The organism is Streptomyces sp. NPDC008139 (assembly GCF_042957025.1).
Taxonomy (GTDB): Bacteria; Actinomycetota; Actinomycetes; order Streptomycetales; family Streptomycetaceae; genus Actinacidiphila.
Window position 1 is genome coordinate 56,268 of sequence record NZ_JBIBHM010000009.1, and the last position, 57,007, is coordinate 113,274.

Below are 57,007 nucleotides of genomic sequence, written 5' to 3' on the forward strand. Positions count from 1 at the left end.
GCCGCCGCGGTGTGCGAGCATGGAGGGGAATAAGTCGTAGCGGACCTCGACACGCACGGAATGAATCCGCGCGGTTGCCGGTTAGCAGTCGGTAGCCAGCAGTCCGTACAACCCGGGAGAGAAGCACATGACGGTTCAGGACGAGACCACCACGACGGACGGCATCCTCCTGTCCGACGCTGCCGCCATCAAGGTGAAGACCCTGCTGGAGCAGGAGGGCCGTGAGGACCTCGCTCTGCGCGTCGCCGTCCAGCCCGGTGGCTGCTCGGGACTGCGCTACCAGCTCTTCTTCGACGAGCGCTCGCTCGACGGCGACGTGGTCAAGGACTTCGGTGGCGTCAAGGTCGTCACCGACCGGATGAGCGCCCCGTACCTGGGCGGCGCCTCGATCGACTTCGTCGACACCATCGAGAAGCAGGGCTTCACGATCGACAACCCGAACGCCACCGGCTCCTGCGCCTGCGGCGACTCGTTCAGCTAACCGGTCCGCGGCCGGGCCCACGCCCGGCCGCACCGGAGCACGAAGGCGGCGGCGCCCCTGCGAGGGGGTGCCGCCGCCTTCACGTGTGCCCGGCGTACGCGGTGCGCTCAGCGCGCCTTCAGCGGGTGCCCGCTGGAGGTGTCCACGACCGTACGGCCGCCGAGCGGCTTGTCCAGCGTCACCTTCTCGGTGAACTCCTTGGCGAGCGTGACGCACGTGCCGCCCTTGTCGGCCGCGGTGACCGTCACCCGCACCTCGTCCGCCGACTCCGCGGCCTTCGCGCTGTACGTGCTGCACACCCCGCCGTAGAAGGTCAGCGACAGCGTGCCGCCGTCCGCGTGGTACGTGCTCAGACCGACCGTGTGGTGCCGCTGGGCGGGCCCGCTCGGCTGCTCCGGCACGCTGGAGGGCGGCACGGCGGTACCGGGCGCGTCACGCTGGATGTACGCCGGGTCCACCGCGGGCTGCGCCTCCACGCTCGACCGGCTCACACCGGGCTGCGCGACCTCGAAGAGCCAGGACGGCACCAGCACCTGGGCGCCGGACACGTAGTCGAGCGACAGGCCGAACTCGGCGCCGCGCACGTCCATCGGATGGCCGTTGCCCGGCACGCACGGCAGCGTGTGGGGGAGCGTCCTGTCCTCGCCGGGCGTGGTCGGCAGGGCGCTCGGCTTCGGCGCGGGCGCCGACTTTGCCGGACAGGCGGCGATCCCGTGATCGGGGTGCATCACCTGCCCGTTGAGGTCCTTCAGCGCCTGCGCGGCGCTCACCACGGGATAGCTGTCGCCTTTGTCGAGCGCCGAGAGGCGGCCGTGCGCCAGCGTGATCAGCCCGTCGGAGCCGACGTCGAGGCCGGTGCTCCAGTTGTGCGTGGGAAGGCCGTCCACGACCGGGTCGGCCGTCACCGCGCGGAGCGCGCCCGCCGTCTCGTGCGCGTCGACCGTGGCGCCCGACAGGCCGAGACCGGCCAGTACGGGCGCGGCCACCGCCTTCGCGCGCTGCTCGGACACCGGCGGCTCGGGCGTCGGCGCCTGCGTCGAGGTCGTACCGCTCGCGGGAGCGGAGGACACTGGTCCGTTCGTGCCGGGGCTGCCGGCGTTGCTCGAACCGCTGGAGCCCGTGCCGGTGCCGGCCCCCGGGCCGCTCTTCTCCGGGCCGCCGGGGTTCACCGGCCGCGGGGGATAGGCAGGTTCCGCCGGGTTGACGGTGGTCGCGCCGTACCGGCTGTACGACCAGGTGCCCGGCGCGGCCTTGGTGACCAGCAGCGTCGGCCCCGCGCCGTCGCCCGGCCCCACCCGCCACGAGTCGCCCTGCGCGGTGGCCGGGCCGCTCATCCCGAGCAGCTTCGCCAGCCGTTCCGCGTCGGCCGCGACGACCGGACCCTGCCCGCGGTAGACCGCGGCGGAGTCGGGGCCCTTGGGCAGCGAGCCGGTCAGCGTGTACGTGCCGCCGGACGCCGGACCGCTGCTCGTCCCGTTGTCCGCGCCGCTGCCGTCCGCGCTGCCCGAGCCTTCGCCGGGGGCGTCGTTCAGCCGCAGCGGGGCCGGCCCGGCCTTCGGGTGACCGCCCTCGTTCGCGGTCGCCGCCCAGTACGCCCCGCCGCCACCGGCCAGCAGGACGGCGGCGGCCACCGCCGCCACCAGCAGCCGTGGCCTGGGCGCGGACCGCTCGGGGCGGGGCTCTTCCGTCGTCGGGTCCGCGTTGTCGTCGCGTTCGGTGCTCACCGCGTGCTCCTTCGGCTCCGTACGTCAGATGCGGATCTGACGCGGCGGGCCGGATTCCGGTTCCGCCGGGGCCGTTGCGCCGTCCGGGGGACGGCGACGCGGGCCTCGCCGAAGGAGCCGGAGGAGCGGGCCAGAGGCTAGTCGCCGAACTCGGCCATACCGCGCACCACGTGCGCGGACGCGGGCGGGACGACGATGCCGTGCAGGCTGGCGGGGGCGACCACGGCCTGGGCCCTGGCGGCCGGGGTGTGCCAGTGCGCGGCCATCCGGCGGCAGTCGCCGAGCAACTGGTCGAGCGACTCGGGCTCGGCGAGCGGGAACGACGCGGACACCGGAGGCGCGGCCGAAGGGGCGGAAGCGGAGGACGGCACGGGTGCGGCGGGAGTAGACCTCATACCTCGACCCTAGGCACGGGCGGACCATCGAGAAAGCCCTACTATCGGGTAGTTTCGCCGTGTCCGACTGCTACGGCGCACCCGGTAGCGTGGGACGCCTGCTCTTCTCGTCGATCCCCCGCAGGAGCCTGCCGTCGTGCGTATCGCCGTAACCGGATCCATCGCCACTGATCATCTGATGACCTTCCCCGGCCGTTTCGCCGATCAGCTCGTCGCCGACCAGCTCCACACGGTGTCGCTGTCCTTCCTCGTGGACGGTCTCGACGTGCGGCGCGGCGGGGTCGCCGCCAACATCTGCTTCGGCATGGGCCAGCTCGGCACCTCGCCGATCCTGGTCGGCGCGGCGGGCAACGACTTCGCCGAGTACCGCGCCTGGCTCCAGCGGCACGGCGTGGACACCTCGTCCGTACGGATCTCCGAGGTGCTGCACACCGCCCGCTTCATCTGCACCACCGACGCCGACCACAACCAGATCGGCTCCTTCTACACCGGCGCCATGAGCGAGGCCCGGCTGATCGAGCTCCAGGCCGTCGCCGACCGCGTCGGCGGCCTCGACCTGGTCTCGATCGGTGCCGACGACCCCGAGGCGATGATCCGGCACACCGAGGAGTGCAGGACCCGCGGCATCCCCTTCGCCGCCGACTTCTCCCAGCAGATCGCGCGGATGGACGGCGACGACATCCGCGTCCTGCTCGAAGGTGCCGCGTACCTCTTCAGCAACGAGTACGAGAAGGGCCTCATCGAGGCCAAGACCGGCTGGAGCGACGAGGAGATCCTGGACCGGGTCGGCACCCGCGTCACCACCCTCGGCTCCCAAGGCGTCCGGATCGACCGCAAGGGCGAGGAGCCCATCCAGGTCGGCTGCGCCGAGGAGCAGACGAAGGCCGACCCCACCGGCGTCGGCGACGGCTTCCGCGCCGGATTCCTGTCCGGGCTCGCCTGGGGCGTCAGCCTCGAACGCGCCGCGCAGGTCGGCTGCATGCTGGCGACCCTCGTCATCGAGACCGTCGGCACCCAGGAGTACGAGCTGCGCCGCGGCCACTTCATGCAGCGCTTCAGCAAGGCGTACGGCGACACCGCCGCCGAAGAGGTCCGCACGCACCTCGGCGCGCGCTGAACCCTCCCCGGATGAGCGCCCGTCAGGCCCTGCGCCGCACCGTGTACGCGGTGCCGCGCTCCGCCGGGCGCTCACCCAGATAGTCGTGGGCCCGCATCTCGCACCACGCGGGGATGTCGAGCCGGGCGGCCTCGTCGTCGGACAGGACTGTGACGAGGCCGCCGACCGGCACGTCGTCGATGACCCGCGCGAGGTCGATGACCGGGATCGGGCAGAGCTTGCCGAGCGAGTCCACGACCAGAGCGGACTCCCGCGGCTCCCGCCCGCCCTGCCGGCCGGGCCCGGACGACGCGGCCGGCGCGGACGACGGCGCGCCCAGCGCCGAGCGGACCTCGGCGACGACCCCCGGCAGCACCGCGAGGAAGCGCTCGACGTCCTGCGCGGCGGTACCCGGCGGCAGCGACACCCGTACGTTCCCCTCGGACAGCACACCCATCGCCTTGAGCACATGGCTGGGCGTCAACGTGCTCGACGTGCACGACGATCCGGACGACACCGAGAAACCGGCCCGGTCGAGACCGGTCAACAGCGCCTCGCCGTCGACGTACAGGCAGGAGAAGGTGACCAGGTGCGGCAGCCGCAGCGTGCCGTGGCCGACCACCTCCACGTCCGGTACGACCCGCGGCACGCGCGACCTGATCAGGTCCACCAACGCCGAGAGCCGGACGGCCTCCTGGGCCGCCTCCTCGCGCACCGCCCGCAGCGACGCGGCGGCGGCGACGATCGCGGGCAGGTTCTCGAAGCCGGGCGCGCGCCCCGACTCCCGTTCGTCCGCGGGCCCCTGAGGCGCGAAGCGGGTGCCCTTGCGGACCACGAGCAGCCCGACCCCGGACGGCCCGCCCCACTTGTGCGCGCTCGCCGTCAGCAGCGACCACTCGCCCTCGACCCGCCCCCAGCCCAGCGACTGCGCCGCGTCCACCAGCAGCGGCACCCCGGCCGCCCGGCACAACGCCGCCGCCTCCGCGACCGGCTGCACCGTACCCACCTCGTGGTTGGCGGACTGGAGGCAGGCCAGCGCGGTGTCCGCGCGCAGCGCCGCCGCGAAGTCCGCGGCGGCCACCCGCCCCGACCGGTCGACGCCCACCGTCACCCGTTCGTACGCCTCCGCCGCGTGCAGCACCGACGAGTGCTCGACGGCCGAGACCACCACCTGACGGCCCGTCCGACGGCGGCCCGCCATGGCGCCGGACACGCCCGTGTGCACCGCGCGTGTCCCCGAAGGAGTGAAGACCAGTTCGTCGGGGCGGCAGCCGACCGCGTCCGCCGCGGCCTCGCGGGCCGCGTCGAGCAGCAGCCGCGCCCGGCGCCCCTCGCGGTACAGCCGCGCGGGGTCGGCCCACCCCTCGTCGAGGGCGGCGAGCAGCGCCTGCCGGGCGACAGGGTGCAGCGGAGCGGCCGAAGCCGTATCGAAATAGGACACCTCAGCACGCTACAACCCGCCCGCGCCGACCGGCCGGGCGCACTGTCAGAAGGCCCCCGAAGTGCGGGATTCCATCCCTTCGGGGTGTGCCCCGGCGCGTTGTACCCCCTCCCCGCGTGACCTCAAATAGCGTCCAGTAGGGTTTGGTCCGCATAAACATCCACACCTAATTGCCCGTGCACGGACCGACCGACCAGCAGGCGGCCGGGCACCCGGACGCTCGGGCGAGACTCTCGGGAAGGCGCTACGTGAGTCCCAACGGCTCCGACCTCCCCCACGGCCAGAACGGCGTGGGAGGTACCCCCTCGTCGCGGCGCCCGGTGCGGCGATGGCTGCCGCGGGCGCTGGCCGCGGGCCTGGTCCTTGCGACCGCCACTGGTTGCTCGTACAAGGACTATCCCCGCCTCGGCATGCCCAGTCCTGCCACGGAACAGGCACCCCGGATCCTCGCGCTCTGGCAGGGCTCCTGGGCCGCCGCGCTGGTGACCGGCTGCCTTGTCTGGGGCCTGATCCTGTGGAGCGTGATCTTCCACCGGCGCAGCCGGACCAAGGTCGAGGTCCCCGCGCAGACGCGCTACAACATGCCCCTTGAGGCCCTGTACACGATCGTCCCGATCATCGTCATCGCGGTGCTGTTCTACTTCACCGCCCGTGACGAGTCGAAGATCCTGGACACCTCCAAGAAGCCGCAGCACGTGATCAACGTGGTCGGCTTCCAATGGAGCTGGGGCTTCAACTACGTCGAGGACGTGGACGGCAACCCGGCGACCCCCACGGGCGTGCCGAAGGAACTGTCCGAGATCCCCGCGAACAAGCTGCTGCTGCCCCCCGGCGCCGAGGGCGTCTACGACGTGGGCACGCCGGCCAGCAGGAACCCGGACACCGGCAACCCCGGTCCGACGCTCTGGCTCCCCAAGGGAGAGAGCGTGCGGTTCGTCCTCACCTCGCGCGATGTCATCCACTCCTTCTGGATCGTTCCGTTCCTGATGAAGATGGACGTCATCCCCGGCCACACCAACGTCTTCGAGGTGACTCCGAGCAAGGAGGGCACCTTCCTTGGCAAGTGCGCCGAGCTTTGCGGTGTGGACCACTCCCGGATGCTCTTCAACGTGAAGGTCGTTTCGCCCGAGGAGTACAAGCAGCACCTCAAGGACCTGGCGGCGAAGGGCCAGACCGGGTACATCCCGGCGGGCATCGCCACCACGGGCAACGCGAAGAACTCGGAGCCCAAGACCACATGAGCATTCTGAACGAACCGCAGGGCGCCGCCGCGGCGGACGACTCCTACGCGGACGAGATCCCGGTGCGTCGGCGCAAGCCCGGCTCGGTCATCGTCACGTGGATGAGCACCACGGACCACAAGACGATCGGCTCGATGTACCTCATCACGTCGTTCGCCTTCTTCCTCATCGGCGGCGTGCTCGCGCTGCTGATGCGCGCGGAGCTGGCCAGGCCGGGCAACCAGTACCTGTCGAACGAGCAGTTCAACCAGGCGTTCACGATGCACGGCACCGTGATGCTGCTGATGTTCGCGACCCCGCTCTTCGCGGGCTTCGCGAACTGGATCATGCCGCTGCAGATCGGCGCCCCCGACGTCGCGTTCCCGCGGCTGAACATGTTCGCCTACTGGCTCTACCTGTTCGGCTCGCTCATCGCGGTCGGCGGCTTCGTGACCCCGCAGGGCGCGGCCGACTTCGGCTGGTTCGCGTACTCGCCGCTGTCGGACGCGGTCCGCTCGCCGGGCATCGGCGCCGACATGTGGATCATGGGTCTGGCGCTCTCCGGCTTCGGCACCATCCTCGGCGCGGTCAACTTCATCACCACGATCATCTGCATGCGCGCACCCGGTATGACGATGTTCCGCATGCCGATCTTCTGCTGGAACGTGCTGCTGACCGGTGTCCTCGTCCTGCTGGCCTTCCCGGTGCTCGCCGCCGCGCTGCTCGCCCTGGAGGCCGACCGGAAATTCGGGGCGCATGTGTTCGACGCCGCCAACGGCGGCGCGTTGCTCTGGCAACACCTCTTCTGGTTCTTCGGCCATCCAGAGGTGTACATCATCGCGTTGCCCTTCTTCGGCATCATCTCCGAGGTCATCCCGGTCTTCAGCCGCAAGCCGATGTTCGGCTACATCGGCCTGGTGGCCGCGACGATCTCCATCGCCGGTCTGTCCGTGACCGTGTGGGCGCACCACATGTACGTCACCGGCGGGGTGCTGCTGCCGTTCTTCTCGTTCATGACCTTCCTGATCGCGGTGCCGACCGGTGTGAAGTTCTTCAACTGGATCGGCACGATGTGGAAGGGGTCACTGAGTTTCGAGACCCCGATGCTGTGGTCCATCGGCTTCCTGATCACCTTCGCCTTCGGTGGTCTGACCGGTGTCATCCTGGCGGCGCCGCCGCTGGACTTCCACGTCTCGGACTCGTACTTCGTGGTCGCGCACTTCCACTACGTCGTGTTCGGCACCGTCGTGTTCGCGATGTTCGCGGGCTTCCACTTCTGGTGGCCCAAGATGACCGGCAAGATGCTGGACGAGCGGCTCGGCAAGATCACCTTCTGGACGCTGTTCTTCGGCTTCCACGGCACCTTCCTCGTCCAGCACTGGCTGGGCGCCGAGGGCATGCCGCGCCGCTACGCGGACTACCTGGCGGCGGACGGGTTCACCACGCTGAACACCATCTCCACCATCAGTTCGTTCCTGCTCGGTCTGTCGATACTGCCGTTCCTCTACAACGTGTGGAAGACCGCCAAGTACGGCAAGAAGGTGGAAGTCGACGACCCGTGGGGCTACGGCCGTTCGCTGGAGTGGGCCACCTCGTGCCCGCCGCCGCGGCACAACTTCACCACGCTGCCGCGTATCCGCTCCGAATCCCCGGCGTTCGACCTGCACCACCCGGAGATCTCGGCGATCGACTCGCTCGTCAACCGGGGTCCCGACCAGGCGCTCTCGGGCGTCGGTGGCGACCTGCACCACGACCGTAAGGAGTCCGGTCAGTGAGGGTCCAAGGCAAGATGTTCCTCGGCCTGGCCGTCTTCATCCTGGCCTCGGCCATCGTGTACGGCCTGTGGTCCAAGGAGCCCGCGGGCACCACGGCGCTCTTCCTCGCCTTCGCGCTGAGCACGATGATCGGCTTCTACCTCGCGTTCACCGCGCGCAGGGCCGACACCGGCGCGCAGGACCGGGAGGACGCGGAGGTCGCGGACGACGCCGGCGAGCTGGGCTTCTTCAGCCCGCACAGTTGGCAGCCGCTCGCGCTGGCCACCGGCGGCGCGCTGGCGTTCATGGGCATCATCTTCGGCTGGTGGCTGCTGTTCGTCTCGCTGCCGGTGATCCTGATCGGCGTGTACGGCTGGGTGTTCGAGTACTACCGCGGTGAGAACCGCACCCAGTAGCCACGCAGGGTGGGTACGCGGCCCTACGGGACCCGCGTCACCCAGGGAACAGAAGTACGGGCGGGCCCGGACACCGAGTCAGGTGTCCGGGCCCGCCCCTTCGCGCGCCCGACCTCTTTTGCACGTATCCACCGAGCGAAATCACCCGGTTGTTCCTAACTTGAGTGCATGAGCCACAATTCTCTACGCCGTAACGCGCTGCGCTGCTCCCTGCTGGTGGCGCCCCTCGCGGTGGGGCTCACCGCTTGTGGCGGCGGAGGCAATCCGCTCGCCGCCACGCCGCACGACGCCGCCGCCAAGGTCGCGTTCGGCTCCGCGGCCGGAGGCAAGGCCGACCCGTCCAAACCACTCCAGGTGACCATCAAGAAAGACGGGAGCCGGATAACCGACGTGACCGCTACGGACGCCGCAGGGCGCTACGTACGCGGCGAACTCGGCTCCGACGGCCTGAGCTGGCACTCCACCGGCGCGCTGGCCGCAGGCGCGCACTACACGGTCCGGGTGAGCACCGAGGACTCCGACGGCCGCCCCGGCCGAAAGACGCTCGGTTTCGACACCACGCCCGCGGACGCGGGACTGCACGTCGCCTTCGGCCCCGACGCGGGTACGTACGGCGTCGGACAGCCGATCACCGCCGAGCTGAGCGTCCCGGTCAAGGACCCGGCGGCCCGCGCCGCGGTCGAGGGCAACCTCAAGGTCAGCTCGACCCCCCAGGCCGCCCCCGGCTCCTGGTACTGGGTCGACGACCGCACCCTGCACTACCGGCCCAGCACGTACTGGCCCGCGGACGCCACGATCGACGTGACCAGCACCCTGAACGGCGTGCGCGTCCAGGACGGGCTCTACGGCGGCACCGACAAGTCCCTCGAGGTGCACACCGGCGACCGGGTCGAGGCGCTCACCGACGCGGGCACCCACCAGATGACCTTCAAGCGGAACGGGAAGGTCGTCCGTACGCTCCCCGTCACCACCGGCAAGCCCGGCTTCTCCACCCGCAACGGCATCAAGGTGGTGCTCGGCAAGGAGCAGTTCGTCCGGATGCAGAGCGAGAGCATCGGCATAGCGGCGGGCAGCTCCGACTCCTACGACCTGCCGGTCTACTGGGCCACCCGGGTGACATGGAGCGGTGAATACGTGCACGCCGCGCCGTGGTCCGAGGGCTCGCAGGGGGCCGCCAACGTCAGCCACGGCTGCACCGGCATGAGCATGGACAACGCCCACTGGTTCTTCGACAACGTCCGGCAGGGCGACATCGTCGAGGTCACCCACAGCCTCGGCGACACGATGACGCCGTTCGACAACGGCTTCGGCGACTGGAATCTGAGCTGGCCGCAGTGGAAGAAGGGCAGTGCCCTCGGCGCCGCGGGTCAGTCCGCGGCGCCGCAGAACACCGCCACCACCGCCAACAGCTCCAACCCGGCCCGGCTGCGCCCCCAGGCGCTCTGACCGGCCCCGCGGCGCTCAGTGCGCCGTCGTCGCCACGGCCGTGGTCTTCGGCGCCAGCCTGGCCCGCAGCAGCCCCGCCAGGGACTCGCTGAGGGCGACCGGGTCGACGGGGTGGGCAACCGCCGCGTCGGCCCGGCTCCAGGTCGCCAGCCAGGCGTCCTGGGGACGGCCGATCAGCACCAGCACCGGCGGGCAGCGGAAGATCTCGTCCTTCGCCTGACGGCACACCCCCATGCCGCCGGCGGGGGAGGTCTCGCCGTCGAAGACGCAGACGTCGATGCCGCCGCGCTCCAACTCGGTGAGAACCGCGGGCATCGTCGCGCACTCCACGTACTCCACCGGCGGCAGGTCGGCGGCGGGCCTGCGGCCGACGGCGAGCCGGACCTGCTCCCGGGTGTTCGCGTCGTCGCTGTAGACCAGCACCGTGGCGGTCGCCTGCATCGTGGTTCCTCCTCGTGAAGGCGTTCTCAAGTGCGTCGGATGCTACTCCCGCCAGCGCCTTCGCGAGGAGGGTTCGTACCCCGCGAAGATCGGCACCCCGGTCGCCCGACGCACCGTCATCCCTCCTTCGGGGGACGGCGGCGCTAGGCCACGCGGGTCTCCTGCGGGCCTTGACACACCGAATGGCACCCCCCGGAGTCAGCGCCAGATAAGCGACCGACATAATGTCGGACGTGGCGACAGCAACAGCAGTAGATACCGGGCACGCGCACCCGTCGGTCAACCGGCCGAACCTCACCAGCGTCGGAACCATCATCTGGCTGAGTTCCGAGCTGATGTTCTTCGCGGCCCTCTTCGCGATGTACTTCACCCTTCGGTCGGTCACGGGTGCCGACTTCTGGAAGGAGCACGCCCATGCGTTGAACGTCCCGTTCTCGGCGACGAACACGACGATCCTGGTGCTCTCCTCCTTCACCTGCCAGATGGGCGTCTTCGCCGCTGAGCGCGGCGACGTGAAGAAGCTCCGCTCCTGGTTCATCGTGACCTTCATCATGGGCGCGATCTTCATCGGCGGGCAGATCTTCGAGTACACCGAACTGGTCAAGAAGGACGGCATCTCGCTCAGCTCGGACCCCTACGGCTCGGTGTTCTACCTGACGACCGGGTTCCACGGGTTGCACGTGACGGGCGGACTGATCGCGTTCCTGCTGGTACTCGGGCGGACGTACGCGGCCAAGCGGTTCACCCACCAGCAGGCCACCGCAGCCATCGTCGTGTCCTACTACTGGCACTTCGTCGATGTCGTGTGGATCGGCCTCTTCGCCACGATCTACCTGATCAAGTAGCCGGTCGCACACCGCACACACATTCCAGAAGCATCGACGCAAGAGATCCTGACACCGGGGTAATCCGTGAAAAAGCTCTCCGCACGACGGCGCCACCCGCTGGCGGCGCTTGTCGTCCTACTCTTCGCGCTCGCGGTCACCGGGGGGCTGTACGCCGCGCTCGCGCCGGCGCCGAAGGCGCAGGCCGACGACGCGGCCCAGTCCCTCGCGATCACTGAGGGCAAGAAGCTGTACTCCGTCGGCTGCGCAAGCTGCCACGGCACTTCGGGCCAGGGCAGCTCCGACGGACCGAGCCTGGTCGGCGTCGGCTCCGCCGCCGTCGACTTCCAGGTCGGCACCGGCCGGATGCCCGCGCAGCAGCCCGGCGCGCAGATCCCGAAGAAGAAGGTCATCTACGACCAGGCCGAGATCGACCAGCTCGCCGCGTACATCGCGTCCCTCGGCCCCGGCCCCGCCGTGCCGAGCAAGGACCAGTACAACCCCGCGGGCGCGGACGCCGGCAAGGGCGGGGAGCTGTTCCGCACCAACTGCGCCCAGTGCCACAACTTCGTCGGCAAGGGCGGTGCGCTGACCAACGGCAAGTACGCGCCGACGATCCAGGGCGCCTCGCCCAAGCACATCTACGAGGCCATGCTGACGGGTCCGCAGAGCATGCCGTCCTTCCCGGACAGCACGATGCCGCAGGACACGAAGGCGGACATCATCGCGTACCTCCACGAGGTCAACAGCAGCGAGACGAAGAACCCCGGCGGTCTCTCGCTGGGCAGCATCGGTCCGGTGTCCGAGGGTCTGGTCGCCTGGGTCTTCGGCCTCGGCTTCCTGCTCGTCTGCACCACCTGGATCGCCGCCCGGACGACCAAGGCCAAGAAGTCATGAGCGAGACTGGATCTCACAAAGACGTGTCAGAGAACCTGCCAAGTGAGCACGGCGCTCACGGGAGCGAACCAGCGGTCCCCGACGACCCGTTCGCCAACCCCGGCCATCCCCCCCACGAGTACCGGCGTCAGGACATCGACGAGCGGGCCGAGAAGCACTCCGAGCGGGTGGTGGCGGGGCTGTTCGGCCTGTCGATGCTCGGCACCGTCGCGTTCATCGCCTGCTTCGTGATCTTCCCGGTCGACAAGATCGTCTTCATCTTCCCGTTCGGCAACGTGAGCGCGCTGAACTTCTCGCTCGGCCTCACGCTCGCCGTGGCGCTGCTGGGCATCGGCGCGGGCGCGGTCCACTGGGCCCGCACCCTGATGTCCGACGAGGAGTTCGCCGACGAACGCCACGCGGCGGGCGCGGACGAGGAACTGCGCGAGAACATCGAGCAGCAGTGGGCGCAGGGCGCCCGCGAGAGCGGGTTCGGACGGCGCAAGCTGATCCGCAACACGATGTTCGGCGCCCTGACCCTGGTCCCGCTGGCCGGTGTCGTGATCCTGCGCGACCTCGGCCCGCTGCCGGAGGACAAGCTCCGGCACACCCTGTGGGCCAAGGGCAAGGTGCTGATCAACCAGAACACGAACAAGCCGCTGCGCCCCGAGGACATCGTGGTGGGCTCGCTCACCTTCGCGATGCCCGAGGGTCTGGAGGAGTCCCAGGAGGACTTCCAGGAGCAGATCGCCAAGGCGGCTCTGATGATCGTCCGGATCAAGCCGGACGACATCAAGGACAAGCGCGAGCGTGACTGGGCCCACGAGGGAATCGTGGCCTACTCCAAGATCTGCACACACGTGGGCTGCCCGATCAGCCTCTACGAGCAGCAGACGCACCACGTGCTCTGCCCGTGCCACCAGTCGACGTTCGACCTGTCGGACGGCGCGCGGGTGATCTTCGGCCCGGCGGGGCACCGGCTGCCGCAGCTTCGGATCAGCGTCAATGGTGAGGGCAATCTCGTCGCTCTCGGCGACTTCGATGAGCCCGTCGGTCCGGCATTCTGGGAGCGCGGATGAGTACTACGACGGAAAGCTCGACCCGTCGGGGCAAAAAGCCGGTCGGCCAGCGGGCCGCCGAGTGGACTGACCCCCGGCTCGGTATCTACAAGTTGGCCAAGGCCAACATGCGGAAGATCTTCCCGGACCACTGGTCCTTCATGCTGGGCGAGATCTGCCTCTACAGCTTCGTCATCCTCATCCTCACGGGTGTGTATCTGACGCTGTTCTTCCACCCCAGCATGAACGAGGTCGTCTACCACGGCCCGTACGCGCCGCTCCAGGGCGTGCAGATGTCCGAGGCGTACGCCTCCACCCTGCACATCAGCTTCGAGGTGCGCGGCGGTCTGCTGATCCGGCAGATCCACCACTGGGCCGCGCTGATCTTCATCGCGGCGATGATCGTGCACATGATGCGCGTGTTCTTCACCGGCGGTTTCCGCAAGCCGCGTGAGATCAACTGGCTGTTCGGCTGGACGCTGCTGTTCCTCGGCATGTTCACCGGCTTCACCGGTTACTCGCTCCCGGACGACCTGCTGTCCGGCACCGGCATCCGGTTCGCCGACGGCGCGGTGCTCGCCACCCCGGTGGTCGGCTCGTACCTGTCGTTCTTCCTGTTCGGCGGGGAGTTCCCGGGGCACGACATCGTCAGCCGGTTCTACTCGATCCACATCCTGCTGCTGCCGGGTCTGATGGCCGGTCTGCTGACCGCCCACCTGATCCTGGTCTTCTACCACAAGCACACGCAGTTCCCGGGTGCGGGCAAGACCGAGAAGAACGTCGTCGGCATGCCGCTGCTGCCGATCTACACCGCGAAGGCGGGCGGCTTCTTCTTCCTGGTCTTCGGCGTGATCTCGGCCATCGCCGCGACCGTGTCGATCAACCCGATCTGGTCGATGGGACCGTACCGGCCGGACCAAGTGTCCACCGGCGCCCAGCCGGACTGGTACATGGGCTTCTCCGAGGGCCTGATCCGTGTGATGCCCGGCTGGGAGATCAACGCCTGGGGACACACACTCGTCCTGGGCGTGTTCATCCCGCTGATGGTCTTCCCGGTGGTGCTGGCGGCCATCGCCGTCTACCCGTTCATCGAGGCGTGGGTCACCGGGGACAAGCGCGAACACCACCTGCTGGACCGGCCGCGCAACCGCCCGGTGCGCACCGGCTTCGGTGTGGCCTGGCTGACCGAGTACTTCGTGCTGCTGATCGGTGGCGGCAACGACCTGTGGGCCACGCACTTCCACCTGTCGATCAACTGGATCACCTGGTTCGTCCGCGTCGGCTTCTTCGTCGCGCCGGTCCTGGCCTTCATCATCACCAAGCGGATCTGCCTCGGTCTCCAGCGGCGGGACCGCGACAAGGTGCTGCACGGTCGCGAGACCGGCATCATCAAGCGGCTGCCGCACGGTGAGTACATCGAGGTGCACGAGCCGATCTCGCAGGAGCAGCGGCACATCCTCACCGCGCACGTCCAGCCGGAGCCGATCGACGCGGGCCCCGAGGTGGACGAGAACGGCGTGGAGCGCAAGCTCAACCCGATCGAGAAGGCGCGGGCCAGGCTCTCCCGCGGCTTCTACGGCGAGCACAGCCAGATTCCGAAGCCCACGGCTGAGGAGTACGAGGAGATCACCAGCGGACACGGCCACCACTGAGCCGCCGCCGCTGAGCTGAGCCACCCACGGGCCGGGCCCGGGAATCCCCCTCAGGGGAGTCCCGGGCCCGGCCCTTCGGCGTCCGCCGTCCGCAGTGCGGGCAGGGAGCCGTCGGGCCCCGCGGCGCGGATAGGCTGAGCGCGCAGTTCCCCATCCCACCACCAGGAGCGTGGACCATGAGCGTTGTGACCCCGGCAGGCGGCGAGAGTCCGGCGACGCGGTCCTGGCCGGACGTGCTGACCACGCTGCTGGCAGGGCGGAATCTGGGTGGGGACGACACCGCGTGGGCGATGGACGCGATCATGCGCGGCGAGGCGAGCGACGTGCAGATCGCCGGATTCGTCGTCGCGCTGCGGGCGAAGGGGGAGACCGTCGAAGAGGTCTCCGGCATGGTGCGGTCGATGTACGCGCACGCGAACACCATCGAGGTTCCCGGCGCGACCGTGGACATCGTCGGCACCGGCGGCGACCGGGCGAAGACCGTCAACATCTCCACCATGTCGGCGATCGTGGTCGCGGGCACCGGGGCGAAGGTCGTCAAGCACGGCAACCGCGCCGCGTCCTCGGCCAGCGGCGCCTCCGACGTCCTGGAAGAGCTCGGCGTCAATCTGCAACTGACGCCGCAGCGGGTCGTTGAGGTCGCGGAGGAGGCGGGCATCACCTTCTGCTTCGCGATCAAGTTCCACCCCGCGCTGCGCCACGCGGGCACCGCCCGGAGCCAGTTGGGGGTGGCGACCGTCTTCAACTTCCTCGGCCCGCTGACCAATCCGGCCCGGGTACGGGCGCAGGCCACCGGGGTCGCGGACCCGCGGATGGCGCCGATCATGGCCGGCGTGCTGGCCGAACGCGGCTCGTCCGCACTGGTGTTCCGCGGTGACGACGGCCTGGACGAGCTGACCACCACCGCGACCTCCCAGGTGTGGGTGGTGCGCGACGGCAAGGTGGAGCAGACCGCCTTCGACCCACGGGACGTCGGCCTGCCCCTGGTGCCCGTGGAGGCGCTGCGCGGCGCCGACGCGGCCCACAACGCGGACGTCGCCCGGCGGCTGCTCGCGGGCGAGACCGGGCCCGTGCGGGACGCCGTGCTGCTCAACTCGGCGGCGGCGCTGGTGGCCCTGCGGCCCGGCGGCGGGCCGTTGGAGGAGCAGATCGCGGCCGGTCTGGTGACGGCGGCCGAGTCGATCGACTCGGGCGCGGCGGCGGCGACGCTGGAGCGATGGGCGGCGGCGAGCAACGCGTAATCGCCACTGTGGCGGAATTCGGATAGGTCCCCCGGGGGCCGAGCACAAGACGCTGTCCAATTTCTGGACGGCGTCTTGTGCGTTCGGCGCCTTGTGGCAGAATGCTGTCCAGGTCACGAGTGACAGCGTCAAGGCCCCGGCTCGCTGTCCGGCAACCCTCCGTCCGAGGCGGGGTGCCCCGGGTGATGACCAGGCCGTGAGCAGCGAGGCTCATGGCAAGCCGGACTTGGGGAGTTCTTTCATGAGCAAGCGAATGCGATAGGGCCTGTCGGCCCGGTTCCGCCGTTCCGCCTTCCGTTCGACGTTTCCATCCCGCGCGTCTGTACTGCGAGCCATTTCTTTTCGGCTTCGGACGTGCGGTGATTTCGCCTGCCGTAATCCGGGAGATCGCCATGACTGTGTTTATCGCTGCCACCGACCGTGAGATTTGTACCCCGCTGCCCGTTCTGGGCCGGGACGTCCTCGTGCCGCTCGTGACGGGCGGCGAAGTGACGTACGCCGCGCTCGACTACGCCGCCAGCGCCCCCGCGCTCCAGCGGGTGTGGGACGACGTGGCCGCCTACGCCCCCTACTACGGCAGCGTGCACCGCGGCGCCGGCTACCTCTCGCAGCTCTCCACCGACCTGTTCGAGCAGAGCCGGGTCACGGTCGCGGAATTCCTCGGCTGTCGGGCCGAGGACCAGGTGATCTTCACCCGTTCGACGACCGACTCGCTCAATCTGCTCGCCGCCGTCATCCCGGCGGGCACCCACGTCTTCGTCTTCGAGACCGAGCACCACGCCTCGCTGCTGCCGTGGCAGACGCGGGACGACGCGCGGGTCACCGTCCTGGGCGCGCCGCGTACGCCCGAGCAGGCCGTCGCCGCGCTCGACGTGGCCCTGCACGGCGCCCCCAAGGGGCCCAAGCTGGTCTGCGTCACCGGGGCCTCCAACGTCACCGGTGAGCTGTGGCCGGTGCGGGAGTTGGCCGCCGCCGCGCACCGGCACGGCGCCCGTATCGTCCTGGACGCCGCCCAACTGGCCCCGCACCACCCGGTGGACATCGCCGCGCTCGACGTCGACTGGGTCGCCTTCTCCGGCCACAAGCTGTACGCGCCCTTCGGCTCCGGTGTCCTCGCGGGCCGCGCCGACTGGCTGCGCGAGGCCGAGCCGTACCTCGCGGGCGGCGGCGCCAGCCGCAAGGTCGCGCGGCGCGCGGACGGCGGAGTCGACGTCGAGTGGCACACCACCGCGGCGCGGCACGAGGCCGGGTCGCCGAACGTCATCGGTGTCTACGCCATCGCCGCGGCCTGCAAGGCGCTGACCGAGGCCGGGTTCGACCAACTCGTCGCCCGTGAGCAGCGGTTGCTCGCCCGGCTGCGGGAGGGGCTCGCCTCCGTGCCCGAGGTGCGGGTGCTCTCCCTGTTCGGCGAGGACGCGCCTCGGGTCGGCGTGCTCTCCTTCGTCGTCCAGGGCTGGAACAGCTCGCACTTCGCCGCCGCGCTCTCCGCCGAGTACGGGATCGGTGTCCGCGACGGTCTCTTCTGCGCCCACCCGCTGGTGCGTACGCTCCTCGGCGCCGAGGGCGACGACCCGGGCGAGTGCGGCGCTCCCGAGGCCGCGCCCGGCGAGCGCGTCCTCAACGCCATCCGCGTGAGCTTCGGTGCGGGCACCCCCGAGGAGCACGTCGACCGCTTCGTCCACGCCGTCCGCACCCTCGTGCGCGACGGCGCCCAGTGGAACTACCGGACGGAGGACGGCCGCTGCGTGCCCGACCGCGGCTAGGGCCTGTCCGGCGGATCACGAACGGCGGCTTCGGTGCGGGACTCGATGGCCTTCAGGACGGCGATCATGTCCGCGGCCGGGTCGGTGTCGGCGGTCTCGGTGAACAGGGCGAGACAGGTGTCGAGCAGGGGAGTGGCGGTGGCGGAGGCGCGGGCGGCCTCCGCGATGAGGCGGTTGTTCATGAGGACGTCGGCGGCGGCGGCCTGGACGGTGAAGTCGCGGGCGAGCAGCTTGGGGGACTTCATCCGGGAGACGCCGCTGGCCATCGGTCCCGCGTCGAGCACGGCGAGGAACTGACGGGCGTCGACGCCGTGCCGCTCGGCGAAGTGGAACGCCTCGGTGAGCCCGGTGACCACGGTGATCAGGAAGAGGTTGACCGACAGCTTCATGAGCAGGGCGCCGGGCACCGGCCCGCAGACGAAGGTCTCGTGGCACATGGGCGCCAGCAGCGGCCGTACCGCCGAGACGGCGGCGTCCTCGCCCGCGAGCATCGCCACCAGGCGACCCGCCTCGGCCGGGGCGCGGGAGCCGGAGACCGGGGCCTCGACGTAGTGGCCGCCCGCCGCGCGGATCTCGGCTTCGAGGCCGAGCGAGTACTCGGGCGAGGTCGTGCCCATGTGCACGAGGGTGTGCCCCGCGACGTTCGCCGCGAAGGCGGGGGTGCCGCGGCCGAGGCAGGAGTCGATGGCGGCGCCGTCGGCGAGCATGACGAAGACGGTCCCGGCCCGGCGGAGGAGGTCGGCGGGGCTGTCGGCGGTTTCGGCGCCCGCCGCCCGCAGGGCCTCGGCGGCGGGCGCGCCGCGGTTCCACACCACCAGCGGGGTCCCGGCGCGGAGGAGATTGAGCGCCATGGGCCGGCCCATGACCCCGAGCCCCAGGAAACCGATGTCCACGACGCACCGCCGCCTCTCTTGCCGTTTATGACAGCCGTCATAATACTGGTCGTTATGACAGTGGTCATAGAGGGTGCGGGGCGGCGGACGGCCGCTCCCGCCGACGGGATCGACCTGCTCAGGCCCGCCGACGCGGACGCGGTGGCTGCCCTTTTCGCGGCCTGCTCCTCGGAGACGGTCCGGCTGCGCTTCCTCGGCGGCGCGCGCGAATTCCCCCGCGCCCACCTGGACCGTCTGCTGGCAGGGCCGCCCGCGGCGCACGACGCCGTGGTCGCGTACCGCGGCGGCCGGGACCGCCTGGTGGGAATCGCGGGCTTCGCGGCGGACGACGGCGCGGGGCCGGGAACCGGCGGCGAGCTGGGCGTGCTGGTCGTGGACGCCTGGCAGCGCCGGGGCGTCGGCACCGCCATGGTCGGCCTGCTGCTGGCCCGCGCGCGGGCCAGGGGCGTCGAGCACGTGACGGTGAACGTCCTCCACGGCAGGCGGGGGCTGCTCGCCGCGCTCGGCCGCCGCCTGGAGCCGGTCCGCGCGTCGTACACCCCGGACGGTCTGACCGCCGTCTATAAGGTGGCCCAGATGACCCGGGCGGCAGGGGTCGGAACGCAGTAGCTCCGTGGAGGTGTCGACGATGGCCGGGTCAGAACGCGGACCGCGCGAGCGGATGGTCTTCAGTGCGGCCCAGCTCATCCGGCGCGAGGGCGTCGGCGCGACCGGCATGCGTGAGGTCGCCGCCCACGCGGGCGCCCCGCGCGGCTCGCTCCAGCACTACTTCCCCGAAGGCAAGGAACAGCTCGTCAACGAGGCGGTCGCCTGGGCGGGGAACTACGCCGCCAAGCGCGTCGCCCGCTTCCTGGCCGCGCTGCCCGAGCCGACCCCCGGCGGGCTGTTCGCCGCGATGGTCGGCCAGTGGACGGACGAGTACGCGGCCGACGGCTTCGACGCCGGATGCCCGGTCGCCGCCGCCTCGGTGGACTGCGCGCGGACCACCGAGTCCACCCGGAAGGCGACCGCTGCCGCCTTCGCGGCCTGGACCGTGCCGGTGGCTGCGGCGCTGACCGGCATGGGCGTCCCCGAGGACCGGTCCGTACCGCTGGCGACCCTCATGATCAGCACCCTGGAGGGCGCGATCCTGATCGCCAGGGCCGAGCGCGACGTCCGCGCCCTCACCACCGCCGCACGGGAGTTGGGCCCGCTGCTGGACGCGGCGCGCGCGTGACCGCGTACCGGCAGCGCAGGACGAATCCGTAGGACGAACCCGTAGGCGGAATCCGTAGAAGGAGTCAGCCTCAGGCGTCGAGGCCGATCGCGAACGCGGCCTCCAGGTCGTGCTGCGAGTACGTACGGAAGGCGACATGGGTGTCGGTGGCCTCGACGCCGGGGATCTTGGAGATCCGGCCCGGAATGATGTCGGCCAGGTCGTCGTGGCGGGCGACGCGGACCAGCGCGACGAGGTCGTACGTGCCGGTCACGGAGTAGACCTCGCTGACGTTGTCCAGCGCGGCGATGGCCTCGGCGATCTCCGGAATCCGGTCGACGGAAGTCTTGATGAGCACGATCGCGGTGATCACGGCTGGATGTCTCCTTGGGTCGACCCGACTACGACGCTCAGCTTACGACGCGGCCGGTAGCACACCCAGGCGCACAGGAACCCGAAGGCGAAGCCGACGACATGGGCGAGATACGCCACCCCCGGACCGTTGTTGCCGGTCTGGGCGGCGAGCCACTGGAGGACGAACCAGAAGCCGAGCACCATCCACGCGGGGAAGCGCAGCGGGATGAAGAAGAGGAAGGGGAACAGGCTCGTCACCCGGGCCTTGGGATACAGATAGAGATACGCGCCCAGCGCCCCGGAGATCGCCCCGGACGCGCCGACCAGGCTCTGCGTCGACTCGGGGTTGGCGAGCGCGAAGCCGTACGTCGCCAGATAGCCCGCGACCAGGTAGAAGAGCGCGAAGCGCACCCGGCCCATCCGGTTCTCGACGTTGTCGCCGAAGACGTAGAGGAAGAGCATGTTGCCGATCAGGTGCAGCCAGCTCCCGTGCAGGAACATCGCCGTGAGCACCGACAGCAGCGGCGACTTCGCGTACGCGTGGGGGGCCGCGCAGCCCGCGGGCAGGTCGAGCCGGTCCATCGGGAGCTGGCCGTGGAACAGCTCACTGGGGATGACACCCCAGTGAGCGAAGTAGACGGCCTGCGCGCACTGGAGCTTGTCGCCCGAGCCGTAGGAGGCGTTGAAGCCGGACAGCGGTCCGAGGAGGAAGACCACGGTGCACAGGGCGATCAGCGCATACGTCACGACCGGCGTGCGGCGGACCGGGTTCTTGTCGTACACCGGGATGACCATGGACCGATGATGACGCAGCGGTCGTAACGGACATAGGCCGCCTCGCCGCAGCGCGTCGCGGGTCGGAGGCCGTAAGGTGACCCCGACGTACGCCCGTCAGCACTGATACGCCCGACCGAGGAAGAGGTGCAGGACCGATGCCGGTGCCCATGCCCACCGCCACCACCCGGTGGCGCTGCACGCAGTGCGGCAATCTGACCCGGTTCGACGTGACCCGCTCCACGCGGGTCGTGGAGTACGTCCATCTCGACCTCGGCGGCGAGCCGCGGATCGAGGAGACCGACGTGCTGACCGAGACGGTCGAGTCCGTGCGGTGCCGCTGGTGCAACGCCGCGGACCAGATCGAGCTGGTCGACCGGCCGGGCGCGGCCGTGGACGCGGGAACTTCCGAGGGAACGGCGGAGGAAACGGACTCCGGCGCGGACGCGGAGACCGGTTCGGCGCGGGACTGAGCCTCCTTACGGGGACAATGGATGCAAGAGGCGGCGGCCGGAGGGATCGAAGGGGGCCGGGGAGGCGCCGTGTAACCGGACGGGAGTGACTGGTGGACGGTATCGGCGGCTTTCCGCGGGCCGAGGCGGGCGGGTCCGAGTCGGATGCCGCCGACGGGCCGGGCGCCGACGCGTCCGGCGCCGCGGCGCAGGACCCCGACACACCGCGGGCCGCCGACGTACCGGGCGCCGAAGCACCGCCCGGCCGTGATGACGACGGCACTCCCGACAGCTCTTCCGGCAGCGTCTCCGGCGGCTCTCCCGACGGCAACGCTGCGCCCGGCGCCGACGCTCCCGGTGACACCGCCGATGACGCCGCCGCTCATGAACCCGCGCTCGACCGGCCGCTGCCCGAAGGTGTACGCCACCGCGTGGTCGCCATCGCCGCCGACGCCTTCGGCGGTTTCACCTTCGCCGAACTGCCGGTCTCGCTGCGGCCGTACGCCCGTTTCACCCCGTCCAGACGTGTGAAATACGCGGCCACCGCGCTGGCCGCCGCGCTGGAGGGCGACCCGGCGTTCCGGCACAAGGTCGCGGGCAAACTGCGCGAGGCGCAGCCCGAGCTGACCGGGGCCCTGGACGCCGGCACCCCGCCGCCCGCCGCGGACCCGCTCGACGTGGCCGCCGCGGCCTATCTGCTGCGCCCCGCGGGCTGGGCCAAGCTTGTCACCACCGCGGGCGAGGAGGCCCAACGGGCGCACGCCGAGCGGGCCGACGAGGAGACGCTGCGCGAACTGGCCAAGCTCCGCGAGGAGGTGCAGGGCCTGCACACGCAGCTCCGCTCGGACGCCGTACGGGCCCGCGCCGAACTGGACGCCGTCCGCAAGGAGGGCGACTCGGTGCACCGCAAGCTGCGCAGCGCCCTCAGCGACGTCAAGCGCGCCGAGGCCGCCCAGCGCAAGATCCAGGCGGAACTGGACGAGGCGCGGGCCGCAGCCGCCCAGGACAAGGCCGCCGCGGAGAGCGAGGCACGGCGGCTGCGCACCCGGCTCGCCGAGGCCGAGGCGGCGGTCGAGTCGGGCCGCCGCGCCGCCCGTGAGGGCCGCAGCATCGAGGACGTACGGCTGCGCCTGCTGCTGGACACCGTCCTCGACGCGGCCTCGGGGCTCCGCCGTGAACTGGCCCTGCCGCCGCGCGACACCCTGGGCGTACGCCCCGCCGACACGGTGGACGCGGTCGCGCCCGGGGCCTTCAGCCCGCGCGACATCGCCACCCGCGCGCTGTCCGAGACCGACCCGGCGCTGCTCGACCAGTTGCTCGCGCTGCCGCAGGCGCACCTCGTCGTCGACGGCTACAACGTCACCAAGACCGGCTATCCGTCGATGCCGTTGGAGAAACAGCGGCTGCGGCTGCTCGGCGGGCTCGCGGCGCTGGCCGCGCAGAGCGGCGCCGAGGTCACCTGTGTCTTCGACGGCGCCGACCTGGACATGCCGGTGCTGCTCGCGCCGCCGCGCGGGGTGCGGGTGCTGTTCAGCAAGGCCGGTGAGACCGCTGACGAGTTGATCCGGCGGCTGGTGCGGGCGGAACCGCCCGGCCGGCAGATCGTGGTGGTCTCCGCGGACCGCGAAGTCGCCGACGGCGTCGCCAAGGCGGGCGCCCGCCCGGTCGCCTCCGTCCTGCTGCTGAAACGTCTCGCACGCGTCTGAACCGCGCCTGCCGCCCGCGCCTCCGGCCCCACGGCTCCTGGTCGCCGCACCACCGCACCACCGGACACATCACTATTCGTTCGGGCATTCGGTTCGCGAACGCACCATCGTCGACGGAGCGTTGATCCACCCTCACTGCGCGTACGAAGGTCGTAAAGAATGTGCGAACCGGTCGAGATTTTGCCAACAAGGATTTGAACCGATCACAGATAGGTCACTAAGGTCAGGCGTCGAACCTCCGCGCAGTCGATCATCCAATCCGGATGGCGCGTCGGGGGCCGCCCGCCAGTCAACCGGTAGGCGGCTGAAGGAAGAAGGAGCTCGCCTTCGTGGCGTCCCACCGTCGTCCCAAGCCGGCAAGCCGCACGCGCGTGACCGTGCTGACCGCCACCGCCGCAGCCGCGGTGGCCCTCACCTCCCAGGCGGCCCAGGCCGCCCCCGCCAAGCCGACCGTCAAGGACGCCAAGGCGAAGGTGGACGCGCTGTACGAGCAGGCTGAGCAGGCCTCAGAGAAGTACGACGGGGCCAACGAGAAGCTGCACACCCTCCAGAAGGAGGCGGGCACTCTCCAGGACCAGGTCGCCAGGCAACAGCAGCACCTGAACCAACTCAGGGACGGCCTCGGCGCCATCGCCGCGTCCCAGTACCGCAGCGGTGGCATCGACCCGTCGCTCCAGCTCTTCCTGTCGTCCAACCCGGACAACTACCTGGACCAGGCGACGACGCTCAACCAGCTCACGTCGATCCAGACCGACTCGCTGCACCAACTCCAGGACGCCAAGCGGACCCTGGACCAGCAGCGCGCCGAGGCGACCGCCAAGCTGACCGAGCTCCAGACCACCCGCACCGAACTGGCCAAGCGCAAGGCCGAGGCGAAGGACAAGCTGGCCCAGGCCCAGCAGATCCTCAACTCGCTGACGGCCGCGCAGCGCGCGTCCATCGCCGCCGCCGACGCCCGCGCCAACCGCTCCACCACCCGCGTGGACCTCGGCGACGCGAAGCCCGCCTCGCAGCGCGCCGCCGCCGCCTTCTCCGCCGCGCAGTCCAGGGTCGGCCTGCCGTACGTGTACGGCGCCTCGGGCCCCAGCTCCTTCGACTGCTCCGGCCTCACCTCGTGGGCGTACAACCAGGCCGGCGTGACGATACCGCGCACCTCGCAGGCCCAGGCGAACGCCGGGACCCGGATCTACTCCACCTCCCAGCTCGCCGTCGGCGACCTCGTCATCTTCTACGGCGACTACCACCACGTCGGCCTCTACGCGGGCAACGGCATGGTGCTGCACGCGCCGAAGCCGGGCGCCTCGGTGCGGTACGAGTCGATCGGCAACATGCCGTTCCAGTTCGGCGTCCGCATCTGACGTCTTCCGGCGTCGTTCCTCACCGGTCTCACGGGTCCGCGGGAGTCTCCCGCGGACCCCGGTGCGTTCATACGGCGTTCGGACTCCTACGGCGTTCGGGTGATGAACAAGTGCCCGGTGCCGCCCGGCGCGGGTGCGTGACCTGCGCGGGAGGCGCGGCGCGGCGATGCGGGGGCCGCGCCTTCTTTGAACTCTCCGCGTCGGGCTGACTACTGTCAGCTCCCGTGGCTTCCCATCGACGCTCCCCACAGCCGGGCTTCGCCGCCCGCACCACCCGGGTCACCGTGCTGTCCGCGGCCGCCGCGGCCACCGCGGCACTGTCCGGCGGTGCGGCGCAGGTCGCCTCGGCCGATCCCGGCGGGGGCGCACCCGACACGGCGTCCCGGCTCGACCGGCTCTACCAGCAGGCCGAGCAGGCCACCGAGAAGTACAACGCGGCGCAGGAGCACGCCAAGCAGCTCCGCGCCGACCTGAGCACCCTCCAGGACCGGGCCGCCGAGGGACAGCAGCGGGTCAACGACATGCGGCAGGAGCTGGGTTCGCTCGCCTCCGAGCAGTACCGCAGCGGCGGCATCGACCCCTCGCTCGCCCTGATGATGTCCTCGGAGCCCGACCAGTACCTGGACCGGGCCACCACCCTGGACCGGCTCAGCGCCCGGCAGGCCGGGCAGCTGCGCCAACTCCAGGAGGCCGAGCGGCTGTTGCGCCAGCAGCGCTCCCAGGCGGCGGGCAAGCTCGCCGAACTGGACAAGGCCGGGGCGGTGCTCCAGGACCGCAAGCGGTCGGTGCAGCGGGCGCTCGCCGAGGCCCAGCGGCTGCTCAACGCGATGCCCGCCGCCCAGCGCGCCGGATACCGGCCCGGCATGGACGCCGCGCGCGCCTCCCGCGACCGTACGACCGCCGACCTGCCGAACATCCCGAATCTGCCCCCCGCCTCGGGGCGCGGCGCGATGGCCGTGGCCGCCGCCCGCCAGATGGTCGGCGCCCCTTACGTCTGGGGCGCCACCGGGCCCAACTCCTTCGACTGCTCGGGCCTGACGCAGTACTCGTACGCGCGGGCCGGAGTCGCGCTGCCGCGCACCTCGCAGGAGCAGATGAACGCCGGGCAGCGGGTGCCGCTGGACCAGGCGCGGCCCGGCGATCTGGTGATCTACCGAGGCGACGCCAGCCATGTCGCGATGTACGTCGGCGGCGGCCAGGTCATCCACGCGCCCTACCCCGGCGCCAGGGTCCGCTACGACCCGGTCGGCATGATGCCGATCACGGCCGTGACCCGGCCGTAAGGGCGCGGCGCCCCGGCCGTGGGGGGCGTCCTCGGGGCCGTACGATCGGGCCCATGGCCGTGGCGCCCCTACGACGTACGCCGACCGCTTCCCGTGTCCGGGCGGCGGTGCTCGGCCTGTCCCTGGCGCTGCTCGCGGCGCTCGTCGCCGGGTGCGGCGGGACCGCCTCGGGCGGGCGGCCCACGGCGGACGCCACCGACGCCGGAATCCGGCAGGCGCTCGACCGGCGGGCCGCCGCGGTGCTGCGCCACGACCGGGCGGCCTTCCTCGCCGGGATCGACCCGCGGGCGACGCGCTTCCTCGACCGGCAGAAGGCGATGTTCACCGACATCGCGGACGTGCCGCTGGCCGACTGGTCGTACCGGCTGGTGCGGACCGGCGCGTTCGGCCTGCCGCCGACCGCCGACGGCACGGTACGGGCCGCTGCCGAGGTCCAACTGCGGTACCGCCTCAGCGGATTCGACGCGGCGCCGGTCGCCGCGACCGACTACCTGACGCTGTCCCGGCGGGGCGGGAGCTGGTACGTGGCCGGGGACGACGACGGCGCCGCGTCCGGGCACCGCGGCGCCGTACAGCTGTGGGACCAGGGCCGGGTGACGGTGGTGCGCGGCACGGACAGCCTGGTGCTCGGGCTCGGCGACGCCGCCGGGCTGCGCGGCTACGCCGAGGACGTCGACCGGGCGGTGCCGGAGGTCCGGCGGACCTGGGGCGGCACCGGGTGGTCGGGCAAGGTGGTGGTCGAGGTGCCGCGCACGCTGGACCAGATGGCCGCGCTGGCCGACGCGGACCCGGCCGACTACCGCAACATCGCCGCCGTCACCACGGGGGAGGGCGGCGGCAGCGCGCGGGTCGGTTCCGACCGGGTGATCATCAACCCCGAGGCGTTCAGCGGGCTCTCCGCCTTCGGCCGGCAGACCGTGCTCACCCACGAGACCACGCATGTCGCCACCCGCGCCTGGACCACCGCCCGTACCCCGCTGTGGCTCTCCGAGGGCGCCGCCGACTGGACCGCCTACCGTACGGCGGGCCGTACCGCCCGCGAGCTCGCCCCGGAACTGGCCGCCGCCGTCGCCGCGGGCCGCGTCCCCGCCGCGCTGCCCGCCGACGCCGACTTCCACTCCGCCGACGCCGACACCCTCTCCCGCGCCTACGAGGGCGGCTGGCTCGCGTGCCGTCTGATCGCCGACCAGTGGTCCCCGGACGCGCTCGTCGCCTTCTACCGCGCCGTCGCCTCCGGCGGCACCGTCGACTCCCACCTGCGCACCACCCTCGGCACCACCCTCCCCGCCTTCACCGCCCGCTGGCGCACCTACCTCCACCAGGAGCTGCCATGACCCGTGACCCCGACGCGGAGCCCCCAGACCACCAGCCCCCGCCCGCGACGGACGCCGGCCCAGGACGCCCCCCGCACACCCCGCCGCCTCCGGCGGATGCTGGGCGGTCGGCGGAGGCGGGCTCTTCGCCTGCGGGGGCCGCTGGGCGACCGGCCGAGGCGGCACCTTCGGCTGCGGCCGAGGCGGCACCTTCGGCTGCGGCCGAGGCGGCACCTTCGGCTGCGGCCGAGGCGGCACCTTCGGCTTCGCCGGATGCTGGGCGGTCGGCGGATGCCGGCTCTTCGCCTGCGGCGGACGCTGGGCGGTCGGCGGAGGCGGGCTCTTCGCCTGCGGGGGCCGCGGGGCGACCGGCCGAGGCGGCACCTTCGGCTGCGGCCGAGGCGGCACTTTCGGCTTCGCCGGATGCTGGGCGGTCGGCGGATGCCGGCTCTTCGCCTGCGGCGGACGCTGGGCGGTCGGCGGAGGCGGCATCTTCGTCCTCGGCGGATGCTGGGCGACCGGCGGAGGCGGGACCTTCGGCTGCGGCGGAGGCGGAACCCTCAGCTGCGGCGGATGCCGGGGCTTCGGCCTTGGGGGCGGGGGGGTCCGGCGGGGGGGACTTCAGTGGGGAGGAGGTCGGGCGGGCGCGGGCTTTGCGGCGGGGGGTGTGGCCGGTCGCGCTCGGCGGGCGGGTGGCAGCGCTGGGGCTGATGCTGGGGCTGGGGTTGACGGCCGGGGGAGCGGGGCTGGTCGCGGCGTTCGGCGGGGGGACGTGGGGCGGGCGCGTGGCGGGCGCGGCGGTGTCGCTGGTGCTGCTGCCCGAGGCGCTGGGGCTGCCTTTCGCGGCGCGCGGGCGCGTCGTGCGCCGCCGGTTCGGGCTGGTGACCCAGGGCTGGGGCGGGTGGTGGGCGGACGTGCTGCGCGGCCTGCTGATCTCGCTGCCGCTGACCTTCGGCGCGCTCTTCGCCGTCTACGCCCTCGCCGGGGCGACCGGCCACTGGTGGGCGTGGGCCGCGCTCGGCGCCGCCGCGCTGACCGTCCTGATGTCCTGGGCGGCGCCCATGATCTTCGAGCCGCTGTTCAACCGCTTCACGCCGATGGAGCCGGGCCCCCTCAGGGACGCCCTGCTGGCGCTCGCCGCCCGCGACGGCGTCACCGTCGACGATGTCCTGGTCGCCGACGCCTCGCGCCGTACGACCGCGCTCAACGCGTACGTGTCCGGCTTCGGCCGCACCCGCCGCATCGTCGTCTACGACACCCTGCTGACCACGGCGCAGCCGCGCGAGGTGGAGCTGGTGGTCGCCCATGAACTCGGCCACGTCGTGCACCGGGACGTGCCGCGCGGCACCGCGCTCGGCGCGCTGGGCGCGGCCGTCGGCGTGTGCATCCTGGCCGCCGTGGTGACCTGGCGGCCCCTGCTCGACCTCGCGGGCGCCGACGACTTCGCGGACCCGCGTTCCGCCTGGCTGCTGGCGGCCGTCGCCACTGTCGGCGGCGCCGTCGCCGGGCCGCTGGGCTGCGCGGTGAGCCGCGGGGTCGAACGGCGCGCCGACCGGCACGCCCTCGAACTCACCTCGGACTCGGCCGAGTTCATCGCGATGCAGCGCCGCCTGACGGTCGCGAACATCGGCGACCCCGACCCGCCGCGCGCCCTGCACCTGATGTTCGGCACCCACCCCACCCCCGCCGAACGCATCGCCGCCGCCCGCGCCTGGCGCCCGGCCGCCCCGCCGGACACGCCCTAACCCTTGTCGTGCACCCCGACCCGCTCGGCCCGGGTCAGCACCGCGGCCGGGGCGTCGGCGGGCTCCCCCTCGACCGCGCCGCGCGCGGCGCGGCGCGGCACCGTGGCCGCCCACAGCCGACGGCAGGCGCTCAGGGACGCCAGGACGAGCAGGCCGTTACGGGTGACGATCAGCGCCACGCCCAGCTTGTCGCTGTGGGCGATGTCCTCGAAGAAGATCGGGAACTCCAGCGTGGTGAAGAGCGTCGCGCCCAGCATCAGTGCGACCGGCCGCCGTACCACCGACTCCCGCAGCGTCATGCAGACCGCGCCGATGCCGACCAGCCACACCATGTACTGCGGGCTGATCACCCGGCTGGTGGTGGTGAAGACCAGCACCGCGGTGAAGGCCGCGTCGAAGGGCGTGGCGACCGAGTACGAGCGGGCCCGCACCCGCCACAGCAGCAGCCAGGCGAAGGCCAGCAGGGACAGCACCATCGCCGCGGTGCTCACCAGGTGCACATGCGGGCCGATGAACTCGACCGACCCGTAGTGCATCCGCGCCGTGCCGTGCCAGCCGAAGTGCCGGGCGATGTGGAAGACGGTGGCGCCCAGCGACTCGACCTCGGTGCCGCGGTCGCGCTGGAAGGTGAGGAAGGACAGCGAGCCCGGCATGGCCAGGTGGAAGGCGAGCGCGATCACCGCCATCGTCACCGCCGCCGAGATCCACGACCGCCGGGTGGTACGGCCGCGGGGCGTCCCGATGAGCAGCAGCAGCGGCCACACCTTGAGCATGGCGCCCACCCCGGCCAGCACCCCGCCCGCCTTCGGGCGGCGCGGCAGCAGGAGCAGCCCCGCCACGGCGACGGCGGTGACCATCACGTCGTAGCGGGCGTAGATGATCGGGCCGAGCAGCGCGCCGCCGCCGACCCACACCCACACCCCGGCCATCCGGCCGCCGCGCCTGACCCGCGAGTCGCGCAGCAGCACCGCCAGGATCACCGCGTCCGCCAGGAAGGCCAGCCAGAAGAAGGCGGCGGTGTAACTGAGGAAGGGCAGCAGACCGGGCGCGAGGATCACCAGCGCGGCCCCGGGCGGGTACTGCCAGGTCACGTCGTGCAGCGGGAATCTGCCCGTGCTCAGCACCCCGTACCAGCGGTGGTAGACGGACGAGACATCGTGGGCGATGTACTGGCCGGGAAAGTGGATGAGCTCGAACACGAACAACAGGAACGCGGCTCGGGTGACGACCCAGGTGAGCACGGCCCAGCCCCGACCGCTGATATGTGTGTTTGTCACGATCTGTATCATGCGGCGAGCGGCAGCCCGGTCGCGGGACGGACGCGGCCGGTGGCGGCCAGCCGGGTGAACACCGCGTGAGCGGGTACTGTCGGCGGCGATGGACAAGACCCTGATCGTGACCAACGACTTCCCGCCCAGGCCCGGCGGCATCCAGTCCTTCGTGCACAGCATGGCGCTGCGGATGGACCCGGGACAGGTCGTCGTCTACGCCTCCACCTGGAAGGACGGCGCCGAGGTCGCCCGCTTCGACGCGGAGCAGCCCTTCCCCGTGGTCCGCGACCGCACCTCGATGCTGCTGCCCACCCGCCGGGTCACCCGGCGCGCCGCCGACCTGCTGCGGGAACACGGCTGCTCCTCCGTCTGGTTCGGCGCCGCCGCCCCGCTCGGCCTGATGGCGCCCGCGCTGCGCGAGGCCGGGGCGCGGCGGCTGGTCGGCACCACGCACGGGCACGAGGCGGGCTGGGCGCAGCTCCCCGCCAGCCGCTCGCTGCTGCGCCGGATCGGCGAGGGCACCGACACCCTCACCTACCTCGGCGAGTACACCCGCTCCCGGATCGCCGCCGCGTTGACCCCGGCCGCCGCCGCCCGGATGGTCCAACTGCCCCCGGGCGTCGACGAGAAGACCTTCCACCCCGGCTCGGGCGGCGCGGTGGTACGGGCCAGGCTCGGCCTCGCCGACCGCCCGGTGGTGGTGTGCGTGTCGCGGCTGGTGCCGCGCAAGGGCCAGGACACGCTGATCCAGGCCATGCCCCGGATCCTGCACGAGGTGCCGGACACCGCGCTGCTGATCGTCGGCGGCGGACCGTACCGGGGGGCCCTGGAGAAGCTGGCGGACCGGACCGGCGTCGGCCACGCGGTGCGCTTCACCGGGTCCGTGCCGTGGGAGGAGCTGCCCGCCCACTACGGCGCCGGCGACGTCTTCGCGATGCCGTGCAGGACCCGGCGCGGCGGCCTGGACGTCGAAGGGCTCGGCATCGTCTACCTGGAGGCGTCCGCGACCGGGCTGCCGGTGATCGCGGGCGACTCCGGCGGCGCGCCCGACGCGGTCCTGGACGGCGAGACCGGCTGGGTGGTCGCGGGCGGCTCGCCCACGCAGTGCGCCGACCGCGTCCTGACCCTGCTGCGCGACCCCGAACTGCGCGCTCGGATGGGCGAGCGCGGCCGTCGCTGGGTCGAGGACGCCTGGCGCTGGGACCTGCTGGCGCAGCGGCTCACGTCCCTGCTGTGACCCTTGGGCGCGGTCATGGCCGCCGTCCTGGCGCCCTCGTCGTACGAGACCCGCCGCCGTAAAAGACCATGCGTCATGGGCATGGAGGGTTCACGCGGACCCGCCCATCATGCGCGCATGACATCAGACCTGACGCGCCGTCACTTTCTGGGACTCGGCGCCCTCCAGACCGCAGCAGCACTCGGCCTCACCCGTATCGCGCTCTCCGCGACCCCCGCGTCCGCCGCACAGGCGGAGCCCGCCGCCACCACCTTCAGCCCCGCGATCGTGATCGGCTCCGGCTACGGCGGCGCCGTCGCCGCCCTCCGGCTCGGCCGGCGCGGTGTCACCACCACCGTCCTGGAGATGGGACGGCTGTGGGACACCCCCGCCGCCGACGGCAAGATCTTCTGCAACACCGGCTCGCCCGACCAGCGTTCGATGTGGTTCCGCAGCCGCACCGAGGCGCCGCTGGCCACCTTCCTCTGGCTCGACCTCGTCAACAAGGACATCACCCCCTACCCCGGCGTCCTGGACCGCGTGCACTACGGCGACATGTCCGTCTACGTCGGCCGCGGTGTCGGCGGCGGCTCCCTGGTCAACGGCGGCATGGCCGTCACCCCGTCCCGCGCGTACTTCGAGGAAGTCCTCCCGCAGGTCGACTCCGCCGCGATGTACTCCACGTACTTCCCGCGCGCCACCAGCATGCTCGGCGTCAACACCGTCGACCCCGCCTGGTTCGAGTCCACCGAGTGGTACCAGTTCGCCCGCGTCTCCCGCGACCAGGCCCACAGCGCCGGCCTCAACACCACCTTCGTGCCGAACGTGTACGACTTCTCGTACATGAAGGCCGAGGCCGCGGGCACCGCCACCAAGTCCGCGCTGGACCAGGAGGTCATCTACGGCAACAACCACGGCAAGCGCAGCGTCGACAAGACCTATCTGGCCTCGGCGCTCGGCACCGGGCACGTCACCATCGAGACCCTCAGCCGGGTCAGAGCCGTCAGACGAGCGGCCGACGGCACGTACGTCCTCACCGTCGACCGGATCGACCTGACCGGCGCGGTCGTGGAGACCCGCGAGGTCGGCTGTCGCTACCTCTTCCTCGCCGCGGGCAGCCTCGGCTCCACCGAGATCCTGGTCAGGGCCCGCGAGACCGGCACCCTCCCGCGGCTCAACGCGAGCGTGGGCACCGCCTGGGGCGGCAACGGCAACATCATGCTCGCCCGCGCCAACTACCTGTGGAATCCCACCGGGGCGCACCAGTCCACCATCCCCGTCATGGGCATCGACGACTGGTCCAACGCGAGCAACCCGGTCTTCGCCGAGATCGCGCCGCTCCCGATCGGCTTCGAGACCTGGATCAGCCTCTACCTGGCCATCACCAAGAACCCCGAACGCGGCACTTTCTCCTACGACGCCGCCACCGACTCCGCCCGGCTGAACTGGACGCTCGCCCAGAACCAGCCCTCGGTCAAGGCCGCCAAGACCCTCTTCGACCGGATCAACCGCAAGCAGGGCACGATCTACCGCTACGACCTCTTCGGCGGCAACAAAGCCTTCGCCGACGACTTCTGCTACCACCCGCTGGGCGGCCTGCCGCTCGGCCGCGCCACCGACGCGTACGGCCGTGTCAGCGGCTACGACCACCTCTACGTCACCGACAGCTCCCTGATCCCCGGCTCCATCGGCGTCAACCCGTTCGTGACGATCACCGCGCTCGCGGAGCGGCTCATGGACAGCGCCCTCGCGGAAATCAGCCCGTCCGGCGTTTGAGGACAGAACCTCAGCGCTGGTAAAGGGCCTCGATCTCCGCCGCGAAGTCCGTCAGGACGACATTCCGCTTCAGCTTCAGCGACGGCGTGACGTGGCCGGACTCCTCCGTGAACTGGGTCGGCAGAATACGGAACTTCCGCACCGACTCGGCCTTGGAGACGGCCGCGTTGCCCTCGTCCACCGCGCGCTGCACGGCCGCCAGCAGCTCCGGGTCGGCCGCCAGCTCGGCGACGCCCGCGCCCGCCTTGCCGTGCTGTTCGGCCCAGTGCGGCAGGAACTCCTCGTCCAGGGTGATCAGGGCCGCCACGAACGGGCGCCCGTCACCGACCACCATGCACTCGGCGACCAGCGCGTCCGCCCTGATCCGGTCCTCGATCACCGCGGGCGCGACGTTCTTGCCGCCCGCCGTCACGATGATCTCCTTCTTCCGGCCGGTGATCGACAGATAGCCGTCCTCGTCGAGCGAGCCCAGGTCACCGGTGTGGAACCAGCCGTCGGAGACCGCCTCCGCCGTCGCCGCCTCGTTGTTCCAGTACCCGGTGAACAGGTGCTCGCCGTGCAGCAGCACCTCGCCGTCGTCCGCGATCCGCACGGTCGAACCGGGCAGCGGCTGGCCGACCGAACCGATCTTCGTACGGTCCCAGGGGTTGAAGGCCGTGGCCGCGCAGGACTCGGTGAGGCCGTAGCCCTCCAGCACCGTGAAGCCGATGCCGCGGTAGAAGTGCCCGAGGCGCTCGCCCAGCGGCGCGCCGCCGGAGATCGCGTGGGTGGCCCGGCCGCCGAGGACCGCGCGGAGCTTGGCGTAGACGAGCCGGTCGAAGACCTTGTGCGTGAACCGCAGCTTCAGCGACGGGCCCGCCGCGGTGTCCAGCGCCCGGCTGTACTCGATCGCGGTGGCCGCCGCGCGGTCGAAGATCTTGCCCTTGCCGCCCGCCTCCGCCGTGGCCCGCGCGGTGTTGTAGACCTTCTCGAAGACCCGCGGCACCCCCAGGACCATCGTCGGCCGGAATGAGCCGAGGTCGTCGGTGAGGTTCTTGACGTCCGGCACATGGCCGAGCCTGATCGGCGCCATCACGGCCGCGACCTCGACCAGCCGCCCGAAGACGTGGGCCAGCGGCAGGAAGAGCAGCACCGAGGAGTCGCCGGTACGGAACAGCGGGCTCAGCCGCTCCACCACGTTGCCGCACTCCGCGAAGAAGCTGCGGTGGCTCAGCACACAGCCCTTGGGGCGGCCCGTGGTGCCCGAGGTGTAGACGATGGTCGCGGGGGAGTCGGCGCCCGCGCTCGCGCTGCGCTCGTCCACCACCGCGTCGGAGATGTCGGTACCCGCCGCGTTCAGCGCGTCCACCGCGCCGGTGTCGATCCGCCACAGGTGCTTGAGCTGCGGCAGCCGCTCCCGTACGGACTCCACCGCGCTCTCGTGCGGCTCGGACTCCACGACCGCCGCGACCGCGCCCGAGTCGCTGAGGATCCACTCGATCTGGGACGCCGACGACGTCTCGTAGACCGGCACGGTGACCGCGCCCGCGCTCCAGATCGCGAAGTCCAGCAGCGTCCACTCGTACCGCGTCCTGGACATCACGGCCACCCGGTCGCCCGGCTGCACGCCCGAGGCGATCAGACCCTTGGCCGCGGCGCGCACCTCGGCGAGGAAACCCGTCGCGCTGACGTCCTGCCACCGGCCCGCGGAATCCTTGCGGGCGACGACGGCGGTGTCCGGATGCTGAGCGGCGTTGCGGCGGATCAGATCCGTCAGATTGGCGTCCGCGGGGACCTCGTACAGGGCCGGAAGACTGAACTCACGCAAGGCGGCTGCTCCTCATCGGTGCCACGGCGCACCCGGAGGGAAGATGTGGACGGCGTGGACGTTACCCATCGGTAAAGCTCTGGCGATAGGGGGGCCGTACAGATGTTCTCAGCGTCACACACACATCACACGCGCTTCACACACCGGGGTGGAGCGGCTGGGTTCCTGCCCGGAAGAGTAGTCCAGCGCCCGGCCGGGCCGCCGCTGACCCGCTATGGCGTGCCCAGCTATAAAGTGTCCGCATGCGGGTCCATGTGGTGAGTGACGTCCATGGCGCTGCCGAGGCCCTGAGCCGGACCGGGGACGGCGCGGACGCGCTGGTCTGCCTGGGCGACCTGGTCCTCTTCCTCGACTACGCCGACCACTCCCGCGGCATCTTCCCCGACCTCTTCGGCGTCGCCAACGCCGACCGGATGGTCGAGCTGCGCACCGCCCGTCGCTTCGACGAGGCCAGGGTCCTGGACCAGGAGCTGTGGGCCGGGATCGACCGGCGCACCGCCATCGAGTCCGCGGTACGCAAGCAGTACGCGGAGCTGTTCGCCGCCTTCCCCACCCCGACGTACGCCACCTACGGCAACGTCGACATCCCGGCTCTCTGGCCGGAGTACGCGGGCCCCGGCACCACCGTCCTGGACGGCGCGACCGCCGAGATCGGCGGCCGGGTCTTCGGCTTCGTCGGCGGCGGCCTGCGCACCCCGATGCGCACCCCGTACGAAATCTCCGAGGAGGAGTACGCGGCCAAGGTCGCCGCCCTCGGCCCGGTCGACGTGCTCTGCTCCCACATCCCGCCCGCGATCCCGGAACTCTGCTACGACACCGCCGCCCGGCGCTTCGAGCGCGGCAGCCAGGCGCTGCTGGAGGCGATCCACACCGTCCGGCCCAAATTCGCGCTCTTCGGCCACGTCCACCAGCCGCTGGTGCCGCGCACCCGGATCGGCCGCACCGAATGCGTCAACGTCGGGCATTTCAACCACACCCGCCGTCCGTGGGTCCTGGAGTGGTGACCCGGCCGCCGGACGCGACCGGCGGCGCCCGCAGCGGTGACGGCCGCCCCACCTGCACGCGGTAGCCTTCAGCAGCAATGGCATGCGATGTCCCGGAGGGGCTACGGCGATGGCGGAACACACGAAGTCGAGCATCACGATCGAGGCGGCTCCGGCCGCCGTCATGGGCGTCATCGCCGACTTCGGCCGCTACCCGGAGTGGACGGGAGAGGTCAAGGAGGCGGAAGTCCTCGCCACCGACGCCGAAGGCCGCGCCGAGCAGGTCCGGCTGGTGCTCGACGCCGGGGCGATCAAGGACGACCACACCCTGGCGTACACCTGGATCAGCGCCACCGAGGTGCGCTGGTCGCTGGTCAAGTCCCAGATGCTGCGCACCCTCGACGGCTCCTACGCCCTCGCGCCGCGCGACGGCGGCACGCGCACCGAGGTGACGTACCAGCTCACCGTGGACGTCAAGATCCCCATGCTCGGCATGATCAAGCGCAAGGCGGAGAAGGTCATCATCGACCGGGCGCTCGCGGGCCTGAAGAAGCGCGTCGAGTCCGGGAGCGGCGAGGGCGGGGACGCGGCCGGCGTGCCGGACTCCGCCGACGCCGCGGCCGACTCCGCCGCCAAGCCCGACGACCCGGCCTGACCCGGTGACCCGCGCCCCGCGACCGCCCCGCACCCTGCTCGTCACCGGCCACGGAGGCGCGGGCCGCACCACGGTCGCGGCGGCGACCGCCGTGGCCGCCGCCCGCGACGGCGTCCGTACGGTGCTGCTCACCGGCGACCGCGCCGACGTGGCCGCCCTGCTGCCGCTGTCCGCGGCGCCCGAGGCCGCGGGACCGCTGTCCGGTTCACCCGCGCTCGGCCGCCCCAGCGCGGTGGACGGCGTGCCGGAACTGCGGGTCGCGGCCGTCGACACTGCCGCCTCCTACCGGGCCGCCACCCTCGACCTCCAGCAGCGGATCGGCACCCTGCTCGACATGCTCGGCGCGGCCCCCCTCGACCCCGAGGAGCTGACCGAGGTCCCCGGCGCCGACGCGCTCGCCCTGCTGCGGGCACTGCGCGACGTGCACACCGTCGGCCACGACGACCGGCCGCCGTGGGACCTGGTCGTCGTCGACCTGCCGCCCGTGCGCGACGCCGTCGCGCTGCTCGCCCTGCCGGAACAACTGCGGCGCTACCTGCGGCGGTTGCTGCCCGCCGACCGGCAGGCGGCCCGCGCGCTGCGCCCGGTGCTCGCCCAGCTCGCCGGGGTCCCGATGCCCGCCGAGTGGGCGTACGAGGCCGCCGTCCGCGCCGACCGCGAGCTGTCCGCCGTGCAGTCGGTGATCGAGGACACCGGGACGACCGTGGCGGTCGTCGTGGAGCCGGGACCGCACGCCGAGCGCGTGCTGCGCGACGCCCGTACCGGACTCGCCCTGTTCGGCCACCGCCTCGAAGCCGTGGTCGCCAACCGCCTGCTGCCCGCCGACTCCGCCGACCCCTTCCTCGCCGGGCTCGGCGCCCGCCAGCAGGACCGGCTCAAGGCGATGGCCGAGACCTGCGCGACCGACGCGGTGGCGCTGCGCGAACTGCCGCACCTGGGCGCGGAACCGGAAGGAGCCGCGGAACTGGCGGCGCTGGCCGTCGACACCTTCGAGCACCGCTCTCCTCAAGCCGGTGTCTCCGGTTCGCGGGCCGCAGATCCCTGGACCGTCGACGACCGCCTCGCGGCCGAGGGCCACTTCGTGTGGTCGCTGCCCCTGCCCGGCGCGAGCCGCGAAGGGCTCGACCTGGTCCGCCGCGGCGACGAACTCGTCCTGGACGCGGGCGGCTTCCGGCGGATCGTGCCACTGCCGTCCGCCCTGCGCCGCTGTACGGTCTCCGGCGCCGCGCTGCGGGACGGCGTGCTGCGCGTACGGTTCACGCCGGACCCGGCGCTCTGGCCGAACTGAGCGGGCGCCCCCGACTCTCCCCGGGCTCCCCGCCACCGGCTGCCCGTTCCCGGCTCCCTGTCGCCGGTGCCCGCTGTCCCGTCGGCCGGTCGGGTACCGTCGAGGGAGCCGACGCAATCAGCCCGGAGCGCCCCTTTTGGAGCCGATCATGAGCGAATCCACGGAACGTCCCGACGCCGACGCCTGGGCGAAGGCCAGCGCCGAGGACATCGCGGCCGAGCACGCCAGACGGCGCGAGCAGGCGGGGCAGGGAGTCGGCAGCGCGGGCGAGGAGCTGCGCCGCCTCGCGGAGGCGTTCGGCGAGGCCGTCACGGACAAACTGGGGGCGCTGCGGAACCCCGCGGTACAGATGGCCGCCCAGGGCGTCATGTCCCAGGTGCGTTCAGTTGTCGAACCCATCAAGGACCGTAATCCGGATGTGTTCGACCATCTGACGGCCGCGGGAGCCGAACTGCTCGCCGCATACCGCTCTGCGGTGGCCCAACACGAGACGCGGTGGACGGGCGAGGACCGCGCTCCGAGTTCACCGACTGAACACATCGACCTCGACTGACCTCCCCTCCGGTACGGTTCTCCTAAGCGGGGATCGACCGAAAACTGAGGGACACATGGGACTCACCATCGGCGTCGACATCGGCGGCACCAAAATCGCGGCCGGCGTGGTCGACGAGGAAGGCTCGATTCTCGAGACCGTCAAGGTGCCGACGCCGCCGACTCCCGAAGGCGTCATCGACGCGATCGTGGAGGCGGTACGCCAGGTCAGCACCGGTCACCAGATCGAAGCCGTCGGCATCGGCGCCGCCGGCTATGTCGACGACAAGCGCGCCACCGTCCTCTTCGCCCCCAATATCAACTGGCGGCACGAGGCACTGAAGGACAAGGTCGAGCAGCGTGTCGGGCTCCCCGTGGTCGTGGAGAACGATGCCAACGCGGCGGCCTGGGGCGAGTACCGGTTCGGTGCCGGGCAGGGCCATTCCGATGTGATCTGCATCACGCTCGGGACGGGTCTCGGCGGCGGCATCATCATCGGCAACAAGCTGCGGCGCGGCCGGTTCGGCGTCGCGGCCGAGTTCGGTCACATCCGGGTCGTGCCCGACGGGCTGCTGTGCGGTTGCGGCAGCCAGGGCTGCTGGGAGCAGTACGCGTCCGGGCGCGCGCTGGTCAGGTACGCGAAGCAGCGGGCCAACGCGACCCCGGAGAACGCGGAAGTGCTGCTCGCCCTCGGCGACGGCACGGTGGACGGCATCGAGGGCAGGCACATCAGTGCCGCCGCCCGCCAGGGCGACCCGGTCGCCGTCGACTCCTTCCGCGAGCTGGCCCGTTGGGCGGGCGCGGGGCTGGCCGACCTGGCCTCGCTCTTCGACCCGTCGGCGTTCATCGTCGGAGGCGGTGTGTCGGACGAGGGCGAACTGGTCCTCGACCCGATCCGCAAGTCCTTCCGGCGCTGGCTGATCGGCGGGGAGTGGCGTCCGCACGCGCAGGTGCTGGCCGCCCAACTCGGCGGCAAGGCGGGGCTGGTGGGCGCGGCCGACCTGGCACGACAGGGCTGACACGATGCCAGTGGAGGATCTGCCGAGCTCCGCCACCGAGCCGGGGGGCTCGGCGGTCGTCCGCGTGCTCAGCTACAACATCCGTTCCATGCGGGACGACACGGCGGCGCTGGCCCGGGTGATCCGAGCCTGCGCCCCCGATCTCGTCCTCGTCCAAGAGGCTCCGCGGTTCTTCCGATGGCGTAAGGCCGCGGCCCGTCTCGCCCGTGCGTCCGGCCTGGTGTACGTGACCGGCGGGGCGACCGCCGCGGGCCCGATGATCCTTTCCTCGCTCCGCGCGCATGTGGAGCGGGTCGAGGATCCGCTCATGCCGCACCGGCCCCCGCTGCACCAGCGGGGGTTCGCGACCGCCGTGCTCAGGATCGGCGGCGCGCGGCTGGCCGCCGTCTCCACCCACCTGAGCCTGTCGCCCGCCGAGCGGTACGAGCAGGCCGGATACGTACTGGACCGGGTGGCCGCGATGGGCGAGCCGTATGTGGTGCTGGGCGGCGACTTCAACGAGCCGCCGGACCGCCCCGGCTTCTCCCGGATCGCCGACGTCCTCCAGGACGGCTTCGCCACCGCGCCGTGGGGCGCCGAGATCACCAACCACCGGGCCCCGTTCCAGCGGATCGACGCCGTCTTCAGCACACCGGGCATCGAGGTGCTCGGTTGCGGGGTCCCGTTGGGCCTGCCCGGAGTCAACGAGGCCGATCTGTACGCGGCCACCGACCACATGCCGGTGCTCGCCGCGCTCCGCGTACCCGCCACCGCGATGGAGGCGGAAGCGGAGGGTGACGCGGAAGCGGAGGCCGGGGCGGACGCGCGGGGCGGCGCCGAGGCCGAAGCCGAGGTGGAAGCGGCGGGTTAGCCCTGCCGCCGCTCCTCGTCAGGGACGCGGGGCCTCAGACGACGGCCCCGCCGCCCGGCAGGTCGTCGTCGTCCTCTCCCGTGCGCATCCGCGCGACCAGCGTGGTGAAGCCGCCGAGGAAGCCGCCGACGCCCAAGAGGATGGCCCACCAGGTGAGTTCGACCTGGAAGAGGACGAAGCCCAGCATGAGGAGCGGTCCGCCCAGGACCGCGATCCAGGCGAATTTCGTGGTGACGTCCGCGTCGGGCAGCGGCGGCGGCTCGGGCGGCACGTAATGCGCGTCCTCGTCGTCGTCGGCCAGTTCGTAGTCGCGCGGACCCTGGATGACCGGGTGCACGACGATGCTGCGGCTGGAGCCGGGCAGCGCGGGACGTCCGGCGCCCGCCTTCGCGTCGGGCCCGGCCTCGGCCTCGTCGTCCTTCTCGCCGTCCTTCTCCGCGTCCGCGGAGCCGTCCCCTGGGCTGTTCCCCGAGGCACGCCCGGAGCCGTCCCCCGAGCCGTCCGCCGGCCGGTCGCCCGGCCGCTGACCCGTGCCCGACGTGGTGGGTCCCGAGGCCGTCTCCGTGACGTTCTCCGAGTCCGGCCACGCCACCGACCCCGGCTCGGGCTCGTCGTCGTAGCCGGCGATCAGCGCGGCCCACGCCGCGTCCTCGTCGAGCGGCGGACGGGCCGGCTCCTCCTGCGGTGCGGTGCCCTCGTCCTCGCGGTCAGCCACCGGCCGTACCCCCCTTTACCGCTTCGTCGGCCGCGCCGCCCTCGGCGAGGTCCCCTGCGGGCTCCCCACCCGGCCGGGACAGCCGCTGGATGAAGTCGTACGACTCCGTGAAGATCTGCTCGGCGTCGTGGTCGAGCGTGGCGACGTGGAAGCTGCGCTCCAGCACCCGCTCGGTGACATCGGTCGAGGAGACCTTGCTGAGTACCACCGCCGAATTCGACGGGTGCACCACATGGTCGACCCTGCTGTGCAGGAGCAGCAGCGGCTGGGTGACCTGGGGCAGTCCGGCGCGCACGACGGACCAGAACTTGCTGAGCGAGTGCACGGCGTGCAGCGGCGTCCGGTCGTAGCCGAGTTCGGCGCCGCCCTCACGGGCGATGTCGCTGGCGATACCGGGCACCGACGGCACCAGGTGCCGCAGCACGGGCACCGCCTTGAGTTGGAGGCTGTCGGCCTTCACCGACGGGTTCACCAGCACGATCCCGCTGATCGCGGCGCCGTGCCGCTCGGCCAGCCGCAGCGCCAGTGTGCCGCCCATCGACAGACCGCAGACGAAGACCTGCGAGCAGCGGGCGGACAGCGACCGCAGCTCGCGGTCGACCTCGGCGTACCAGTCCTGCCAGCCGGTGACCTGCATGTCCTGCCAGCGGGTGCCGTGGCCGGGCAGCAGGGGGACGGAGACGGTCAGCCCGCGGGCGGCCAGATATTCGCCCCAGGGACGCATGGACTGCGGTGTACCGGTGAATCCGTGACAGATCAGGACGCCGATCTCGCCGCCGTCATGGCGGTACGGCTCGGCTCCGGGCATGAGCGGCACCGTGGGTCTCCTGTTCGAGGGCGCGATCGCGGGTACACGAAGGTGAGAGGTTCAGCGTACGCGGACCGGATACCAAGCGGTAAGCCCCGTCGGTGGCCGCGGCGGCCGTGGCCCGGCGGCCGTGGCGTGCCCATGGCACCGTCATGGCGGCGGCACGACGGTGCCGTGACGTCGTCACGGCGTGGCCGCGGTGCCGGGGTGCGTGGGGACAGACCGCGCCCGACTGGCGTTAAGGTCTTCCCGTCGGCTACAGGAGGTCCTCGGTTGTTCTACGGTGCGATGAAGATCGCCATCGGCTCGCCGCTCAAGGCTGCCTTCCGCCCCTGGGTGGAGGGCCTGGAGAACATCCCCAGGGAAGGGCCCGCGATCCTGGCGAGCAACCACCTGTCCTTCTCGGACTCCTTCTTCCTGCCCGCGATGCTGGACCGCAAGGTCACCTTCATCGCGAAGGCCGAGTACTTCACCTCCCCCGGAGTCAAGGGGAAGCTGACGGCCGCCTTCTTCAAGGGCGTCGGACAGCTCCCGGTGGACCGCTCGGGCGCGCGCGGCGCGGGCGAGGCCGCGGTCAAGAGCGGTATCGCGGTGCTGGAGCGCGGTGAGCTGTTCGGCATCTACCCCGAGGGCACCCGCTCGCCCGACGGCCGCCTCTACCGCGGCAAGCCCGGCGGACTCGCCCGTGTCGCGCTGGCCAGCGGCGCCCCGGTGATCCCGGTCGCGATGATCGACACCGAGAAGGTGCAGCCGGTCGGCCAGGTGATGCCCAAGCTCTCCATCCGCCCCGGCATCCGGATCGGCAAGCCGCTGGACTTCAGCCGCTACCACGGCATGGAGGGCGACCGCTTCATCCTGCGCTCGGTCACCGACGAGGTGATGTACGAGATCATGAAGCTGTCCGGCCAGGAGTACGTGGACATCTACGCCACCGCCGCCAAGCGCCAGATCGCCGAGGCCGCCAAGCGCGCCGCCGAACTGGAGAAGGCCGCGGGCCGCGGCTCCGGCACGGACGGAGGATCCGGCACCGGGGGCGGGGGAACCGGCGAGGGCGGCCCCGGCGACATAAAGCAGGAGCAACCCGCAGGCCAGTGACCGGCCGCGGGGGGAGGGGACCCGGCATGAGGATGTCCGTCGAACAGCCGTTGTGGCGCGCGCTGGTCGCCTACCGTGTCCTGACCCTCGGTTACGCGCTGTCGTTGTACGTCTACGCGTACAACGACCTGCTGCACCCGCTCGGCGCCGGCGCGTACATGCTGGTGCTCGCGGTGTGGACGCTGTCCACGCTCGGCCGCGTGATGTCGGCCGAGCGCTGCACCAAGCGGTTCCTGACCATCGACCTCACGGTCGCGATCACAGGCATCCTGCTCACCGCCGTGGTCGACACCCAGGCCAGGATCGACTCGGGCTCCTTCACGCTGCCGTCGATATGGACCGCGGGCTCGGTGCTGGCCTTCGCCGTCAAGGGCGGCTGGCGGTGGGCCGCGGTCGCCTCCACGCTGGTCGCCGCCGCGGACCTGATCGAGCGCGGCACCCCCAGCCGCGACACCCTGCACAATGTCGTGCTGATCTGGGTGGCGAGCATCGCCATCGGCTATGTGGTCGAGGTCGCGCGGGCCAGTGAGCGCACCCTGGCCCGCGCCCTCCAGATCGAGGCCGCCACCCGGGAGCGCGAGCGGCTGGCCCGCGACATCCACGACGGCGTCCTCCAGGTGCTCGCCATGGTGCAGCGGCGCGGCAACCAGGCCGGGGGCGAGGCCGCGGAGCTGGGCCGGATGGCGGGCGAGCAGGAGGCCGCGCTGCGCACCCTGATCACCGGCGGTCCGCTGCCCGAGGCGCGCGGCGCCGGTGACGCCCTGACGTCCGGCCCGCACGACCTGACCACGCTCCTCACGCCGTACGCCTCGGCGAGTGTCACGCTGTCCGCGCCCGGCCCGCCCGTCCTGCTCGCACCGGACGCGGCGGCCGAACTGACCGCCGCCGTGGGCGCGGCGCTTGACAATGTGCGCAAGCACGCGGGCGACGGCGCGCACGCCTGGATCCTGGTCGAGGACGAGCCGGACGCGGTGCTGGTCAGCGTGCGGGACGACGGCCCCGGCATCTGCGAGGGGCGGCTGGCGGCGGCGGAGGACGAGGGGCGGCTCGGTGTCGCCCAGTCGATCCGCGGCCGGCTGCGGGACCTCGGCGGCACCGCCGTGGTGGAGTCGGTGCCGGGCCAGGGCACGGAGGTCGAACTGCGGCTGCCCAGGGGGCCGTCGAAGGACACCGGCCCCGACCCCGCGCCCGTGTCCGTGTCCGACCCCGTGTCCGTGTCCGACCCCGCGCCCGTGTCCGTGTCCGAGCCGGAGGACACCGACCCCCGCACCCGTATCCGAACCCGCACCCGTATCCGGCCCTGACCCCGTATCCCGGCCCGTGCCCGTACTCAGCGAGACAGAGGGAAGCAGGACCGCATGACCGATCAGTCCGTGACGGTGATGGTCGTCGACGACCACCCCATGTGGCGCGACGCCGTGGCCCGCGATCTGTCCGACTCCGGCTTCACGGTGGTGGCCACCGCGGGCGACGGCCCCGAGGCGATCAGGCGGGCGCGCGCCGCCCGCCCGCAGGTGATCGTCCTCGACCTCAACCTGCCCGGCGCCTCCGGCGTGCAGGTGTGCAAGCAGGTCATGTCGGACGACCCCGCCGTCCGCGTCCTGGTGCTGTCCGCCAGCGGCGAGCACGAGGACGTCCTGGAGGCGGTGAAGTCCGGTGCCACCGGCTATCTGCTGAAGTCCGCGGGGCGCGACGAACTGGTCGACGCGGTGCGCAGGACCGCCGTCGGCGACCCGGTGTTCACACCGGGCCTGGCCGGACTCGTGCTCGGCGAGTACCGCAGGCTCGCGACCGTGCCGCCGCCCGCCACGACCGGCGAACCCGCCGCGCCCCGGCTCACCGAACGCGAGACCGAGGTGCTGCGGCTGGTCGCCAAGGGCCTGAGCTACAAGCAGATCGCGCAGCGCCTGGTCATCTCCCACCGGACCGTGCAGAACCACGTGCAGAACACCCTCGGCAAACTCCAACTCCACAATCGCGTCGAGCTTGTCCGATACGCGATCGAGGCCGGTCTTGACGGCGACCTGGACGGCGACATGTGACCCAAGTCACGCTAGCTTGGCCGGTGTTTGTCACATCCGGCACAGCTGGCTTGCGACGAAGGGAAGAGTCCATGCGGGTCGGAGTTCTGACCGGCGGCGGTGACTGCCCAGGTCTCAACGCGGTCATTCGCGGCATCGTCCGTAAAGGCGTCCAGGAGTACGGGTACGAATTCACCGGCTACCGGGACGGTTGGCGCGGTCCCCTCGAAGGGGACATCGTGCCGCTCGACATCCCGGCCGTGCGCGGCATCCTGCCGCGCGGCGGCACCATACTCGGGTCCTCGCGCACCAACCCGCTCAAGGTCGAGGGCGGCGTGGAGCGCGTCCAGCGCAATCTCGTCGAACAGGGCGTGGACGCGCTCATCGTGATCGGCGGCGAGGACACCCTCGGCGTGGCAGCCACCCTGCACGACGAACACGGCGTCAAGGTCGTCGGCGTCCCCAAGACCATCGACAACGACCTCGACGCCACCGACTACACCTTCGGCTTCGACACCGCGGTCAACATCGCCACCGAGGCCATCGACCGGCTGCACACCACCGCCGAGTCCCACATGCGCGTCCTGGTCGTCGAGGTCATGGGACGGCACGCGGGCTGGATAGCCCTGCACTCCGGCCTCGCGGGCGGCGCCAACGTCATCCTCATCCCGGAACAGCGCTTCGATCTCGACCAGGTCTGCGCGTGGGTCGAGAGCCGCTTCAAGATCCGCTACGCGCCGATCGTGGTCGTCGCCGAGGGCGCCATGCCCAAGGACGGCGACATGGTCCTCAAGGACGGCACCCTGGACTCCTTCGGCCACGTCCGGCTCTCCGGGATCGGTGAGTGGCTGGCCAAACAGATCGAGAAGCGCACCGGCAAGGAGGCCAGGACCACCGTCCTCGGCCACGTCCAGCGCGGCGGCACCCCCAGCGCCTTCGACCGCTGGCTCGCCACCCGCTTCGGCCTGCACGCCATCGAGGCGGTCCGGGACGGGGACTTCGGCAAGATGGTCGCGCTGCGCGCCACCGACATCGTCCGGGTGCCGATCGCGGACGCCACCGCCCGTATCAAGACCGTCGATCCGCTGCTCTACGAGGAGGTCGGCGTCTTCTTCGGCTAGGGCCTGTCGCGTGGATCTCGGTGGGGAGGGAGCGGTGTCCGGTGCGTGCGGATGCAAGGCGGAGGAGGGAGGCGACGCGGAGCGTCGTCGACCGACGACTACGCGGCAGATGTGCGTGCCGGGCGCGGGGACGCCGCGGAGATCCACACCACAGGCCCTAGGCCTGCTCCCCGCCGGAAGTTCTTTTGCCCGTCGCTTGCCCGACACCGCTTGTCACCAGCGATCTCCTCGCCCTATTCTCCCTCCACCCGGCATCGGACCTGTCCAGTCCCGCCGCTTCGTTTCCCCCCATTGAGCACATGAGGAGCGCCCGGTATGACGGGTGTGGCGATTGGGCAGCACGTGCCCCTACTGGCGGTCGCAGGCGGCACCGCATCCGGCAAGTCCACGCTTGCCGAGGCGTTGGCGCGGCATGACCCGGAGACCGTCGGTCTCATCCATCTCGACGACTTCTACGTCCCCGCGCACGATCCTGTGCGCGGGGTACGTACGCGGAGCGCCTCGGGCGCCGACACGCTGGACTGGAACCATCCGGGTTCCATCGACGAGGGGGCCGTCACGGCGGCCGTCGACGCCGCGACCTCCGGCGGGCGGTACCGGTTGGTCGTCGTCGAGGGCCTGTTCGCCCTCACCCTCCCCGCCGTCGTCACCCGCGCCACCTGGCGCGTCTACGTCGACACGCCGGACGACATCCGGCTGGCCCGGAAGATCCTCCGCAAAATCGACGTCCTCGGCCAGGACCCGCGGCTCTCCCTCCTCAACTACCTTCAGAGCGGACGCGAACGCCACGCGGCCTACGTCGCCCCCTCCCGGGCCTGTGCCGATCTCGTGCTCGACGGCACGGCCGACGGCGCGTCGATGCTGCGTGCGGTGACCGCACTCATGACGCTGCCCCCAAGGGGTGCGGGGAACTGCGCGATCGGCCACAGCGTGGCGGCACTCGCCCCGCAGGCCGAGCCGCTTGCGGTCTGATCTCTCCCACCGGCCGGTGGGAAGTGGCCGCGCGGTTCCTCGCGCCCCTGAGGAACGAGGCACCGTCGCTCGCTGAGCGGACCTTCAGGCGACCGTCACCGACGTCAGTAGCTCGGCCACGACGGCGGGGCCGTTCAGGGTCAGGACGGACTCGGGGTGGAACTGGACGCCGGCGAAGCCGGGGCCGCGCAGGGCGTGGACGTCGCCGGTGGTGGGGTCCAGGCTCAACTCCACCTGGTGCATGGCCAGTTCCTCCGCGACGGCGGAACCGGGGGCGCAGCGGGCGGTGAAGGTGTTGTAGAAGCCGACGGTCTCGGGGCGCCCGAAGAAGTCGATCCGCTCCTGGGCACCCTGCGCGGGACGCGCCTTGCGGACGACGTCGAGGCCGAGCTCGGCGGCGAGCAGTTCGTGGCCGAGGCAGACCCCGAGGATGCCGTGCCGGTGCCGGGCGACGAGATCGGCCGCCAGGCCGCGCAGCAGCCGCATCTTGGGGTCGGCGGTGTCCGACGGGTCGCCGGGTCCGGGGCCGAGGACGACGGGTCCCGGGTGGCCCAGGGCGGCCTCCCGCAGACCGGGCTCGTCGAAGCGCCGTACCGTCACGGCCAGCCCCGAGGAGCGCAGGACGTGCGCGAGCATCGCGGTGAAGGTGTCCTCGCCGTCCACCACCAGCGCGTGCGCGGCCGGCGGCGCCTCGTCCGTGCGCGCGGTCCGCATCCGCAGCCAGAACGGGGCGAGGTGCGCCCGCCGGGCGTCCAGCGCCGCCCGTACCCTGATGTCGTCGGCCAGCCTCGGCCGTACCCCGCTCGCCGGGGCCGCGGGGGCCGGGCGGACCCCGAGGGCGGTCAGCACCCCGGCGACCTTGGCGTGGGTCTCGGCGACCTCGCCGTACGGCTCGGAGTGCCGGACGAGGGTCGCGCCGACCGGCACCTTCAGCTCCCCGGCGGGGGAGATGTCGGCGGTGCGGATGAGGATCGGCGAGTCCAGGGTCTGCGCTCCGCCCGCGTCGCGGCCGAGCAGGGCGAGCGCGCCCGCGTAGTAGCCGCGTCCCGCGCCGTCGGGGCCGACCGGTTCGTAGCGCTCGATGACACGGCACGCGTTCTGCACCGGTGAGCCGGTCACCGTCGCGGCGAACAGGGTCTCGCGCAGCACGTCCCGCACGTCCATGGTGGAGCGCCCGCGCAACTCGTACTCGGTGTGTGCGAGATGGGCCATCTCCTTCAGCCGCGGGCCGACGACGACCCCGCCGAGGTCGCCGACCGTGCACATCATCTTCAGCTCCTCGTCCACGACCATCGTCAGCTCCTCCACCTCCTTCGGGTCGTGCAGGAACGCCAGCAGCCCCTCGGCCGACGGCCCTTCGGCCGGGTAGCGGTAGGTGCCGCTGATCGGGTTCATCACCACCGCGCTGCCCGACATCCGTACGTGCACCTCGGGGCTCGCCCCGACCAGGGTGCGCTCGGGCGTGTGCACCACATACGTCCAGTACGCGCCGCGCTCGCCGCGCAGCAGCCGGGCGAAGAGCGCGAGCGCCGCGTCCGGGCCGTGGTCGGCGACCGTGCCCCGGAAGGTGCGGCGGATCACGAAGTTGGCGCCCTCGCCGCGCCCGATCTCGTCCTCGATGACCCGCTCGACGATGCCCGCGTACGTGTCGTCGTCCACGTCGAAGGCACCGCCCTCGACGCGTACCTCGCGGTCGGGGAGCGCGTCCAGCAGGTCGGCGAGCGGGAACGCGTACGCCTCGTCGGGCCGCAGCACGGTCAGCGGGGTGCCGTCGTCGTGGACGTCGAAGCCGCGCTCGCGGATCTGCCGGAACGGGACGAGGGCGAGCGCGTCGGTGGTCGGGGAGCTGTCGGCGGGCGCACCTGTCGGCAGCGGGATGTCGGCCAGCCGCTCGACGGACCCGACCGGGCCGAGCAGCACCTCCACCACGGCGTCCGGGCGGCCGGGCGTACGGCGGTGCAGCAGCGCGAACGGCGGGCAGCCGGGGGCGGTCAGGCGCTCGACGAGGGCGTGCGAAGTGGGCTGGGTGACGTGCACGGCGGTTCCTTCCAAGGGAGTTCGGAAGGGGCGGCCGGCCCGGCGGGGAAACGCCGAAGGCCGCCCCTGGGGGCGGCCTTCGCGAAGTGTCGTGCGCGCGATCAGTGGGCCGCCGGAGGAGCGGTCCACCACCAGTTCTGGTTCAGCGACTGAATCGTCGTTGTCGGCGCGTTCATACCGCCGACCTTAGCGCACGGCCCGCGGGTGGGACAGCCGATTCCACCCGCGGGCCGGGCCCGTGGTCACGCGCGGCAGCGGTGGGTCAGAACAGCAGGTTGTACGCGTTCCAGCCGCCGCCGATCTGGGACTTGGCCGCGAAGGGCCCGCCCGTCGCCGTCCCGTTGCCCTTGTAGAACCACAAGGTGCCCGAGGCGTCCCGCGCCACGGCGTCCGGCTTCCCGTCGCCGTTGAGGTCGCTGACCCCGACGATGGTGTTGTACGCGTTCCAGCCGCCGCCGACCTTCACACGCGCCGCGTAGGGAGCGCCGGCGTTGCCGGTGCCCTTGTACAGCCACAGCACACCGGCGGTGTCGCGGGCCAGCAGGTCCGCCTTGCCGTCACCGGTGATGTCACCCGTGCTGATCAGCATGTTGAAGATGTTCCAGCCGGGGCCGATCTTCACCTTGGTCGCGAACGGCGCCGCCGGGTTGCCCGTGCCCTTGTACAGCCACAGGTTGCCCGAGGAGTCGCGCGCGATCAGGTCCGGCTTGCCGTCCCCGGTGATGTCCCGGGCGCCGATGATCATGTTGTAGGCGCCCCAGCCGGGCCCGGTCTTCAGCCGCGCCTTGAACGGCCCGGACGGCTTGCCGCTGGCCTGGTAGTACCAGAGCACGCCCGAGGTGTCGCGGGCCACCAGGTCACCGGTGCCGTCCGCGCGCAGCGCGGTCATCGCGGTGACCGCGTTGAAGATCTGCCAGCCGGGGCCGACCTTGAACTTCGTGTAGAAGGGCGTGGTCGCGCTGCCCGTGCCCTGGTACTGGTACAGGCCGCCGGAGGCGTCGCGGGCCAGCAGGTTGTAGCGGGTGGTGCCGGAGTCCGCCGCCGTGCTGGTCTTGAGCTGGACGTCGCTGGCCTTCACCCAGGCGATCCGGTGGTTGTACCGGATCGGGTAGAAGAGGTTCGTCTTGCCCTGCACCAGCGTGCGGTCACCGGCCGCGGTGCCCGCGAAGGTCCCCGCGAACCAGTAGTCGCCCGCCTTCTGCACACCCGCCGTCGGGTACGCCTGGCCGGAGAGCACGCTGTACTTCGTCAGCGACGCGTTGTTCTGCGACTGCACCGGCACGTTGGTGCCGCTGTACGCCGCGTCCTCCGGGTACGCCCGGCCGTAGACCGGGATCGAGGTCGCGCCGGTCTTCGGGGTGATCACGCTGGTCGGCGTGACGACCGAGGTGTACTGGCCGCCGGGGTTGCGGAACCACAGCTTCTTGCCGCCGTACCAGATGGCCGTCCAGTCGTTCTGCGCCTCGGCGACGACGTAGGCGCCGCCCGCGAGGACCTTGTTCGACCAGTTGGAGCCCTCGGTCGGCAGCGGGCCCGTACCGACGTACGGGTCGGTCGGCTGCGCGGCCGTGGTGGACGGCGAGTTGTACAGGTACAGGAAGTTCGCGGGCTGCGCGGCCACCGCGGTGCCGCCGTTGGTCAGCTTCGGCTGGTTCGCCGTGCTGTACGGCGGGACGACCCGGACGAGCTGGCCGGCCTTGACCGGACCGCCCGCGCCGCCGGCGCCGTCGGGCGCGCCGAGCAGCGACATGTAGTGGTTCCAGTCGAAGAACGGTCCCGGGTCCCAGTGCTGCGCGCTGACGTTGGTGTCGAGCACGCCCGGCACCTCGTCGTGGCCGATGATGTGCTCACGGTCCAGCGGGATGTCGAACTTCGCGGCCAGGTACTTCACCAGCGTCGCCGAGGACTGGTACTCCTGCTCGGAGACCCACTGGCCGTTCTTGATCGCGTAGCCCTCGTGCTCGATGCCGACCGAGTGCATGTTCAGGGTCTTGTTGGCAGCGTGCCACGCCTCGTTCTTGGTCTCCACGGCCTGGGCGACCTGGCCCTGGCCGCCGACCACGTAGTGGGCGCTGGCGTACCGGGACACGTCCTTGAACGTCGCCAGGGTGCCCGCGAAGGTGCCCTCGGCGTCGTGGATGACGATGTAGCGGATGTCCTCGCCGTTGGCGGGCCGGTTCGACTCGTTGTAGTTGCCGAAGTCGTCCGCCGCGGAACCGGCCTTGGCGTATTTGGCCGGGTCGAAGGTGCAGTGCAGCTCGGCCGGGCACTCCGGGGTCGGGACGGCCGCCGTGCTCGCGAAGGTCGCGGTCACCGGGACCTTGGCGGGCTTGACCACCCGCACTGTCGGGTCGGCGGGCAGCGTCAGCGACTGGCCGTCGGTGGTGACCCGGCTGACGCCGGTCTTCACCGAGCCCAGTACGCGCTCCGCGAAGAGCTGCGCGCCCTGCGGGTCGGTCGACTGGCTGTAGCGCGCGATGCCCGCGTACCACTGGCCGGGGTCGGCCGACAGCGAGCCGGTGGCCTCCTTCTGGTACCGCGCGAGCAGCGCGGCGCCCGCGCGGACGCTCTGCCGCTCGTCGGTGCGTACGTCCTCTTCCGAGGTACGGGTCAGCTTGGCCGCCGCGTCCAGCGTGTGCAGCCGCGGGTCGTCGGTGTTCACCTTCGCCGGGTCGGACTTGAGCGCCCGCGCGGCGTTGAAGTGCTTGGTGACCACCGGGTCGCCGCTGAGGTTCACCTCCGCCAGCTTGTCGGCGGTGCTCGACTCCTCCAGGTCCTCGGGCTCGACCTGGGTCAGCCCCATGACGTTGTACGCGCCCGTGGTGCTCGGCTGTCCGTTGTGCGCTTCCCACAGCGTCTGCTGATACGAAACGGCCATCAGCACGCTCTGCGGGACCTTGAACTCCTTCGCCGCGGACGCGAAGGCGTCCTGCAACGAGGTGGTGGAGCCACCCGCCTTCGCGTCCGTCCCGCCCCCGGATGACGGTGTCGCGATGGCGATGGTGCCGTATGTGGCGACGGAGGCCAGCACGACGGCGGCGGCTCCGTAAGCGATCAGTGATTTCTTCCGGCGGTGTCTACGTGTCAACGCGCAGCCCTTGGCTATTGCGGCACGCGAGTCGCGCGCCCTCCCCTTGATGACCGCGGGGTTTGGCGGTCACCGGCCCTGGGGCCGGTCCGGCGGATCGCGAACGGCCCCTTCGGCTTCTGGACCGCTCGTGCAATCAGCCCGACAGGCCCAGGCGGCCAGACATTAGCAGTCACGGAAGGGGCAGGAGTGGACCGGGTCCGTGTCGAACACCGGACCCTTCGCCTCCGTTTTTGACCGGTGGTGACCACCGGGTCCGTCTCACTTCCTGAGCGGGGCCATAAGCACGTGACACGACCCCGTAATGTTGGGCCCGTGACCGTGAACGCAGATATCCACGCCGGTGACAACACCTGGCATTCTCTTCCCGCGGCGCAGCAGCCTGAGTGGCCCGACTCCGAGGCTCTGCGCGATGTGATCGCCGACCTCGCCTCGTATCCGCCGCTCGTCTTCGCGGGGGAGTGCGACCAGTTGCGCAGTCGCCTGGCGGCTGTGGCCAAGGGTGAGGCGTTCCTGCTCCAGGGCGGTGACTGCGCGGAGGCGTTCGACGCCGTCGGCGCGGACCAGATCCGCAACAAGCTCAAGACGCTGCTCCAGATGGGAGCGGTGCTCACCTACGCGGCGTCCGTGCCGGTGGTCAAGGTCGGCCGGATCGCCGGGCAGTACAGCAAGCCGCGCTCCAAGCCGACCGAGACCCGCGACGGCGTGACCCTGCCGACCTACCGCGGCGACTCGGTCAACGGCTTCGACTTCACCCCCGAGGCCCGCATCCCGGACCCCGAGCGGCTCAAGCGGATGTACCACGCGTCCGCGTCCACGCTGAACCTGGTGCGCGCCTTCACCACGGGCGGTTACGCCGACCTGCGCCAGGTGCACGCCTGGAACCAGGACTTCGTCAAGTCCTCGCCGTCCGGGCAGCGTTACGAGGCGCTGGCCCGCGAGATCGACAACGCGCTGAATTTCATGGCCGCCTGCGGCACCGACCCGGCCGAGTTCCGCACGGTCGAGTTCTACGCCTCCCACGAGGCGCTGCTGCTCGACTACGAGACCGCGCTGACCCGTACCGACTCGCGGACCGGGCGGCTGTACGACGTGTCGGGCCACATGGTGTGGATCGGCGAGCGGACCCGGCAGCTCGACGGGGCGCACATCGAGTTCGCGTCCCGGATCAGCAACCCGATCGGCATCAAGCTCGGTCCCGGCACCAGCCCGGAGGAGGCGCTCTCCTACATCGAGCGCCTCGACCCGGAGCGCGAGCCGGGGCGGCTGACCTTCATCGTGCGGATGGGCGCCGACAAGGTGCGCGACAAGCTGCCGACGCTGGTGGAGAAGGTCACCGCGTCCGGCGCGCAGGTCGCCTGGGTCTCCGACCCGATGCACGGCAACACCTTCGAGGCGGCCTCCGGCCACAAGACCCGGCGCTTCGACGACGTGCTCGACGAGGTCAAGGGCTTCTTCGAGGTGCACCACGCCCTCGGTACGCACCCGGGCGGCATCCACGTCGAGCTGACCGGTGACGACGTCACCGAGTGCGTCGGCGGCGGCGACGAGATCTTCGTCGACGACCTGCACCAGCGGTACGAGACGGCCTGCGACCCGCGGCTCAACCGCAGCCAGTCGCTGGACCTGGCCTTCCTCGTGGCCGAGATGTACCGCGGGCAGTAGTGCGCGGCGGCCCCACCGGCCGTTTCGTCCAGAGGGGCGCGGATCACACCGATCCGCGCCCCTCGGCGCTTTTCCTGACCAGGGGCGCCGGGTAAGGTAAGGGTAACCTCAGCTCCTGAGGCACTCCTGGGCCCTGATCGGCGGTGACCGCGTGTACGTCTGCTCCTGCTTCGGCATCACTGAGCAGCAGGTCAAGCAGCACGCCGACGACGGCCGCTGCACCCCGCGCCAGATCGCCTCCGCCTGCAAGGCGGGCACCGACTGCGGCTCCTGCGTCAAGCGCATCCAGGGCCTCCTCGGCCGCGGCGCCGCCCCGGCCACCACCCGCACCCAGCGGCTCGCGGCGATGCTCGCGGACGCCCGCGGCGCGGAGCAGCCGGTCGCGGCACGGGTGGAGCCGGACGTCCCGGCGGCCCGCGCCGAGCGGATCGCCGTGCCCGGCGGCAACGAACCGCCCGCCGCCGCGCAGGCCGCCTGACCGAGGCCGCGAAGCGCGGCTACGGGACCGCGGGGCGCCGGCCGACGGGACCGTCCGTCAGGATTCGGGCTGCTCGATGAGCTGCGCGATGTACAGCGGCTCGCCCAGCTTCTCGACCAGTTCGAGCTGGGTGTCGAGGTAGTCGATGTGGTGCTCCTCGTCCTCCAGGATCGACTCGAAGATGTTCGCCGAGGTGATGTCGCCCTTGGCACGCATGACCTCGATGCCGCGCCGCAGGCGGTCGATCGCCTCGACCTCGACCTGGCGGTCCGCCTGGAACATCTCGGTGACCGTCTGGCCCACCCGGACATGGAAGAGCCGCTGGTAGTTCGGCAGCCCGTCGAGGAAGAGAATCCTGTCGGTCAGGATCTCCGCGTGCTTCATCTCGTCGAACGACTCCGACCGGGTGTACTTCGCGAGCTTCGTCCAGCCGAAGTTCTCCTGCATCTTCGCGTGCAGGAAGTACTGGTTGATCGCGGTCAGCTCAGCGGTCAACTGTTCGTTGAGGAACTCGATGACCTCGGGGTCGCCCTGCATGGCAACGCCGTCCTTCCGATCGGGCTGTCAGGTTCCGCGCATCTTCGCACTGCTCAGGCATCTGATCCAGTAAGCGCAGGCTTACGTTCCGAGGCCCGGCTTGCCCGGAAAGACCCCGCCCGGTCGGAAGCATCACGCCCCGTCTGTCACCATGGAGACATGGGTCAGTCCGAACGCCAGACGGGGGAGCTTCCTCCGGGGCAGCGGATCCAGCGGGGCTGGCCGGTCACGCACTACGGCCCCGTACCCCGTTTCACAGCGGACCGCTGGGAGTTCCGGGTCTTCGGCGCGACCGCCGACAACGGCAAGACCTGCTGGAACCACGAGGAGTTCTCCGCGCTGCCGTATGCCACGGTCGTCGCCGACTTCCACTGCGTCACGAAGTTCTCGATGCTCGGCATCGAATGGGGCGGGGTTTCCACCGATACCGTGCTGAAACTGGCGCCGCCCGCGGACGACGTCACGCATGTGATGGTGTGGGCCGAATACGGATTCAGCTCGAATCTGCGGATCGAGGACTTCATCGACGACAAGTCGATATTCGCGACCCATAAGGGCGGCGAACCCCTCACCGCGGAACACGGATTTCCGGTCCGCCTCGTCGTCCCCGGCCTCTACGCCTGGAAGGGCCCCAAATGGGTCCGCGGCGTGGAGTACATGACGGCGGACCGCCGCGGCTTCTGGGAGGAGCGCGGCTATCACAACCTCGGTGACCCCTGGAGCGAGCAGCGCTACTCGTACCAGGAGGAGCCGGGCGACGGGCCCGAGCTGTAGCGGCTCAGTGGTGGTATTGGTGCACCACCGCGTGTCCCTTGCCCCGCCCGATCAGCCACTTGTTGACCGGGGTCGTGACGGCGAAGGCCACCACGAAGGAGAGCGCCAGGCTCACCCAGAACAGGGCGTCGGCCAAGGTCGCGTCCATGGCGCCGGGGAAGACCAGGATCGTGCCGTTGTCGGCCAGCTCCATGAAGATGATCGACACGGTGTCGGCGGCGAGCGCCACCCGCAGCGCGGAGCGCGGGTCCAGGCCCGCGCGCAGCACCCCGCGCATGGTGAGCGAGTAGCCGAAGGCAAAGGCCAGCACGATCGCCAGCAGCATCGTCCGCACGTTGTCCCAGCCGAGTGCCGTGCCGATCAGCATGCCGAGGACCTCGCCGATGGCGCAGCCGGTGAGGCAGTGCAGGGTTGCCTGGGCGGCCGTCCGCCAGCCCGCCCCGCCGCCGCTGCCGCCGTGGTGCGCGTGCGCCGCGTGGTCGTGCGCTGCCTGATCGTGCGCTGCGTGGTCGTGTGCCGCGTGCTCGTACGCCATGGGATGTCCCCGTCCTCAGGAAGTGCGTGCGGTGCCCTGCGGTCAGCACAACCGCATACCCCCTAGGGGTATTCCTGAGGGGCCGGGAACGGCCCCTATCCGCGCAGCTCCTTCAGCAGCTTCACGTCCGACGCGTGCCTCTCGGGCCCGCCCGGCGTCTCGATGACCAGCGGCACGCCCTCCGTCGCGGGATGCCGCAGCAGCTCGCGGAACGGCTCCGCGCCCAGATGGCCCGCGTCGATGTTCGCGTGCCGGTCCTTGCGCGCCCCGCACACGTCCTTGCTGCCGTTGGCGTGCACCAGCCGCAGCCGCCCCTCGCCCGCCGTCGCCGCCAGCTCGTCCAGCATCGCCGTCATCCCGCCGGGCGACGCCATGTCGTGCCCCGCCGCGAAGGCGTGACAGGTGTCCAGGCACACCCCGAGCCGGGGATGCCGGTCGAGCGCCGCCATGTACGGGCCCAGGTCCGCGACCAGCGAGCACAGCGAGGAGCCCTGCCCCGCCGTCGGTTCCAGCAGCAGCCACGGGTCGTCGTCGTGCGTCAGCTCGTCCAGCAGCGGCCGTACCCGCTCGCGCACCTGCGCCAGCGCCACCTCGCGGGTCGTGCCGCCGGTCGCCGAGCCGGTGTGCACCACCACGCCCAGCGCGCCGATCGCCCGCGCCCGGCGCAGCGAGTGCCGCAGCGACTCCACCGAGCGGTCCACCGTCGCCTCGGTGTGCGAGCCGAAGTTGATCAGATACGGCGCGTGCACGTACGCGGGCAGGTCCAGCTCCGCGCAGCGCGTCCGGAACTCCTCGTCCTGGGCAGGGCTGCCGGGCGGGGTCGCCCAGCCGCGCGGATTGGCCGCGAAGACCTGGACGGTCTCC

General features: G+C 71.5%; 51 protein-coding genes, 1 pseudogene and 1 riboswitch (1 of these 53 running past the window's edge). Of the genes and pseudogenes, 36 read left to right on the top strand and 16 right to left on the bottom strand.

Translation table 11 applies throughout. The features are described 5' to 3' along the window. Positions 1 to 127: 127 nt before the first annotated feature. Positions 128 to 481, top strand: a complete 354-nt coding sequence (locus tag ACFZBB_RS20260) for an iron-sulfur cluster assembly accessory protein (protein WP_188281477.1) — start codon at positions 128 to 130, stop codon at positions 479 to 481. Between the two features lie 107 nt (positions 482 to 588). Here ACFZBB_RS20260 and ACFZBB_RS20265 read toward each other — a convergent pair whose 3' ends face one another. Then, the gene (locus ACFZBB_RS20265) at positions 589 to 2,205 is read right to left on the bottom strand and encodes a hypothetical protein (protein WP_391124084.1); all 1,617 of its coding nucleotides are present in this window, start codon (positions 2,203 to 2,205) and stop codon (positions 589 to 591) included. Between the two features lie 137 nt (positions 2,206 to 2,342). Beyond that, complete coding sequence (locus ACFZBB_RS20270; protein ID WP_391124087.1) at positions 2,343 to 2,600, bottom strand: hypothetical protein; 258 nt, start codon at positions 2,598 to 2,600, stop codon at positions 2,343 to 2,345. A gap of 136 nt (positions 2,601 to 2,736) precedes the next feature. Between ACFZBB_RS20270 and ACFZBB_RS20275 the strand changes: the two genes are divergently transcribed. Further along, positions 2,737 to 3,717 carry a PfkB family carbohydrate kinase gene (locus ACFZBB_RS20275; RefSeq protein WP_391124090.1) on the top strand — a complete coding sequence of 327 codons (981 nt, stop codon included), beginning with the start codon at positions 2,737 to 2,739 and terminating at the stop codon, positions 3,715 to 3,717. Between the two features lie 22 nt (positions 3,718 to 3,739). Here ACFZBB_RS20275 and ACFZBB_RS20280 read toward each other — a convergent pair whose 3' ends face one another. Next, positions 3,740 to 5,137 carry an aminotransferase class V-fold PLP-dependent enzyme gene (locus ACFZBB_RS20280; protein ID WP_391124093.1) on the bottom strand — a complete coding sequence of 466 codons (1,398 nt, stop codon included), beginning with the start codon at positions 5,135 to 5,137 and terminating at the stop codon, positions 3,740 to 3,742. A gap of 248 nt (positions 5,138 to 5,385) precedes the next feature. Between ACFZBB_RS20280 and coxB the strand changes: the two genes are divergently transcribed. From coxB to ACFZBB_RS20300, 4 genes are all read left to right on the top strand, one after another. After that, entirely contained in the window at positions 5,386 to 6,378 is a 993-nt protein-coding gene (gene coxB / locus ACFZBB_RS20285) for a cytochrome c oxidase subunit II (protein WP_188281474.1), read from the top strand. Next, positions 6,375 to 8,132 (top strand): cytochrome c oxidase subunit I, encoded by a 1,758-nt coding sequence (gene ctaD, locus ACFZBB_RS20290; RefSeq protein ID WP_391124096.1) that lies wholly within the window; start codon positions 6,375 to 6,377, stop codon positions 8,130 to 8,132. The genes coxB and ctaD overlap by 4 nt, the downstream gene beginning before the upstream one ends. Further along, on the top strand, positions 8,129 to 8,527 hold the full coding sequence (locus tag ACFZBB_RS20295) for a cytochrome c oxidase subunit 4 (protein WP_188281472.1): 399 nt from the start codon (positions 8,129 to 8,131) through the stop codon (positions 8,525 to 8,527). The genes ctaD and ACFZBB_RS20295 overlap by 4 nt, the downstream gene beginning before the upstream one ends. A 168-nt stretch (positions 8,528 to 8,695) precedes the next feature. After that, a complete protein-coding gene (locus ACFZBB_RS20300) occupies positions 8,696 to 9,973 on the top strand; it encodes an Ig-like domain-containing protein (protein WP_391124099.1) in 1,278 nt (425 codons plus the stop codon). Between the two features lie 15 nt (positions 9,974 to 9,988). On the opposite strand, the gene ACFZBB_RS20305 is transcribed toward ACFZBB_RS20300, so the two are convergent. Continuing rightward, a complete protein-coding gene (locus tag ACFZBB_RS20305) occupies positions 9,989 to 10,414 on the bottom strand; it encodes a hypothetical protein (protein WP_188281470.1) in 426 nt (141 codons plus the stop codon). Positions 10,415 to 10,638: 224 nt separating this feature from the next. On the opposite strand from ACFZBB_RS20305, the gene ACFZBB_RS20310 reads away from it, so the two are divergent. From ACFZBB_RS20310 to ACFZBB_RS20335, 6 genes are all read left to right on the top strand, one after another. Further along, the gene (locus ACFZBB_RS20310) at positions 10,639 to 11,259 is read left to right on the top strand and encodes a heme-copper oxidase subunit III (protein WP_355334271.1); all 621 of its coding nucleotides are present in this window, start codon (positions 10,639 to 10,641) and stop codon (positions 11,257 to 11,259) included. Between the two features lie 66 nt (positions 11,260 to 11,325). Continuing rightward, positions 11,326 to 12,135, top strand: a complete 810-nt coding sequence (locus ACFZBB_RS20315) for a c-type cytochrome (protein WP_355334269.1) — start codon at positions 11,326 to 11,328, stop codon at positions 12,133 to 12,135. Continuing rightward, on the top strand, positions 12,132 to 13,193 hold the full coding sequence (locus ACFZBB_RS20320; protein WP_355334266.1) for a Rieske 2Fe-2S domain-containing protein: 1,062 nt from the start codon (positions 12,132 to 12,134) through the stop codon (positions 13,191 to 13,193). Before ACFZBB_RS20315 ends, ACFZBB_RS20320 begins: the two co-directional genes overlap by 4 nt. Next, entirely contained in the window at positions 13,190 to 14,824 is a 1,635-nt protein-coding gene (locus ACFZBB_RS20325) for a cytochrome b N-terminal domain-containing protein (RefSeq protein ID WP_391124102.1), read from the top strand. Before ACFZBB_RS20320 ends, ACFZBB_RS20325 begins: the two co-directional genes overlap by 4 nt. 176 nt (positions 14,825 to 15,000) lie before the next feature. Then, positions 15,001 to 16,065 (top strand): anthranilate phosphoribosyltransferase, encoded by a 1,065-nt coding sequence (gene trpD / locus ACFZBB_RS20330; RefSeq protein ID WP_391124105.1) that lies wholly within the window; start codon positions 15,001 to 15,003, stop codon positions 16,063 to 16,065. A 111-nt stretch (positions 16,066 to 16,176) separates the two neighbouring features. Continuing rightward, a riboswitch (SAM riboswitch) is annotated at positions 16,177 to 16,293 on the top strand. Positions 16,294 to 16,457: 164 nt separating this feature from the next. Then, complete coding sequence (locus ACFZBB_RS20335) at positions 16,458 to 17,828, top strand: aminotransferase class V-fold PLP-dependent enzyme (RefSeq protein WP_391124107.1); 1,371 nt, start codon at positions 16,458 to 16,460, stop codon at positions 17,826 to 17,828. Here ACFZBB_RS20335 and ACFZBB_RS20340 read toward each other — a convergent pair. Beyond that, positions 17,825 to 18,721 carry an NAD(P)-binding domain-containing protein gene (locus ACFZBB_RS20340; protein WP_391124110.1) on the bottom strand — a complete coding sequence of 299 codons (897 nt, stop codon included), beginning with the start codon at positions 18,719 to 18,721 and terminating at the stop codon, positions 17,825 to 17,827. The two genes, ACFZBB_RS20335 and ACFZBB_RS20340, sit on opposite strands and share 4 nt — an antisense overlap. Before the next feature lie 54 nt (positions 18,722 to 18,775). Here ACFZBB_RS20340 and ACFZBB_RS20345 point away from each other — a divergent pair, with 54 nt between their 5' ends. Both ACFZBB_RS20345 and ACFZBB_RS20350 read left to right on the top strand, forming a co-directional pair. Continuing rightward, entirely contained in the window at positions 18,776 to 19,330 is a 555-nt protein-coding gene (locus ACFZBB_RS20345; protein WP_391124113.1) for a GNAT family N-acetyltransferase, read from the top strand. A gap of 19 nt (positions 19,331 to 19,349) precedes the next feature. Then, positions 19,350 to 19,937 (top strand): TetR family transcriptional regulator, encoded by a 588-nt coding sequence (locus ACFZBB_RS20350; RefSeq protein WP_391124116.1) that lies wholly within the window; start codon positions 19,350 to 19,352, stop codon positions 19,935 to 19,937. A 70-nt stretch (positions 19,938 to 20,007) separates the two neighbouring features. Here ACFZBB_RS20350 and ACFZBB_RS20355 read toward each other — a convergent pair whose 3' ends face one another. Beyond that, positions 20,008 to 20,289, bottom strand: coding sequence for an Lrp/AsnC ligand binding domain-containing protein (locus ACFZBB_RS20355; protein WP_188281460.1), 282 nt, complete (start codon positions 20,287 to 20,289; stop codon positions 20,008 to 20,010). Next, entirely contained in the window at positions 20,286 to 21,065 is a 780-nt protein-coding gene (locus ACFZBB_RS20360) for a rhomboid family intramembrane serine protease (protein ID WP_391124119.1), read from the bottom strand. Before ACFZBB_RS20360 ends, ACFZBB_RS20355 begins: the two co-directional genes overlap by 4 nt. A 137-nt stretch (positions 21,066 to 21,202) precedes the next feature. Here ACFZBB_RS20360 and ACFZBB_RS20365 point away from each other — a divergent pair. The 6 genes and pseudogenes from ACFZBB_RS20365 to ACFZBB_RS20390 all read left to right on the top strand — a co-directional run. Next, positions 21,203 to 21,433, top strand: a pseudogene (locus ACFZBB_RS20365) (hypothetical protein); the annotation flags it as partial. A gap of 470 nt (positions 21,434 to 21,903) precedes the next feature. Further along, entirely contained in the window at positions 21,904 to 23,202 is a 1,299-nt protein-coding gene (locus ACFZBB_RS20370; RefSeq protein ID WP_391124708.1) for an NYN domain-containing protein, read from the top strand. Between the two features lie 329 nt (positions 23,203 to 23,531). Next, on the top strand, positions 23,532 to 24,560 hold the full coding sequence (locus ACFZBB_RS20375; protein WP_355334244.1) for an NlpC/P60 family protein: 1,029 nt from the start codon (positions 23,532 to 23,534) through the stop codon (positions 24,558 to 24,560). A gap of 224 nt (positions 24,561 to 24,784) precedes the next feature. Further along, positions 24,785 to 25,843: an NlpC/P60 family protein gene (locus ACFZBB_RS20380; protein ID WP_391124124.1), complete on the top strand. Its 1,059-nt coding sequence runs from the start codon at positions 24,785 to 24,787 to the stop codon at positions 25,841 to 25,843. A 53-nt stretch (positions 25,844 to 25,896) separates the two neighbouring features. Next, the gene (locus tag ACFZBB_RS20385) at positions 25,897 to 27,177 is read left to right on the top strand and encodes a hypothetical protein (RefSeq protein WP_391124127.1); all 1,281 of its coding nucleotides are present in this window, start codon (positions 25,897 to 25,899) and stop codon (positions 27,175 to 27,177) included. 671 nt (positions 27,178 to 27,848) lie between these two features. After that, positions 27,849 to 28,901, top strand: coding sequence for a M48 family metalloprotease (locus tag ACFZBB_RS20390; protein WP_391124130.1), 1,053 nt, complete (start codon positions 27,849 to 27,851; stop codon positions 28,899 to 28,901). On the opposite strand, the gene ACFZBB_RS20395 is transcribed toward ACFZBB_RS20390, so the two are convergent. Further along, positions 28,898 to 30,190 (bottom strand): glycosyltransferase 87 family protein, encoded by a 1,293-nt coding sequence (locus ACFZBB_RS20395; RefSeq protein ID WP_391124133.1) that lies wholly within the window; start codon positions 30,188 to 30,190, stop codon positions 28,898 to 28,900. The genes ACFZBB_RS20390 and ACFZBB_RS20395 overlap by 4 nt on opposite strands. Before the next feature lie 88 nt (positions 30,191 to 30,278). Between ACFZBB_RS20395 and ACFZBB_RS20400 the strand changes: the two genes are divergently transcribed. Next, positions 30,279 to 31,409 (top strand): glycosyltransferase, encoded by a 1,131-nt coding sequence (locus ACFZBB_RS20400; protein ID WP_391124136.1) that lies wholly within the window; start codon positions 30,279 to 30,281, stop codon positions 31,407 to 31,409. A 117-nt stretch (positions 31,410 to 31,526) separates the two neighbouring features. Continuing rightward, positions 31,527 to 33,164: a GMC oxidoreductase gene (locus tag ACFZBB_RS20405; RefSeq protein ID WP_391124139.1), complete on the top strand. Its 1,638-nt coding sequence runs from the start codon at positions 31,527 to 31,529 to the stop codon at positions 33,162 to 33,164. Between the two features lie 10 nt (positions 33,165 to 33,174). Here ACFZBB_RS20405 and ACFZBB_RS20410 read toward each other — a convergent pair whose 3' ends face one another. Further along, a complete protein-coding gene (locus ACFZBB_RS20410; protein ID WP_391124142.1) occupies positions 33,175 to 34,971 on the bottom strand; it encodes an AMP-binding protein in 1,797 nt (598 codons plus the stop codon). Between the two features lie 242 nt (positions 34,972 to 35,213). On the opposite strand from ACFZBB_RS20410, the gene ACFZBB_RS20415 reads away from it, so the two are divergent. The 6 genes from ACFZBB_RS20415 to ACFZBB_RS20440 all read left to right on the top strand — a co-directional run bounded on the left by ACFZBB_RS20415 (position 35,214) and on the right by ACFZBB_RS20440 (position 40,297). Then, the gene (locus ACFZBB_RS20415; protein ID WP_391124145.1) at positions 35,214 to 35,975 is read left to right on the top strand and encodes a metallophosphoesterase; all 762 of its coding nucleotides are present in this window, start codon (positions 35,214 to 35,216) and stop codon (positions 35,973 to 35,975) included. Between the two features lie 109 nt (positions 35,976 to 36,084). Continuing rightward, positions 36,085 to 36,609 (top strand): SRPBCC family protein, encoded by a 525-nt coding sequence (locus ACFZBB_RS20420; RefSeq protein ID WP_391124148.1) that lies wholly within the window; start codon positions 36,085 to 36,087, stop codon positions 36,607 to 36,609. Positions 36,610 to 36,613: 4 nt separating this feature from the next. Continuing rightward, positions 36,614 to 37,897: an ArsA-related P-loop ATPase gene (locus tag ACFZBB_RS20425; protein WP_391124151.1), complete on the top strand. Its 1,284-nt coding sequence runs from the start codon at positions 36,614 to 36,616 to the stop codon at positions 37,895 to 37,897. 148 nt (positions 37,898 to 38,045) lie between these two features. Next, a complete protein-coding gene (locus ACFZBB_RS20430; protein WP_355334216.1) occupies positions 38,046 to 38,450 on the top strand; it encodes a DUF5304 family protein in 405 nt (134 codons plus the stop codon). 55 nt (positions 38,451 to 38,505) lie between these two features. Continuing rightward, positions 38,506 to 39,447: an ROK family glucokinase gene (locus tag ACFZBB_RS20435; protein WP_355334214.1), complete on the top strand. Its 942-nt coding sequence runs from the start codon at positions 38,506 to 38,508 to the stop codon at positions 39,445 to 39,447. A 4-nt stretch (positions 39,448 to 39,451) separates the two neighbouring features. Beyond that, on the top strand, positions 39,452 to 40,297 hold the full coding sequence (locus tag ACFZBB_RS20440; protein WP_391124155.1) for an endonuclease/exonuclease/phosphatase family protein: 846 nt from the start codon (positions 39,452 to 39,454) through the stop codon (positions 40,295 to 40,297). Between the two features lie 34 nt (positions 40,298 to 40,331). On the opposite strand, the gene ACFZBB_RS20445 is transcribed toward ACFZBB_RS20440, so the two are convergent. Both ACFZBB_RS20445 and ACFZBB_RS20450 read right to left on the bottom strand, forming a co-directional pair. Next, positions 40,332 to 41,012: a hypothetical protein gene (locus tag ACFZBB_RS20445; protein WP_391124158.1), complete on the bottom strand. Its 681-nt coding sequence runs from the start codon at positions 41,010 to 41,012 to the stop codon at positions 40,332 to 40,334. Next, positions 41,005 to 41,829 (bottom strand): alpha/beta fold hydrolase, encoded by an 825-nt coding sequence (locus tag ACFZBB_RS20450; protein ID WP_391124161.1) that lies wholly within the window; start codon positions 41,827 to 41,829, stop codon positions 41,005 to 41,007. The genes ACFZBB_RS20445 and ACFZBB_RS20450 overlap by 8 nt, the downstream gene beginning before the upstream one ends. Positions 41,830 to 42,093: 264 nt before the next feature. Here ACFZBB_RS20450 and ACFZBB_RS20455 point away from each other — a divergent pair, with 264 nt between their 5' ends. From ACFZBB_RS20455 to ACFZBB_RS20475, 5 genes are all read left to right on the top strand, one after another. Further along, positions 42,094 to 42,915 (top strand): 1-acyl-sn-glycerol-3-phosphate acyltransferase, encoded by an 822-nt coding sequence (locus ACFZBB_RS20455; RefSeq protein ID WP_391124164.1) that lies wholly within the window; start codon positions 42,094 to 42,096, stop codon positions 42,913 to 42,915. A gap of 26 nt (positions 42,916 to 42,941) precedes the next feature. Beyond that, a complete protein-coding gene (gene macS / locus ACFZBB_RS20460; RefSeq protein ID WP_391124167.1) occupies positions 42,942 to 44,219 on the top strand; it encodes a MacS family sensor histidine kinase in 1,278 nt (425 codons plus the stop codon). 54 nt (positions 44,220 to 44,273) lie between these two features. Beyond that, on the top strand, positions 44,274 to 44,957 hold the full coding sequence (locus tag ACFZBB_RS20465) for a response regulator transcription factor (protein ID WP_188285457.1): 684 nt from the start codon (positions 44,274 to 44,276) through the stop codon (positions 44,955 to 44,957). Between the two features lie 71 nt (positions 44,958 to 45,028). Continuing rightward, a complete protein-coding gene (locus tag ACFZBB_RS20470; protein ID WP_391124170.1) occupies positions 45,029 to 46,057 on the top strand; it encodes an ATP-dependent 6-phosphofructokinase in 1,029 nt (342 codons plus the stop codon). Between the two features lie 315 nt (positions 46,058 to 46,372). Then, positions 46,373 to 47,029: a uridine kinase gene (locus ACFZBB_RS20475; protein WP_391124173.1), complete on the top strand. Its 657-nt coding sequence runs from the start codon at positions 46,373 to 46,375 to the stop codon at positions 47,027 to 47,029. An 84-nt stretch (positions 47,030 to 47,113) separates the two neighbouring features. Here ACFZBB_RS20475 and ACFZBB_RS20480 read toward each other — a convergent pair whose 3' ends face one another. Both ACFZBB_RS20480 and ACFZBB_RS20485 read right to left on the bottom strand, forming a co-directional pair. Next, positions 47,114 to 49,066 (bottom strand): chorismate-binding protein, encoded by a 1,953-nt coding sequence (locus tag ACFZBB_RS20480; RefSeq protein ID WP_391124176.1) that lies wholly within the window; start codon positions 49,064 to 49,066, stop codon positions 47,114 to 47,116. A 262-nt stretch (positions 49,067 to 49,328) separates the two neighbouring features. Next, a complete protein-coding gene (locus ACFZBB_RS20485) occupies positions 49,329 to 52,094 on the bottom strand; it encodes an N-acetylmuramoyl-L-alanine amidase (RefSeq protein ID WP_391124711.1) in 2,766 nt (921 codons plus the stop codon). 375 nt (positions 52,095 to 52,469) lie between these two features. Between ACFZBB_RS20485 and ACFZBB_RS20490 the strand changes: the two genes are divergently transcribed. Both ACFZBB_RS20490 and ACFZBB_RS20495 read left to right on the top strand, forming a co-directional pair. Then, positions 52,470 to 53,819, top strand: a complete 1,350-nt coding sequence (locus tag ACFZBB_RS20490) for a class II 3-deoxy-7-phosphoheptulonate synthase (RefSeq protein WP_355334194.1) — start codon at positions 52,470 to 52,472, stop codon at positions 53,817 to 53,819. A gap of 151 nt (positions 53,820 to 53,970) precedes the next feature. Beyond that, entirely contained in the window at positions 53,971 to 54,297 is a 327-nt protein-coding gene (locus tag ACFZBB_RS20495) for a (2Fe-2S)-binding protein (RefSeq protein WP_391124179.1), read from the top strand. 57 nt (positions 54,298 to 54,354) lie between these two features. Here ACFZBB_RS20495 and bfr read toward each other — a convergent pair whose 3' ends face one another. Then, complete coding sequence (bfr, locus tag ACFZBB_RS20500) at positions 54,355 to 54,834, bottom strand: bacterioferritin (RefSeq protein WP_188284346.1); 480 nt, start codon at positions 54,832 to 54,834, stop codon at positions 54,355 to 54,357. Positions 54,835 to 54,993: 159 nt separating this feature from the next. On the opposite strand from bfr, the gene ACFZBB_RS20505 reads away from it, so the two are divergent. Then, complete coding sequence (locus ACFZBB_RS20505) at positions 54,994 to 55,608, top strand: molybdopterin-dependent oxidoreductase (protein ID WP_391124182.1); 615 nt, start codon at positions 54,994 to 54,996, stop codon at positions 55,606 to 55,608. Positions 55,609 to 55,612: 4 nt separating this feature from the next. On the opposite strand, the gene ACFZBB_RS20510 is transcribed toward ACFZBB_RS20505, so the two are convergent. Both ACFZBB_RS20510 and ACFZBB_RS20515 read right to left on the bottom strand, forming a co-directional pair. Further along, the gene (locus ACFZBB_RS20510) at positions 55,613 to 56,143 is read right to left on the bottom strand and encodes a DUF4396 domain-containing protein (protein WP_391124185.1); all 531 of its coding nucleotides are present in this window, start codon (positions 56,141 to 56,143) and stop codon (positions 55,613 to 55,615) included. 95 nt (positions 56,144 to 56,238) lie between these two features. Next, on the bottom strand, positions 56,239 to 57,007 hold the 3' portion of the coding sequence (locus ACFZBB_RS20515; RefSeq protein ID WP_391124188.1) for a deoxyribonuclease IV. 89 nt of this gene lie beyond the right edge of the window; only the last 769 of its 858 coding nucleotides appear in the window; its start codon lies beyond the right edge, outside the window; it ends in the stop codon at positions 56,239 to 56,241.

Excerpts from the sequence above, each read along its gene's own strand:
- ACFZBB_RS20385 (WP_391124127.1), top strand. The coding sequence starts at position 25,897 with ATGGCCGTGGCGCCCCTACGACGTACGCCGACCGCTTCCCGTGTCCGG.
- bfr (WP_188284346.1), bottom strand. The coding sequence starts at position 54,834 with ATGCAGGGCGACCCCGAGGTCATCGAGTTCCTCAACGAACAGTTGACC.
- ACFZBB_RS20325 (WP_391124102.1), top strand. The coding sequence starts at position 13,190 with ATGAGTACTACGACGGAAAGCTCGACCCGTCGGGGCAAAAAGCCGGTC.
- ACFZBB_RS20305 (WP_188281470.1), bottom strand. The coding sequence starts at position 10,414 with ATGCAGGCGACCGCCACGGTGCTGGTCTACAGCGACGACGCGAACACC.
- ACFZBB_RS20475 (WP_391124173.1), top strand. The coding sequence starts at position 46,373 with ATGACGGGTGTGGCGATTGGGCAGCACGTGCCCCTACTGGCGGTCGCA.
- ACFZBB_RS20420 (WP_391124148.1), top strand. The coding sequence starts at position 36,085 with ATGGCGGAACACACGAAGTCGAGCATCACGATCGAGGCGGCTCCGGCC.
- ACFZBB_RS20345 (WP_391124113.1), top strand. The coding sequence starts at position 18,776 with ATGACAGTGGTCATAGAGGGTGCGGGGCGGCGGACGGCCGCTCCCGCC.
- ACFZBB_RS20350 (WP_391124116.1), top strand. The coding sequence starts at position 19,350 with ATGGCCGGGTCAGAACGCGGACCGCGCGAGCGGATGGTCTTCAGTGCG.
- ACFZBB_RS20320 (WP_355334266.1), top strand. The coding sequence starts at position 12,132 with ATGAGCGAGACTGGATCTCACAAAGACGTGTCAGAGAACCTGCCAAGT.
- ACFZBB_RS20400 (WP_391124136.1), top strand. The coding sequence starts at position 30,279 with ATGGACAAGACCCTGATCGTGACCAACGACTTCCCGCCCAGGCCCGGC.
- ACFZBB_RS20360 (WP_391124119.1), bottom strand. The coding sequence starts at position 21,065 with ATGGTCATCCCGGTGTACGACAAGAACCCGGTCCGCCGCACGCCGGTC.
- ACFZBB_RS20395 (WP_391124133.1), bottom strand. The coding sequence starts at position 30,190 with ATGATACAGATCGTGACAAACACACATATCAGCGGTCGGGGCTGGGCC.
- ACFZBB_RS20435 (WP_355334214.1), top strand. The coding sequence starts at position 38,506 with ATGGGACTCACCATCGGCGTCGACATCGGCGGCACCAAAATCGCGGCC.
- ACFZBB_RS20430 (WP_355334216.1), top strand. The coding sequence starts at position 38,046 with ATGAGCGAATCCACGGAACGTCCCGACGCCGACGCCTGGGCGAAGGCC.
- ACFZBB_RS20300 (WP_391124099.1), top strand. The coding sequence starts at position 8,696 with ATGAGCCACAATTCTCTACGCCGTAACGCGCTGCGCTGCTCCCTGCTG.
- ACFZBB_RS20465 (WP_188285457.1), top strand. The coding sequence starts at position 44,274 with ATGACCGATCAGTCCGTGACGGTGATGGTCGTCGACGACCACCCCATG.
- trpD (WP_391124105.1), top strand. The coding sequence starts at position 15,001 with ATGAGCGTTGTGACCCCGGCAGGCGGCGAGAGTCCGGCGACGCGGTCC.
- ACFZBB_RS20440 (WP_391124155.1), top strand. The coding sequence starts at position 39,452 with ATGCCAGTGGAGGATCTGCCGAGCTCCGCCACCGAGCCGGGGGGCTCG.
- ACFZBB_RS20310 (WP_355334271.1), top strand. The coding sequence starts at position 10,639 with ATGTCGGACGTGGCGACAGCAACAGCAGTAGATACCGGGCACGCGCAC.
- macS (WP_391124167.1), top strand. The coding sequence starts at position 42,942 with ATGAGGATGTCCGTCGAACAGCCGTTGTGGCGCGCGCTGGTCGCCTAC.
- ACFZBB_RS20415 (WP_391124145.1), top strand. The coding sequence starts at position 35,214 with ATGCGGGTCCATGTGGTGAGTGACGTCCATGGCGCTGCCGAGGCCCTG.
- ACFZBB_RS20405 (WP_391124139.1), top strand. The coding sequence starts at position 31,527 with ATGACATCAGACCTGACGCGCCGTCACTTTCTGGGACTCGGCGCCCTC.
- ctaD (WP_391124096.1), top strand. The coding sequence starts at position 6,375 with ATGAGCATTCTGAACGAACCGCAGGGCGCCGCCGCGGCGGACGACTCC.
- ACFZBB_RS20270 (WP_391124087.1), bottom strand. The coding sequence starts at position 2,600 with ATGAGGTCTACTCCCGCCGCACCCGTGCCGTCCTCCGCTTCCGCCCCT.
- ACFZBB_RS20505 (WP_391124182.1), top strand. The coding sequence starts at position 54,994 with ATGGGTCAGTCCGAACGCCAGACGGGGGAGCTTCCTCCGGGGCAGCGG.
- ACFZBB_RS20260 (WP_188281477.1), top strand. The coding sequence starts at position 128 with ATGACGGTTCAGGACGAGACCACCACGACGGACGGCATCCTCCTGTCC.
- ACFZBB_RS20510 (WP_391124185.1), bottom strand. The coding sequence starts at position 56,143 with ATGGCGTACGAGCACGCGGCACACGACCACGCAGCGCACGATCAGGCA.
- ACFZBB_RS20470 (WP_391124170.1), top strand. The coding sequence starts at position 45,029 with ATGCGGGTCGGAGTTCTGACCGGCGGCGGTGACTGCCCAGGTCTCAAC.
- ACFZBB_RS20335 (WP_391124107.1), top strand. The coding sequence starts at position 16,458 with ATGACTGTGTTTATCGCTGCCACCGACCGTGAGATTTGTACCCCGCTG.